55 protein-coding genes are annotated in these 51,755 nt (G+C 64.9%); 23 read left to right on the top strand and 32 right to left on the bottom strand.

Annotated features, from left to right (window positions below):
- Nucleotides 1-118: 118 nt before the first annotated feature.
- Nucleotides 119-598, bottom strand: a complete 480-nt coding sequence (locus tag L0963_RS18750) for a hypothetical protein (protein WP_234181170.1) — start codon at nt 596-598, stop codon at nt 119-121.
- Between the two features lie 215 nt (nt 599-813).
- Here L0963_RS18750 and L0963_RS18745 point away from each other — a divergent pair, with 215 nt between their 5' ends.
- Together L0963_RS18745 and L0963_RS18740 are read left to right on the top strand one after the other, a co-directional pair.
- A complete protein-coding gene (locus L0963_RS18745; RefSeq protein WP_234181168.1) occupies nt 814-2,058 on the top strand; it encodes a hypothetical protein in 1,245 nt (414 codons plus the stop codon).
- 96 nt (nt 2,059-2,154) lie between these two features.
- Complete coding sequence (locus tag L0963_RS18740) at nt 2,155-2,493, top strand: hypothetical protein (protein WP_234181166.1); 339 nt, start codon at nt 2,155-2,157, stop codon at nt 2,491-2,493.
- 43 nt (nt 2,494-2,536) lie between these two features.
- Here the strand turns inward: L0963_RS18740 and L0963_RS18735 are convergent, their stop codons facing one another.
- Nucleotides 2,537-3,367 carry a competence protein CoiA gene (locus tag L0963_RS18735; RefSeq protein ID WP_234181164.1) on the bottom strand — a complete coding sequence of 277 codons (831 nt, stop codon included), beginning with the start codon at nt 3,365-3,367 and terminating at the stop codon, nt 2,537-2,539.
- A 290-nt stretch (nt 3,368-3,657) separates the two neighbouring features.
- Here L0963_RS18735 and L0963_RS18730 point away from each other — a divergent pair, with 290 nt between their 5' ends.
- Nucleotides 3,658-4,647, top strand: coding sequence for a restriction endonuclease (locus tag L0963_RS18730; protein ID WP_234181162.1), 990 nt, complete (start codon nt 3,658-3,660; stop codon nt 4,645-4,647).
- 2 nt (nt 4,648-4,649) lie between these two features.
- Complete coding sequence (locus L0963_RS18725) at nt 4,650-8,429, top strand: SIR2 family protein (protein ID WP_234181159.1); 3,780 nt, start codon at nt 4,650-4,652, stop codon at nt 8,427-8,429.
- A gap of 59 nt (nt 8,430-8,488) precedes the next feature.
- Here L0963_RS18725 and L0963_RS18720 read toward each other — a convergent pair whose 3' ends face one another.
- The 4 genes from L0963_RS18720 to L0963_RS18705 form a co-directional block, all read right to left on the bottom strand.
- Nucleotides 8,489-9,349: a hypothetical protein gene (locus L0963_RS18720; protein WP_234181157.1), complete on the bottom strand. Its 861-nt coding sequence runs from the start codon at nt 9,347-9,349 to the stop codon at nt 8,489-8,491.
- A 244-nt stretch (nt 9,350-9,593) separates the two neighbouring features.
- Nucleotides 9,594-10,430 (bottom strand): NYN domain-containing protein, encoded by an 837-nt coding sequence (locus L0963_RS18715; RefSeq protein WP_186401189.1) that lies wholly within the window; start codon nt 10,428-10,430, stop codon nt 9,594-9,596.
- The gene (locus L0963_RS18710) at nt 10,427-11,350 is read right to left on the bottom strand and encodes a nucleotidyltransferase and HEPN domain-containing protein (protein WP_234181174.1); all 924 of its coding nucleotides are present in this window, start codon (nt 11,348-11,350) and stop codon (nt 10,427-10,429) included. Before L0963_RS18710 ends, L0963_RS18715 begins: the two co-directional genes overlap by 4 nt.
- A 265-nt stretch (nt 11,351-11,615) precedes the next feature.
- Nucleotides 11,616-12,494, bottom strand: a complete 879-nt coding sequence (locus L0963_RS18705) for a sterol desaturase family protein (protein ID WP_234181155.1) — start codon at nt 12,492-12,494, stop codon at nt 11,616-11,618.
- Between the two features lie 70 nt (nt 12,495-12,564).
- Between L0963_RS18705 and L0963_RS18700 the strand changes: the two genes are divergently transcribed.
- The 5 genes from L0963_RS18700 to phhA are packed head-to-tail and all read left to right on the top strand — an operon-like array spanning nt 12,565 to nt 16,212.
- Nucleotides 12,565-13,215, top strand: a complete 651-nt coding sequence (locus L0963_RS18700; RefSeq protein ID WP_234181153.1) for a Crp/Fnr family transcriptional regulator — start codon at nt 12,565-12,567, stop codon at nt 13,213-13,215.
- Between the two features lie 19 nt (nt 13,216-13,234).
- Nucleotides 13,235-13,999, top strand: a complete 765-nt coding sequence (gene modA / locus L0963_RS18695) for a molybdate ABC transporter substrate-binding protein (RefSeq protein ID WP_442800568.1) — start codon at nt 13,235-13,237, stop codon at nt 13,997-13,999.
- Nucleotides 13,999-14,694: a molybdate ABC transporter permease subunit gene (modB, locus tag L0963_RS18690; protein ID WP_217373097.1), complete on the top strand. Its 696-nt coding sequence runs from the start codon at nt 13,999-14,001 to the stop codon at nt 14,692-14,694. Before modA ends, modB begins: the two co-directional genes overlap by 1 nt.
- The gene (locus L0963_RS18685; RefSeq protein ID WP_234181150.1) at nt 14,684-15,304 is read left to right on the top strand and encodes a molybdenum ABC transporter ATP-binding protein; all 621 of its coding nucleotides are present in this window, start codon (nt 14,684-14,686) and stop codon (nt 15,302-15,304) included. The genes modB and L0963_RS18685 overlap by 11 nt, the downstream gene beginning before the upstream one ends.
- 38 nt (nt 15,305-15,342) lie before the next feature.
- Nucleotides 15,343-16,212, top strand: coding sequence for a phenylalanine 4-monooxygenase (gene phhA / locus L0963_RS18680; RefSeq protein ID WP_234181148.1), 870 nt, complete (start codon nt 15,343-15,345; stop codon nt 16,210-16,212).
- A gap of 3 nt (nt 16,213-16,215) precedes the next feature.
- On the opposite strand, the gene L0963_RS18675 is transcribed toward phhA, so the two are convergent.
- From L0963_RS18675 to L0963_RS18655, 5 genes are all read right to left on the bottom strand, one after another.
- Entirely contained in the window at nt 16,216-17,187 is a 972-nt protein-coding gene (locus L0963_RS18675; protein ID WP_234181146.1) for a 50S ribosomal protein L11 methyltransferase, read from the bottom strand.
- Nucleotides 17,184-18,098 carry a subclass B3 metallo-beta-lactamase gene (gene bla / locus L0963_RS18670; protein ID WP_234181144.1) on the bottom strand — a complete coding sequence of 305 codons (915 nt, stop codon included), beginning with the start codon at nt 18,096-18,098 and terminating at the stop codon, nt 17,184-17,186. Before bla ends, L0963_RS18675 begins: the two co-directional genes overlap by 4 nt.
- On the bottom strand, nt 18,088-18,795 hold the full coding sequence (locus L0963_RS18665) for an SDR family NAD(P)-dependent oxidoreductase (protein ID WP_234181142.1): 708 nt from the start codon (nt 18,793-18,795) through the stop codon (nt 18,088-18,090). Before L0963_RS18665 ends, bla begins: the two co-directional genes overlap by 11 nt.
- A gap of 51 nt (nt 18,796-18,846) precedes the next feature.
- The gene (locus L0963_RS18660) at nt 18,847-20,199 is read right to left on the bottom strand and encodes a methyl-accepting chemotaxis protein (protein WP_234181140.1); all 1,353 of its coding nucleotides are present in this window, start codon (nt 20,197-20,199) and stop codon (nt 18,847-18,849) included.
- A gap of 128 nt (nt 20,200-20,327) precedes the next feature.
- Nucleotides 20,328-20,801, bottom strand: coding sequence for an Lrp/AsnC family transcriptional regulator (locus tag L0963_RS18655; protein ID WP_003042965.1), 474 nt, complete (start codon nt 20,799-20,801; stop codon nt 20,328-20,330).
- 158 nt (nt 20,802-20,959) lie between these two features.
- On the opposite strand from L0963_RS18655, the gene ald reads away from it, so the two are divergent.
- The 5 genes from ald to sdhA all read left to right on the top strand — a co-directional run bounded on the left by ald (nt 20,960) and on the right by sdhA (nt 25,124).
- On the top strand, nt 20,960-22,075 hold the full coding sequence (ald, locus tag L0963_RS18650; RefSeq protein WP_234181138.1) for an alanine dehydrogenase: 1,116 nt from the start codon (nt 20,960-20,962) through the stop codon (nt 22,073-22,075).
- A 27-nt stretch (nt 22,076-22,102) separates the two neighbouring features.
- A complete protein-coding gene (locus L0963_RS18645) occupies nt 22,103-22,333 on the top strand; it encodes a hypothetical protein (protein WP_186401180.1) in 231 nt (76 codons plus the stop codon).
- Between the two features lie 146 nt (nt 22,334-22,479).
- A complete protein-coding gene (sdhC, locus tag L0963_RS18640; protein ID WP_062901051.1) occupies nt 22,480-22,923 on the top strand; it encodes a succinate dehydrogenase, cytochrome b556 subunit in 444 nt (147 codons plus the stop codon).
- On the top strand, nt 22,916-23,320 hold the full coding sequence (gene sdhD / locus L0963_RS18635) for a succinate dehydrogenase, hydrophobic membrane anchor protein (protein ID WP_003042951.1): 405 nt from the start codon (nt 22,916-22,918) through the stop codon (nt 23,318-23,320). Before sdhC ends, sdhD begins: the two co-directional genes overlap by 8 nt.
- 1 nt (nt 23,321) lies before the next feature.
- Nucleotides 23,322-25,124, top strand: a complete 1,803-nt coding sequence (gene sdhA, locus L0963_RS18630) for a succinate dehydrogenase flavoprotein subunit (RefSeq protein ID WP_234181136.1) — start codon at nt 23,322-23,324, stop codon at nt 25,122-25,124.
- A gap of 50 nt (nt 25,125-25,174) precedes the next feature.
- Here sdhA and L0963_RS18625 read toward each other — a convergent pair whose 3' ends face one another.
- The 5 genes from L0963_RS18625 to leuC form a co-directional block, all read right to left on the bottom strand.
- Nucleotides 25,175-25,468 carry a hypothetical protein gene (locus L0963_RS18625; RefSeq protein WP_234181134.1) on the bottom strand — a complete coding sequence of 98 codons (294 nt, stop codon included), beginning with the start codon at nt 25,466-25,468 and terminating at the stop codon, nt 25,175-25,177.
- An 85-nt stretch (nt 25,469-25,553) separates the two neighbouring features.
- A complete protein-coding gene (locus L0963_RS18620; RefSeq protein ID WP_326490205.1) occupies nt 25,554-25,763 on the bottom strand; it encodes a DUF167 domain-containing protein in 210 nt (69 codons plus the stop codon).
- A gap of 68 nt (nt 25,764-25,831) precedes the next feature.
- On the bottom strand, nt 25,832-26,827 hold the full coding sequence (locus tag L0963_RS18615; RefSeq protein WP_062903020.1) for an NADPH:quinone oxidoreductase family protein: 996 nt from the start codon (nt 26,825-26,827) through the stop codon (nt 25,832-25,834).
- Nucleotides 26,828-26,854: 27 nt separating this feature from the next.
- Nucleotides 26,855-27,451 (bottom strand): 3-isopropylmalate dehydratase small subunit, encoded by a 597-nt coding sequence (gene leuD, locus L0963_RS18610; protein ID WP_003042939.1) that lies wholly within the window; start codon nt 27,449-27,451, stop codon nt 26,855-26,857.
- Nucleotides 27,448-28,878 (bottom strand): 3-isopropylmalate dehydratase large subunit, encoded by a 1,431-nt coding sequence (leuC, locus tag L0963_RS18605; protein ID WP_186401177.1) that lies wholly within the window; start codon nt 28,876-28,878, stop codon nt 27,448-27,450. Before leuC ends, leuD begins: the two co-directional genes overlap by 4 nt.
- Nucleotides 28,879-29,013: 135 nt before the next feature.
- On the opposite strand from leuC, the gene L0963_RS18600 reads away from it, so the two are divergent.
- Nucleotides 29,014-29,532: a sterol desaturase family protein gene (locus L0963_RS18600; RefSeq protein ID WP_062901048.1), complete on the top strand. Its 519-nt coding sequence runs from the start codon at nt 29,014-29,016 to the stop codon at nt 29,530-29,532.
- A gap of 120 nt (nt 29,533-29,652) precedes the next feature.
- Here L0963_RS18600 and L0963_RS18595 read toward each other — a convergent pair whose 3' ends face one another.
- From L0963_RS18595 to L0963_RS18575, 5 genes are read right to left on the bottom strand one after another with little or no spacing between them, the layout of a single operon-like run.
- Nucleotides 29,653-30,333: a glutathione S-transferase family protein gene (locus L0963_RS18595; protein WP_234181131.1), complete on the bottom strand. Its 681-nt coding sequence runs from the start codon at nt 30,331-30,333 to the stop codon at nt 29,653-29,655.
- A 13-nt stretch (nt 30,334-30,346) separates the two neighbouring features.
- Nucleotides 30,347-31,612: a serine hydrolase domain-containing protein gene (locus L0963_RS18590; protein WP_234181129.1), complete on the bottom strand. Its 1,266-nt coding sequence runs from the start codon at nt 31,610-31,612 to the stop codon at nt 30,347-30,349.
- Between the two features lie 25 nt (nt 31,613-31,637).
- Entirely contained in the window at nt 31,638-32,279 is a 642-nt protein-coding gene (locus tag L0963_RS18585; protein ID WP_003042921.1) for a CoA transferase subunit B, read from the bottom strand.
- Nucleotide 32,280: 1 nt separating this feature from the next.
- Nucleotides 32,281-33,180: an HAD family acid phosphatase gene (locus L0963_RS18580; protein ID WP_234181128.1), complete on the bottom strand. Its 900-nt coding sequence runs from the start codon at nt 33,178-33,180 to the stop codon at nt 32,281-32,283.
- Entirely contained in the window at nt 33,177-33,887 is a 711-nt protein-coding gene (locus L0963_RS18575) for a CoA transferase subunit A (RefSeq protein WP_186401173.1), read from the bottom strand. Before L0963_RS18575 ends, L0963_RS18580 begins: the two co-directional genes overlap by 4 nt.
- A 113-nt stretch (nt 33,888-34,000) precedes the next feature.
- Here L0963_RS18575 and L0963_RS18570 point away from each other — a divergent pair, with 113 nt between their 5' ends.
- Together L0963_RS18570 and L0963_RS18565 are read left to right on the top strand one after the other, a co-directional pair.
- Nucleotides 34,001-34,894: a LysR family transcriptional regulator gene (locus L0963_RS18570; protein ID WP_234181125.1), complete on the top strand. Its 894-nt coding sequence runs from the start codon at nt 34,001-34,003 to the stop codon at nt 34,892-34,894.
- Nucleotides 34,895-34,992: 98 nt separating this feature from the next.
- Nucleotides 34,993-35,802 (top strand): universal stress protein, encoded by an 810-nt coding sequence (locus L0963_RS18565; RefSeq protein ID WP_062901042.1) that lies wholly within the window; start codon nt 34,993-34,995, stop codon nt 35,800-35,802.
- Between the two features lie 110 nt (nt 35,803-35,912).
- Here the strand turns inward: L0963_RS18565 and L0963_RS18560 are convergent, their stop codons facing one another.
- The gene (locus tag L0963_RS18560; RefSeq protein WP_234181123.1) at nt 35,913-36,563 is read right to left on the bottom strand and encodes an HAD-IA family hydrolase; all 651 of its coding nucleotides are present in this window, start codon (nt 36,561-36,563) and stop codon (nt 35,913-35,915) included.
- Nucleotides 36,564-36,681: 118 nt separating this feature from the next.
- Between L0963_RS18560 and L0963_RS18555 the strand changes: the two genes are divergently transcribed.
- Nucleotides 36,682-37,428 carry an SDR family oxidoreductase gene (locus L0963_RS18555; protein WP_234181121.1) on the top strand — a complete coding sequence of 249 codons (747 nt, stop codon included), beginning with the start codon at nt 36,682-36,684 and terminating at the stop codon, nt 37,426-37,428.
- 31 nt (nt 37,429-37,459) lie between these two features.
- On the opposite strand, the gene L0963_RS18550 is transcribed toward L0963_RS18555, so the two are convergent.
- The 3 genes from L0963_RS18550 to L0963_RS18540 are packed head-to-tail and all read right to left on the bottom strand — an operon-like array spanning nt 37,460 to nt 40,231.
- Nucleotides 37,460-38,566, bottom strand: a complete 1,107-nt coding sequence (locus L0963_RS18550) for a DUF2855 family protein (RefSeq protein WP_062901040.1) — start codon at nt 38,564-38,566, stop codon at nt 37,460-37,462.
- A gap of 14 nt (nt 38,567-38,580) precedes the next feature.
- Nucleotides 38,581-39,282, bottom strand: coding sequence for a VIT1/CCC1 transporter family protein (locus L0963_RS18545; protein ID WP_062901039.1), 702 nt, complete (start codon nt 39,280-39,282; stop codon nt 38,581-38,583).
- Between the two features lie 28 nt (nt 39,283-39,310).
- Nucleotides 39,311-40,231 carry an SMP-30/gluconolactonase/LRE family protein gene (locus L0963_RS18540; RefSeq protein ID WP_234181119.1) on the bottom strand — a complete coding sequence of 307 codons (921 nt, stop codon included), beginning with the start codon at nt 40,229-40,231 and terminating at the stop codon, nt 39,311-39,313.
- Between the two features lie 46 nt (nt 40,232-40,277).
- On the opposite strand from L0963_RS18540, the gene L0963_RS18535 reads away from it, so the two are divergent.
- Together L0963_RS18535 and L0963_RS18530 are read left to right on the top strand one after the other, a co-directional pair.
- Nucleotides 40,278-40,877, top strand: coding sequence for a TIGR02466 family protein (locus tag L0963_RS18535; RefSeq protein ID WP_186401168.1), 600 nt, complete (start codon nt 40,278-40,280; stop codon nt 40,875-40,877).
- Nucleotides 40,878-40,953: 76 nt separating this feature from the next.
- A complete protein-coding gene (locus L0963_RS18530; RefSeq protein ID WP_058811182.1) occupies nt 40,954-42,387 on the top strand; it encodes an NAD-dependent succinate-semialdehyde dehydrogenase in 1,434 nt (477 codons plus the stop codon).
- Nucleotides 42,388-42,499: 112 nt separating this feature from the next.
- Here the strand turns inward: L0963_RS18530 and L0963_RS18525 are convergent, their stop codons facing one another.
- Complete coding sequence (locus tag L0963_RS18525) at nt 42,500-43,267, bottom strand: SDR family oxidoreductase (protein ID WP_234181117.1); 768 nt, start codon at nt 43,265-43,267, stop codon at nt 42,500-42,502.
- Nucleotides 43,264-43,635, bottom strand: a complete 372-nt coding sequence (locus L0963_RS18520) for a dihydroneopterin aldolase (protein WP_062901036.1) — start codon at nt 43,633-43,635, stop codon at nt 43,264-43,266. The genes L0963_RS18525 and L0963_RS18520 overlap by 4 nt, the downstream gene beginning before the upstream one ends.
- 90 nt (nt 43,636-43,725) lie before the next feature.
- Here L0963_RS18520 and L0963_RS18515 point away from each other — a divergent pair, with 90 nt between their 5' ends.
- The gene (locus L0963_RS18515) at nt 43,726-44,229 is read left to right on the top strand and encodes a GNAT family N-acetyltransferase (RefSeq protein WP_062901035.1); all 504 of its coding nucleotides are present in this window, start codon (nt 43,726-43,728) and stop codon (nt 44,227-44,229) included.
- A gap of 29 nt (nt 44,230-44,258) precedes the next feature.
- Here L0963_RS18515 and L0963_RS18510 read toward each other — a convergent pair whose 3' ends face one another.
- From L0963_RS18510 to proB, 5 genes are all read right to left on the bottom strand, one after another.
- Nucleotides 44,259-45,401 (bottom strand): MBL fold metallo-hydrolase, encoded by a 1,143-nt coding sequence (locus L0963_RS18510; protein ID WP_186401166.1) that lies wholly within the window; start codon nt 45,399-45,401, stop codon nt 44,259-44,261.
- Between the two features lie 3 nt (nt 45,402-45,404).
- Nucleotides 45,405-46,037 carry a DUF1013 domain-containing protein gene (locus tag L0963_RS18505; RefSeq protein WP_040589884.1) on the bottom strand — a complete coding sequence of 211 codons (633 nt, stop codon included), beginning with the start codon at nt 46,035-46,037 and terminating at the stop codon, nt 45,405-45,407.
- Between the two features lie 187 nt (nt 46,038-46,224).
- A complete protein-coding gene (sppA, locus tag L0963_RS18500) occupies nt 46,225-48,213 on the bottom strand; it encodes a signal peptide peptidase SppA (RefSeq protein WP_186401165.1) in 1,989 nt (662 codons plus the stop codon).
- Nucleotides 48,214-48,291: 78 nt separating this feature from the next.
- Nucleotides 48,292-49,191 carry an NAD-dependent epimerase/dehydratase family protein gene (locus tag L0963_RS18495; RefSeq protein ID WP_234181112.1) on the bottom strand — a complete coding sequence of 300 codons (900 nt, stop codon included), beginning with the start codon at nt 49,189-49,191 and terminating at the stop codon, nt 48,292-48,294.
- A gap of 29 nt (nt 49,192-49,220) precedes the next feature.
- Nucleotides 49,221-50,324, bottom strand: coding sequence for a glutamate 5-kinase (gene proB, locus L0963_RS18490; protein WP_234181110.1), 1,104 nt, complete (start codon nt 50,322-50,324; stop codon nt 49,221-49,223).
- 148 nt (nt 50,325-50,472) lie between these two features.
- Between proB and L0963_RS18485 the strand changes: the two genes are divergently transcribed.
- Together L0963_RS18485 and L0963_RS18480 are read left to right on the top strand one after the other, a co-directional pair.
- Nucleotides 50,473-50,736, top strand: a complete 264-nt coding sequence (locus L0963_RS18485; protein WP_062901032.1) for a helix-turn-helix transcriptional regulator — start codon at nt 50,473-50,475, stop codon at nt 50,734-50,736.
- Nucleotides 50,737-50,796: 60 nt separating this feature from the next.
- Nucleotides 50,797-51,624 (top strand): hypothetical protein, encoded by an 828-nt coding sequence (locus L0963_RS18480; protein ID WP_062901031.1) that lies wholly within the window; start codon nt 50,797-50,799, stop codon nt 51,622-51,624.
- Nucleotides 51,625-51,755: the final 131 nt, after the last annotated feature.

Genomic DNA, 51,755 nt, shown 5'->3' with positions numbered 1-51,755 from the left:
CAACATCCCGTTCTCGCCAACTGATCAAAACCAGTCGGCCGACTAAATCCCCGGGATGAAGGGGTCCTTTTTGCACGCCGATCACCCCACGAAGGGGGTGCCTATTGCACGCTGATCCTCAGGAGTGCAGCGCATCCAGCCTTTCCTGCACATGGACTTTGAAGAGATAATTGTCTTCGGCTGCCGCCGCGATAATCTCGCACACATGAAAATGGGTGTCGCTCGCGAAACGCGAATGATTGTGCAGTTCGTCGCGCTCCGCAATGAGATGTCCAAGCCGGGCCGCGTGGTATGCGATTTCCTCGTTGACCTTCCCGAGCCGTTTCCTTCCCTCGCGCGCCTTTGAGATATCTGACGGTTTCCAGAAGGCAGCAGTGCTGAGCAGCGTTCCAAGGAAGAGCTTGACCGCTCCCGGCCGGTTGGCGAGCTTTTCACATAGTTCGGCATAAGCCCCGACAAGCTCGACGCCGCGATCAAGCAATCTCTCGGCAACCAGGTTTTCGCTTGGCAAGATATGGTGCTCGACATTGTAGCGAATTCCCTGGCGGAGGATATCCTCGCAAAACTTTGTGGCATCAGCCGAACTGATCTGTGACATGGGTCTACTTTCCTCAAAATGACTGACGGCATCCTAGACGCCGGCATCATCCCCGTCGGCACCCGAGAAAATTTTCTTCGTCCGCCTTGAGGTACCTGCGGCGAAGCAAGCTTAGATAGTCTGCGGGATGTCTATCAACACGCCGAAAGACTGGAATCTTCTTCCAAGGACGCATAGCTTTGCCTGAACGGGCTCTCGCGCCTAGGCGCTTCCCTGTGGAACGATCGGGAGGACATCTGAGCGACAGCGGCAGCGAACCGAACCCGATCACAACGGCAATGAACGCAGATCCGCTCGGTAGAGCGACCCGGCAGATTTCTGAATTGTCAGATCATTGGGCGAAGCACGGCGTCGAGGCAGAACCGGTTCCGTATATCGACGACGAGCCCGAATATTCACGAGAATGGTTTCCCGAGCCCGAATGGATATCCGGCTGGGACGCATTCGAAATATTGCGGCTTCAGACCGAACCCTATGAATGGGGCCCTCCAATCGCGCGTATTTGCCAGATCATTTCGGATCAGATCGGTCGCGAGACGTCCGGGCTCAATTATGTCCTGGGGCGCCTGCCTCCCAGCCATGAGCTTCTCGAGGCCTTTCCACGAGGTTCAAACCACTGGTTTCGGGCGCTCCATGCGCTTTTGACGATCAGTAACGCGAAGGAAATCATCGGTTGGGAGGAGCTGGTTGGCGATCTTTACGACTGGCTGGGCCCATATGACAGTTTACGGCTGCGTTGGAGCGATGTCCTGGACAATGCGCTGACGCTCCATTGGGCCTGGCATCAAATCAACCTCCCCGAGGCGAAGCAGGAGCCAGTCTGGTACTTTCCAAGAACGATGGCATGGATTGCTACCCGGGAGAATATCGCGCTCGCGAGAATAGGGCATTTCAGCCGCCCGGACGACCCGGAACGGACGGTCGTCGAAGATGGCATCCACCACCGCAACACCCAGGCGTTAGGTTGGCTCCACACCTTCATCGCATACAGCCAATGCCGGTGCGGTGCCTATGAGGAGTTCGGCCACAGTGCCTTTCAGCATTGCACGTGCATCTCGGTGGCCTGGGAGGAACTGGTCCACCTCGCCGGGGGCCTGAAAGAAGAAATACCCGAACTGGTCTTCAACATTCAGGAAGGTTGGATATCGATGACCTGGCCCGACGGTGCAGATGATTTCCGTTTCCTGCGCAGCGATATCCTCGGCAAGTGGCCGGCCAACCCGAAGAGCGAGCAAGCGAAGATAACGGCGGCCCCGTCGAAGGCCGAGGCAGAGGTTGAGTGCAGGGAGTGGCTGCTAGCCGCATTCGCGGTCGATTCCGAGAAGAAAGTGTCAAAGGCAGTTTTCCAACGCGAGGCGCTAAAGCGTTTCGAAAGCAGGATTTCGGTGCGGGGTTTCCTCCGCGTGTGGGATGCGATCGCCGCGGAAGCCGGACGTTCAAAACCAGGGCGCAAATCGTAACAGCGTTTCGATACCGATTTTTTTCTCAACGGCTATTTGGCGAAGTTGCTGGCACGCATTTTCCGTCTCGTTCGACCAAGAGCGAGGAATATCCGCATGCAGCACTCCCACAACAATCATTTGACGGCCCGTTATCCCAGCATTCCCGGCGCAAAAGGACAGGATGGCACAAGTCAGGATGCCGCAGAGGCGATCAAGCCGCTCGTGCCGCGCCTCCGCCGCGTGGCCCTCCAAGCGTTGGCAACGCTCGGGGATGCGACCGTTCTCGAAGCTGTGTCGTACGTCGGACTCTCGCGCGAAAGCCTCCAGCCGCGCTTCTCGGAACTGCGCGCGATGGGCCTCGTCGAACCGACCGGCGCCCGGCGCCGCAATCCGTCTGGTAAAGCCGCCGCCGTTCTCCGCCTGACCGACAAGGGTCGCGCGGCATCCCGCTAAGCCTTGCCTGCATGGGCATCCGTCGGAATGGCGTAAGGCCCCGCTATGGAGCGATATCTGTGGCGCGAGTCAGAGACATCGCCTCCGCTATGAAACGGACCTTCGGTACGAGCCGGACACAGGGCAAACCTGTTTCATCATAGGTTTCGAGGCGCACAAGATAGTTCAGGCCGAAGTCGATGTAGACTGGGCAGCAAGCCTCCAGCCATGTCGTGCGGGGACGCACCCAATCATATTGGTGATGTCCCCGGTACTCGGCCAACACTTCATCTTTTATCCTAAAAAGAAACCCGAGCTCACCTCCTCGTAGCGTTGTCTTTGTAGCTCCGGGATAATGGGCCTGGTTCTGCGAGACGCTGAGGAATATTCCATCCGCCGCTCCGCGCCATTGGCGCTTCGCCTTCTGCCAAACGAGATCTGACGCCAGCACCGAACCCGGGTCGGGGAGCATGTGGTAAATGTCGAAATTGGCGACGAAAGATCGCCCGTCGACTATCCAGACCAGATTCTTGTAGAATGCCTCGCGCGATAGCCGTTCGGCATCCGTCATCGCCGAGTGCTGGACCTCGATGTAGATGCCGCCGGGCGTTTTTATGTCGGCCCGATGAATCTCGCCACCGCCGTCAACATGATGGATTTCGCGACATTCCTCGGGAAACAGGGCTTTCCATTCACGGTGCCATAGCGTTTCATTCTCCCACCACGGATCGCACTGACGACGACCGAAGTGTGCCCAGTGATGCCGAATACGCGGCCCACATTTTGCGATAATCGCTGCGCTGCAGGTTGGGCATTCACCGCGCAATCCGGGCTTGGCTTCGGTGCGGTTACCTTTGACAAGGCCGTACTGCAGAACCTCCTCCTTGAATCTCAAACATGGATGTCGGCCTGGCTCGAAATATTGGCGACAGAAGCGGGCGAAGTTCGTAGCAGATCGCTCATTCACATCGTAAAAATTCGTCTCCGCTCAAACAAGGATATTCTTGCGCGCGGCGCCCGCACTTAGCGCAACTTGGCTGGAAAAATATCGCTTATTGAATCCGTCTCCATCGCCCGCATATGGGTCAGTCTGTTGGAGGGACGAATAGCTCGACGGCAGAAATGGCGGGATGGGCTTCTGACAATTGCGCAAGTCATGGAAACGATAGGGATTCGGGAGCGGGAATGACCAAGGAATCATCACCGGCGTCGCAGATTGATGACGCCTATCATTTTCCCGCCGATCTGCTTGAGCAATTGATCGATACGATCCCGCTTCTCGTGCGCTCGAAACCGGCAGTCTTCACCTTCTTCCGCGGCGCCGGGGTTTCACCCGATCTTTTTGCAGACCTCCAAGCCGAGCTTCGCGAGAACAAGGAAGCACTGAACAAATACCTGATCGCACGCACCATATTGATAAGGCTGAACGAGCTAGGTGATGCGACACTTGCCGCGCGTCGCGAGGTCATCAAACGTGTCGTCGAGTTTGAAGATTTTTCGACATGCTGGGACAGCGACCAGCAAAAGGCCCGCGGGCAAGTCGCCTCCATACGCCAGACCGTCAACGTCCATGACAGCTTCACCCGCATGGCAAAGGAACGCGAGCAGGAAGCTGCGCACCGCCGTGAGGCTTACGCTGAGCAGCTTGCCCAGACACAGCAGCGAGCGGCGGCGATCGCCGATGTGAAGGATCGTCTGTTCGCCCTCTTCGGAGAAACCAACCCGCACAAGCGGGGCAAGGCGCTGGAGAAGATACTCAATGACCTGTTTCAGGTTTACGGCGTCTTGGTACGCGAGGCCTTCGAGCTGCGGGGAGACCCGGGCGAAGGGATCGTTGAACAGATCGACGGCGTGATCGAGATCGACGGCCAGATTTATATTGTCGAATTCAAATGGCTGACTCCCAACGCGGGCATTCACGACGTTTCCACCCATATGGTCCGAGTTTACGGACGCGAAGGCGCGCGTGGGCTTATGATCGTGAATCCGGGTTTCACCGATGCGGCGCTGAAAGCCGTGCGGGATGCGCTGGGCAACAAGACCTTCGTGCTTGGTACTCTCCAGGAAATCGTTGCGTGGCTTAGCCGTGACGACGACCTCGTAGAGGTCTTGCGGAAAAAGGTTCGCACTGCCGTGATCGACCGCAATCCGTTTCTCGATACCAGCCGAGGCTGAGAATGCGTTTCTTCGACGACGGCCCTGTCATTCCCTCTCATCTGATCGAGCAACAACGGTTCGGAAATGTGATTTTCTTTTGCGGTGCCGGCATCTCAATGCCTGCGGGCCTCCAGAGCTTCTGGGGGTTGACGAAGCAGATCATCGAACGGCTGAACGCCGAAAAGGCAATGGAAGCGTTCAAAAACAATGAGGGGTTCGACAGGGTCTTCAACCTTCTGGCTCGCGAGTTCGGACGGCCACAGATCGACCAGGAGATATACAAGACCCTCAAGACTCCGCGTCGAGCGAAAATCGACTGCCACCGCTGGATCATGAATTTGTCACGCGGGCCGCATGGCCGCCCGCAAATCGTTACCACGAACTTCGACCTGCTTTTCGAGAAGGTGGATCGAAGGATCCCGCGGATCATGCCGCCGTCGCTGCCCGACCTGGACCTGCAGCCGCAGCTCGACGGCATTGTCTACCTGCACGGGAGGCTCACAAAGCCGGCAGCCGGCACGACGGCAAACTATGTGATCAGCAGTTCCGATTTCGGACGCGCATATCTGTCTGAAGGCTGGGCAGGCCGCTTCGTCAAGGCGCTGCGGGAGAAATTCACCTTGGTCTTTCTCGGGTACACAGCCTCCGACCCGCCGATGCGATACTTGCTTGAAGGCCTGAACACCAAGGGAAGCGAAGCGTTCGACTCCCCGATCTATGCCTTTGTCCCAGGCGACGCAGGTAATGCCGAGGAAGAGTGGGGCGACCGCGGCGTCACGCCCATCTGCTATGATGATGCCGATCATCATTCCGCACTCTGGAAGACAATCGAGGCTTGGTCTGATGCTGTTGCGGACACGGTGGCATGGGACGCCAAACTGCTCTCCCTGGCGCAACGTTTCCCTTCCGAGCTTGCCCCCCACGAGCGAGGTCAGGTAGCCCAACTGGTGTCCACGAAGAGGGGCGCGAAGCTGTTCGCGGACGTAGATCCACCACCCCCCGCCGAATGGCTCTGCGTTTTCGACAATAATGTCCGATACGCAAAACCGCGCGCAAAGATCGGCGAGGACTCGGGCGAAATCGATCCACTCGCGGTTTTCGGTCTCGATGACGACCCGCCGCGCCCCGAACCCAAGCCTGTTGGAAGCTCGATTGCCGGAGTGAATCTGCTGTCCTGGCGTGAGGGCGATACCAGTTTTCCCGAACGAACCACCCTTCTCGGCGCTGCAGCCGAGTGGTCGCAGCCGCTACCTGAAAGGCTGTTCCACATAGCCAGATGGTTTGCCCGCGTGTGCGATCAACCCGCGGCAATATGGTGGGCGGCGGGATGGCGGACGCTCAACGTTCATCAGCTCTGGCATGTCGAACGGCGGGTGGAAGACTCTCCGAACGGATTTGCGCTGGAGGCGCTGCGATTCTGGCGCCTCTACCTCGAGTTCCATATGCGGTCCGAGGACAGCATGGACTTCGAATGGTACGGTTTCAGGAAGCGCCTCACGGCCGAAGGGTGGACGACCGCAACGCTGCGGGCGTTCGAACGACTGACCGAACCGAGGATAGAATTGGAACGCTATTCCTACGGGGCTCCGCAGCCTCCGAAAAAGGCTTGGGACAAGCTTCGGCCCTCCTCCGTCTATCAGGCGGAGGTGCGCGTGCTCGATCGCCATGGGGACAGCCTCGACATTCCTGATGACGGTCTAATCGAAATCGTCACGATTTTGCGCCGGTCATTGATCCATTGCAGCCACTTGCTCGAAGAGGCCCAGAAGACATGGTGGCGCTCGCCAACGCTTCACCCCACCGGCGATAAGGGTGAGAGCTTTCCCGGCCGCAAGACCTTGCATTTTCTCTGGTTCAAGGAACTGTTCGACCGTCTTCTCAAACATGATCCGGTCGCCGCCAAGACGGAGATGTCGCGATGGCCGCAGGACGACCGATACTTTTTCGGGAAACTGCATATCTATGCGGGGATGTTCCCCGAATTGACCTCTGCCAAGGAGGCAGAGCACCTCCTGCTCGGGCTCACCGAAGAAATATTCTGGATGCGTGAGAACCAGCGCGAACTCTTATTTACCTTGCGCGCCCGCTGGCCCGATCTTGCCGAGCCGCAGAAGCGCAGGATCGAGAAGCGTTTGGTCGCAGGCCCCGCCATCTGGGACGACGAGGAGCCCGCCGACTTCAAGCGCCGGCGGGCGACGGAATCCGCCTCGCGTCTTCGATGGCTTCAGTTGGAAGGTTGCCATCTTTCCCAACCCACGGCAGCAAGGCTCGAGAAGCTCAAAGCGGTGGATCGCCGCTGGAACGACGAGTGGGCCAAAGTCGCCGACGACAGCCTCGGACCGCGTGGGGGTACCGTGGAGCGGGTCACCGAACTGCGGGGCCTGGATCAGCTGGACATCAATGAAATCATCCCGGCCGCGCTGACGCGGACGGAGGATAACTGGGCAGAGCTTCGCGATTTCAGGCCATTTGAAGGTTTGGTAGCCGCCTTTCCCTTCCGGGCGTTGTCGTCGCTGCGCTACGCACTGAAGACCGGTCAGTTTGAAGTGCGCTTCTGGCAGAATTTACTGTCGGCATGGCCGGAAGAAACTTCAGAGCGCCTGCGATGGTTCGCCGCCGAGACATTGGCGCGTCTGTCCGCGAGCCATGCCCTCGATCTCCGCTATTATCTGCCGCGATGGGTGAGATCGCATTTACCCGCGCTTGCCGAGATTGACCGACCCAGAGCTTTGCGGATTTTTGACGCCATCGTTGCGCCTTATCTCGTGGCCGACGCCGATCAGACGAGCAGCGGCATCGGGCACACGAGCGTCGGCGGGGTTGTCCAAACCCGCTCCGAAGTCTCGGTGAACAAAGCGATTAACAGCCCCACCGGGATCCTCGCCGAGTTTCTTTGGGCCCTCTTGCCATCGAAGGCCTCAAGGCGGCGGGCAATGCCTAAAGATGTGGGTGATCGCCTCGAGCGGCTTTTCACGGTGCCCGGCGATGGAGGCGGCCATGCTGTCTGCATTGTCGCGCGGCATATGGGCTGGCTCGACTATTGTTATTCCGGTTGGATGACCAGGGTGATGCTGCCCTTATTCGAGATATCGCATCCGATGGCGGAGGCGGCATGGCACGGTATCGCTTATGACCGGAACCGGCTGAAGCCGGCGACCCTCCAATTGATGCGCGATGACTTTTTGGCAATGCTCCAAGGTGAAGCCGACTGGACGCTCGATGAGTCCGAAAAACGCTCACATGTGCAACGCTTGGTCGGGCTGGCCAGACCGAGGCGGGACGGCTCGACGATCATTTCCTTTCCGCAGGTCCAGGCGGTGCTGATGGCCCTCAGCGACGATGACCGAGGCAATGCGATATGGACCTTGTCGCATATCCTCGAAGCCAACGAGAACGGAGATCAATGGGAGGCCTTTATCAAGCCCTTCATAGTAGAGGCATGGCCCCGTCAAATACGTTTCAGAACCGAAAGGACGTCGCGCGGATTCGCGCGCCTCGTCGAGACGGCCGGCGAACATTTTTCGGATGCCGTCTCATTGCTTCTCGAACTCGATCTTTTGAGACCGGTCGCCCATCTCGACATGATCACCTATCGCCTCTCCAAACAAGGCGGAGAGGACGAAAAGGATTTCGCCATAAAATATCCGCGCGCGACGCTCATGCTTCTCGACGCGCTTATCGCAGATGACCGCTCTCAGCGACCCTATGAGCTTGGCAAGGCCCTGGAAGTGCTTTCCGAGGCCGATCCGGGCCTGAGGCAGACCAATGCGTGGCGAAGATTGCAGGAACTAACCCTGTAGGCTGCTTCCATGGCTCGGCGTTCGCTTCACGCGAATGCGCTTCGATGCCGCAACTGGCGTCAGAATCGTGATTTAAGCGATGAAGTGACCGTGAACCGCGGAAAATACGGCTTCGCCCGGACCATATTCATCAGGCCCCAATACATCGTCTTGGCAAGCGGCGCTTCGATGCCGTCAGGATAATGGAATGCGTACATCTCGGCGCCTGAAACAATGCCGGTGACATGATAGGCGCGGGAAAATTCGGGCCGGAGATATTCGTAAATCGCCCAGCGAATATTGTTGAGGAACTCCGCGATGGTGCTGAGATGATAGGCGAACAGATGGTCGTGAAACCACTCCCAGAATTCGGGAAGAACGGTATATCCCATCCCCTCGTCGATCGATTTCCCATGCGCTTGCAGAATATCGACGATCTTTCTCACATTGCCTTCAAGACGGGCAAAACTGTGTTTGCCGATGTCGGCGCAGATCTTGATCCAGGTCATTCGAGCGATGTCGAGGTCGACCTCCACCTCGATTGATGGAAGCCAGACCTTTTCGATGTGGGTGTCCTGCTCGAGCCATGCTGAGAAAGCCTCGACGATTGGTGCCAATGCCGCAGTTTCATTCCCGAGCTGAGGATCGGCCGCAATCCGACGCAGATAGAAAAGGAAGCTGAAATCGCTCTGCCGGGACTCCCGCGGCGGCTTCGGCAAGCCGAACGGCAGGTCATCCTTTCCTCGCGAAACGAGTGGCGACAGAAAGTCTCCGAGAAGAATATGAGCGATCTGCCTCGTCTCGCTCGTTCGGGGCATCAGAGCCACATCTTCGGTTTTGGCCCCGATCGGCATGAAGATGGCAAAATTGACGATCTCGTCGATCATCAACCAAATGGCGTTAAGAACGATCGCCTCTTGTTCGACGGGATTGAACTTCATGATTGCCAGTCAATGTAGTACAATCTGCAGTTGCATCAAAGCCTGTCTCAGCCACCATGAACGGCGCACATCCGAGACTTTTCCGCTTCAGGTAGATCCTCTGGGGTCAAACTCTGACGAGGGATCCAGAGTTCAGTAGATAGGCTGGGAACGTCTGCTTGCGGGGTTCATTTGACTAGGACCGGTACGTCTAACTTCGGGCGCGAACCGGACGTGTCACCGAGCAGCAACCAGATTGAGACGATCAGGATGCCGGCTTGGCTGCGCGGTCCTTGTTCCGCTTGTCGGCAACGAAGCTGTGGCCGCCTTCGCCCTTGACGATCTCGAATAGGCCGGTGGCCTCAAACAACGCCGGAAAATTCTTGGCCCCGTAGTTTCTTGGATCGATCGGCGCCTGCCGTTTGACCGCGCTCCCTGCCGCCGACATCGATGCCCATCCGTCGTCACGCGCTGATGCCTCAACGGCACCGCGCAGGATCGTCACCAGCTTGGTGTCCTGCGCAAGTTTCTTGTTGGTGGCCTTTGCGGGCGGCGTAGCAGCCTTTGCCGAATCCTTGGCCTTTGGCGGCTTCGATTCGGGTGGCCCGGACGGTGCCGCAGGTGTATCGACGCCATCGAGATTATCGAGATAGAGGAATGTCGTGCAGGCATTGACGAACGGACTGGGCGTTTTCCGTTCACCGAAGCCGTAGACTTCATGACCATTGGCGCGAAGCTGCATGACGAGCGGCGTGAAGTCTGCATCGCTCGAAGCGAGGCAAAAGGCGTCGAGCTTTTGGGTGTAGAGAAGCTCCATCGCATCGATCACCAGCGCGATGTCGGTGGCATTTTTCCCCGTGGAATAGTTGAACTGCTGGATCGGACGGATCGCGAAATCGTGGAGCTTGTCTTTCCAGCCCTTCAGACTATCGCTTGCCCAGTTGCCGTACGCGCGGCGGATGTTCGCCGTCCCATATTTGGAAAGCTCGGCCAGCATCGCTGCGATCTTGGCGTGTGAGACATTGTCGGCATCGATCAGCAATGCGATCTTGCGGTCCGCAATCGCCCGCGCGCGATCATTGCTTTCGGACGCCTCCGTCATGTGGGTACACCCTCTTCCAAAGCTGCAATCCGCTCCAAGCAAACCGCGTGAACCGCACGACCGAGTTCCTCGACGCAGCCGCCGAGCCATGTCAGCTCCTCTTCGGTGATGCGGTAATGCTTCGAATAGCGGGCCTTCACATAGGCCTCCTTCAGCTTTTCGAAGCGAGACCGATCCGATTTTAGTTCGCGCGGCCAAGCGTCGACGAGGCGCATATCAATGCGCTCAGCCTGCGTGCGCAGGAAGGCAAGATTGTGGACGTGCGGCGTGTAGAAGGTGCAAACCAAGAGTACGCAGTGGTAAAGGCGTTCCGCCGCTTGGTGCATCAGAAATGCGGCCAGCTTCGTTTTCCCGTTGGCGATGGCATCGTTCGCGCTGCCGTGAAAATCAGAAGCGGTAGGAAACCATTCGTCGAAATACTCCCGCGCCATCGCCAGCGCCTGCTCGGGCGTCTTCGGTTTGGGAGTGTGAAGCGGTTTGTTGTCGTATTCGTAGAGCGCGATGCCGTCGCGCGCGACGTCCATGAAAAAATAGCGGCCGTGGGCCAGCCCGTCGTTCACCTCCTGCAGGGTGTGAACGATGAAGTTGACGGGCGTCTTGAGCGTCTTGTCGATCGCGAGTTCGCGAATCAGCCGGTCTTCGAGCTTGCCCCAGAAATCGACCTTCTCGGTTAGCCGCTTGTCGTTGACGATGATGAGAAGGTCGAAGTCCGAGCGATAGCCTTTGGCGGTATGCGGCTCGTCGACCCAGCCGCCGCGCGCATAGCTGCCATAAAGGATGATCTTGTCGATCCGCCCCTTCTTCTTCCAGCTCATCGTGCCGAGCGCCAATGCATCCTCGAACTCTTCGAAGATGATCGCCTTCACGCGCTCCAGCTCGCGCTGCTTGTTGGCTGGAAGATGGTCGAGGTCGGTTTTCATCGCTGGCGGCACCCTGTCGGTGCGGCGGCTGCTTGGCAAGGTCGAAGCGGCGATACCGCCGCCAGAATTGCCACCACCTGCGGTTCTTTCTGTGGACCGGCTGGGCAATGACCCGCAAGCTGCGGATCATCGCTTCCTCGACCTCAGTAATGCTGACGCCATGGCGCTCGGCAAGCTGGCGGAACGCTGAACCCCCGACCGGCAAACGGCCCGGCATCCCCCACAGGTGCCGGGCCGCGCGCTGGCGGGACGTGCTGCGACCCGTTCAGCCCGCCGCGACCGCATGCGGTTCGCTGGTCCCCGGCACGGCGCCGGGGATGACCGCATGCATATCCTTGTTCTCGGGAAAGATCGGCCACAAAAGCTGCTGGCCCAGCGTGGCCGGCGGCAGATTTTCGACGCCATAGCTTTGCGGATAGCTGCGCGTGATCTTTGCGGTGCCGAACAGCACGTCCCAGAAAAACAGAAGATTGCCGAAATTGCCCTTGTAGTTGACCGCCGGATCGTCGGCGTGGCGGCCGTGATGCGCATGATGCGTCGCGGGGGTGCTGATCGTGCGTTCGACGACCCACATCACGGGCGCGAGCGCCCGGATGCGATAGAGCGGCGCATCCCAGGCGACGTCGCTGTGCGCGCCGATGATCACCGCCATCTTCACGATGAGATAGAAGGCGTAGAACCAGCCGAGCCCGAGGAAGACGAGCACCCCGGCAAACCAGATGCTCGGCATCATCGCATAATAGATGATGTTGTTCCGGTAGACGAGCCGGACGCTCATATAGCGGGCATTATGGTGCGCGCGGTGCAGGTTGTAGAGCCAAGCGGTGCTGTGCGACGCGCGGTGCCACCAATATTGCATCATGTCTTCGAAGACGAGGAACAGTGCGAGCGCGGCGTACCAGGGGGCGTGCGCCAGCGCGCCTTCATATTGCGGAAACCAGGCGTGGCCGAGCGCGCCGACGATCAGCAGGATTGCGGGCTGGGTCGCGATGAGCAGCGTGAAGGTGCTGACGATTTCGATGATGCCGTCGTGGCGCGACTGTTCGGATTTGGCGAACAGGCGCGTGCGGATCAGCTCGAGCAGGCAGAAGCCGACATAGATTGCAACGACGATCAGGCTCGACTGGGCCGAGGTAAGCTGCATCCCGATTCTCCCGCTATGGCCCCGTGCCACTTGTCTTTCACCGCGCGTTGGCACAGAAACCGACTCGGCAATGCAAAGAAGTTATCAATTGGCTCTTGCCGAGCGAACGCGCCTGTCGGGCACCGAACGCGACCGGCTGCTCGCGATGACGTCGCCGCGATCCTTTGCGGATGGCCAGTTCGTTCAGCATCAGGGCGATCCGGGCGATGCCTTCTGGGCGGTGATCGAGGGGCATGTACTCGTCGGACGCTATGCGGAGGATGGCGCGTTCACCGCCTTTGCGGTGCTGGGGCCGGGCGATATCTTCGGCGAGCTGGCCTTCTTCACCGGGCTGGAACGCCAAGTCGACGCGATTGCCAGCGGTCCGGCGCGCCTGGTTGCCATCGACCGCCCGGTGCTTCGCGCGCTGATGACCGCCGACATCGGCTGGGCCGAGCTGCTGCTGCGCAGCCTGGGCCGCCAGCTTGCGGTGTCGCTCGACATCATCGATGCCGAACGGCGGCTGCCCGTCGCCGAGCGGCTGGCGCGGCTGCTCGCGGCGATGGCCGCCGACGCCGCCGACGGGATGACGGTGCGCGCGACGCAGCAACAGATCGCCGATCTGCTCGGCGTCTCGCGCGTCACGCTCGGCGCCGCGCTGCGCGATCTGTCGGCGCGCGGGACGATCGAGCGCGGCTATCGCCAGGTGCGCGTCCTCCCGCCGCTTTCGCGCCCCGCCTAGCATGGCTATGGTCGCCGCCATGACGATCCTCCGGCGCCTGCTCATCCTTCTTGTGCTGACCACCTTGGCGCCCATGGCGGCGGCGGCCGAGCGCGGGCCGCTGATCCTTGCGGCGGCCAGCCTTCAGGAATCGCTGACCGACGCCGCCGACGCCTGGGCGGCGCAGGGGCATGCGCGCCCCGTCCTGTCCTTTGCGGGATCGCCGGCGCTCGCGCGGCAGATCATGGCGGGGGCGCCCGCCGACCTGTTCATCTCCGCCGACGAGCCCTGGATGGACGCGGTCGCCAAGGCGGGACTGCTGCGTCCCGGCACGCGCGCCAATCTGGTCGGCAACCGGCTCGTGCTGATCGCCCCCAATGCGAGCAGGTTGCACCTTGCCCCCGCGCGCGGCTTCGCACTGGCGCGCGCGCTCGGCGGCGGGCGGCTGGCGGTTGCCGATCCGAAAGCGGTGCCCGCGGGCAAATATGCCAAGGCGGCACTGACCGCTCTCGCCGTGTGGGGCGATGTGGCGAACAAGCTTGCCCCGGCCGAGAATGTCCGCGCCGCACTGGCGCTCGTCGAACGCGGCGCCGCGCCGCTCGGCATCGTCTACGCCACCGATGCGCAGGCGTCACAGGCGGTGCGCGTCGTCGGGACCTTTCCCGCCGCCAGCCATCCGCCGATCCGTTATCCGCTGGCGCTCCTCAAGTCGTCGCGCAGCGGCGAGGCCGCAGCGTTCCGCGCGTTCCTGCTGTCGCGGCAGGCGCGCGCGATCTTTGCGCGCCACGGCTTCACGGCGCCCTGATGCTGTCGGCCGAGGAGTGGGGGATTGTTGCGCTGTCGCTCAAGGTCGGCGGGGTCGCAGTGCTCGCGACGCTGCCGCTTGCCTTCGCGCTCGCCTGGGTGCTCGCGCGCTATCGCTTTCCCGGGCGGCTGCTGCTCGACGCGCTGGTCCATCTCCCGCTCGTCCTGCCGCCCGTCGTCACCGGCTGGCTGCTGCTTGTCGCCTTCGGCCCGCTCGGCCCGATCGGCAGCCGGCTGCAGGAGTGGCTCGGCGTCACGCTGATGTTCCGTTGGACCGGCGCCGCGCTGGCCGCCGCGATCATGGCGCTCCCGCTGATGGTACGCGCGATGCGCCTGTCGATCGAGGGGATCGACCGGCGGCTCGAAGGCGCGGCGCGGACGCTGGGGGCGGGGCGCTGGCACGCCTTCCGGACGGTCAGCCTGCCGCTCGCTCTGCCCGGCGTGCTGGCGGCGCTCGTGCTCGGCTTCGCCCGCTCGATCGGCGAATTCGGCGCGACGATCACTTTCGTTTCCAACATTCCCGGCGAAACGCAGACGCTGCCGCTCGCCATCTATTCGGCGCTGCAGGTGCCGGGGGCGGAGGCGATGGTAACCCGGCTCGCGCTGCTGTCGGTCGCGCTGTCGCTCGGTGCGCTGATCCTGTCCGAGTGGCTGGTGCGGCGCACCCATGCCGAAAGGGCGCGGCATGGCGATTGATATCGACGTCGAAAGGCGCTTCGGCGCGAGCGTCATCGGGGCGCAGTTCACGGCCGAAGCCGGACTGACCGCGCTGTTCGGGCCTTCGGGGGTCGGCAAGACCAGCCTGCTCAACATGGTCGCCGGGCTGCTGCGCCCCGATCGCGGGCATATCCGTATCGGCGGACGGACATTGTTCGACGGCGCCACCGACCTGCCGCCCGAGGCGCGGCGCGTCGGCTATGTCTTTCAGGACGGGCGCCTCTTTCCGCATCGGCGCGTGAAGGCCAATCTCCTCTATGGCTGGCGTCTCGCCGATCCGGCTAATCGCTGGATGACGCTGGATGAGGCCGCCGATTTCCTGGGTATCGGTCATTTGCTCGGTCGCTGGCCGCAAAGCCTGTCGGGCGGCGAGGCGCAGCGGGTCGCGATCGGCCGGGCCTTGCTCGCGGCGCCGCAAATCCTGTTGATGGACGAACCGCTATCGTCGCTCGACGCGGCGCGGCGCGACGACATCATGACGGTGATCGAACGGATACGCGACGAGCTGAAAGTGCCGATCCTCTATGTCAGCCACGATCGGGCCGAGGTCGACCGGCTGGCAACGCAAATCGTCGAGGTCGGCAAATAAAGTTTCACTTGAAACCATATTGATGGTAGATTGCACGCATGGAAAGCCAGTTTACGCACGTCCACGACACGCCGCCGCCGGGCGCCGCGGCGGATTGGACGATATCGCAGGATTGGGACGCCTTTACCGCCGACGAGCATGCGATGTGGGACCGGCTGTTCGCGCGCCAGTCCGAGATGCTGCCGGGACGCGCCGCCGACGCCTTTCTGCGCGGGATCGACGTGCTCAAGCTCGAAAAGCCGGGCATCCCCGATTATCGCGAACTCAATGCGCGGCTGATGGCGGCGACGGGGTGGCAGGTCGTGGCGGTGCCGGGGCTTGTCCCCGATGACGTGTTTTTCGACCATCTGGCGAACCGGCGCTTCCCGGCGGGCAATTTCATCCGCACACCGCAGCAGCTCGACTATCTGCAGGAACCCGACGTCTTTCACGACGTGTTCGGCCATGTCCCGATGCTCGCCGACCCGATATTCGCCGATTATATGGTCGCTTATGGCGAAGGCGGCCTCAGGAGCCTGCAGTTCGACGCGCTGAAGCAGCTCGCGCGGCTCTATTGGTACACGGTCGAATTCGGGCTGATCCGCGAGGGCGGCGACCTGCGCATCTATGGCGCGGGGATCGTCTCGTCCTACGCCGAAAGCGTCTTCGCACTCGATTCGGACAGCCCCAACCGCATCGGTTTCGACCTGGCGCGCGTGATGCGCACCGATTACCGGATCGACGATTTCCAGCAGAATTATTTCGTGATCGATAGTCTGGACCAGCTTCTGGAGACGACGGTCAACACCGACTTTGCTCCTCTCTATGCCGCGAACGCCGCGCTGCCGCCGATCCCGATCGCCGACATCCTGCCGGACGATAGCGTCATCACCCGCGGCACGCAGGACTATGCGGCGGCGAAAGCCTGATTTTCACCAGCTCCCGAAGCTCGCGTCCGAGGGGCTGGCGCGGTGCAGGGCGCGTTCCTTGCGGCGGTAGCCGTAGCGCCGCCGCTTGGTGAGCAGCAGACAGGGCCATTCCGCGCTGCCGCCGCGCGCGGACAGGCGAAAGCCGTGCGCGCGATAGGCGGCGACTACGGGATCCATCTGGCGCGCGATCAGGCCGGCAAGAATGGCGCGGCCGCCGGGTGCGGTCGCAGCGGCAATGTCGGGAGCAAGAGTGATGAGCGGCCCGGCGAGAATATTGGCGATGACGAGGTCATAGGGCGCCCGGTGCCTTATGGCCGGATGGTCGGTCCCCGGCGCGACCGCCAGCGCGAGCCGGCCGCCGCCGCGGCCCAGTGGCACATCGTTGATCGCGGCATTGTCACGCGTGACGAATATGCTCGCCGGGTCGATGTCCGACGCGATGACGCGCGCGCGCGGCCATAGCGCCATGGCGGCGAAGGCGAGCAGGCCCGTGCCCGTCCCGATGTCGGCGATATTGCGCGGTGCGGCGCCCACGCGGTCGAGGCGGTCGAGCATCGCGAGGCAGCCCGCGGTCGTGTCGTGCCCGCCGGTGCCGAAGGCCTGGCTCGCATCGATCAGAAAGGATGTCGTGCCCGGCGGGACGCGGTCGGCATAGCTGCTGGTGTGGACGAAAAAGCGTCCGGCGCGCACCGGCTCGAGCCCCTGCTGCGACAGCGTGACCCAATCTTCTTCGGGCAATTCGGCGACGGTCGGCGCGACGCCCTTCGCGCTCGGGGCGAGCGATTGGATCAGCCGCAGCAGATCATCGCCCGGCGCGTCGTCCATATAGGCGTCGAGCTGCCACGTTCCGGCCTCTTCGTCGATCTCGCGCGTCACGACGACCGGCGCTTCAGGGGCCGCATCCAGCGCCGGGATTTCACCCGACAGCGCTTCGGCCTCCGCACGCGTGCAGGGCAGCGAGACGATCCAGCTCATCGCGTTGCCGCTTCTTTCGCCAGCCGATCGTCGAGTCGCTTGCCTGCTGCCGCGGCATAAGCGGCGCAGCCATCGGCGGCGGCAAGCTTTGCCTCGCCCGCCAACCGCGCGAACAAATTGCTCGCGCCGGGATGCGGGGTGACCAGAATGTCGCAGGGCAGCGTCGGCACCCTGGCAAAGGTCGCGCGCAGCATCGCGACATAGTCGGGATGGTCGCTGAAGCGGTAGCCGTCGGCCGAAATAGCGGTCAGGCTGTCGACATAGGCGATGGTACGGCAGGCGGCGCCTTCGCACGATTGCCACGTCCAGCTCGTGCTGCCCGGCGTGTGGCCGGGGGTCGCGTGCGCGGTGATCCGGATGTCGGCAAAGGCGATCGGCTGTCCGTCGCGCAGGCGCTGTGCGACCGGCACGGCGGTGAAGCTATCGAGGGCGCCGCGCTGCGGATCGCGCGGGTCGGGGGTTCCGCTTTCGAGCTGCGGCGCGGCGTCGGCAAGCGCGATCACCGGCGCGCCGGTCGCGGCATGCAGCGCCGCGAGACCGCCGACATGATCGAAATGTTCATGGCTGGTGAGGATCGCGCGGATGCGCTTGGGATCGAAGCCCAGCGCGCGGATATTGGCAAGGATCGCAGGCGCCGCTTCGGCGGTTGCGGCATCGATCAGGATCGGTCCGGCCGGTGCGTCGATGAGCAACGCGGTGATGCCGCAGGTGCCGACATAATAAGTGTTGCCGAACAGCTTGGCCGGCGGCGCGGGATCGCTCCAGCCGTCGCGATCGGCGCAGGCGGCGGCGAGCACCTTGCCCGTCGGGGCAGGAGGCGCCGCGGCCGGAGCGCTCGCCTGCGGCGCGCATCCCGCAGGCATCGGGGCAGCAAGCATCAGGGCGGCCAGGGCAAGACTTTTAGCGGACATAGCTGGCTCCATTGGCATCGAGGATCGCCCCGGTCATCGACGGCGGCGCCTCGAGCGCGCACCAGCGCGCCATTTCGGCGATTTCCTCGGGGCCCGCCACGCGGCCCAGCGGGATGTCGGCGAGCAATGTGTCGCCGCCCCGGCTGGCGAGATAGTCCTCGGCCATGCCGGTCATCGTGAAGCCCGGGCAAATGGCGAAGGCGAGGATGCCTTCATGAGCATAGCCGCGCGCAATCGTCTTGGTCATTGCGACCATGCCCGCCTTCGATGCCGCATAATGCCAATGCGCGGGACTGTCGCCGCGATAGGCGGCGCGGCTGGCAATATTGACGATCCGGCCATGGCTCGTGTCGCCTGCGGCCCGGCGCGCCTGCCAGTGCTGCACCGCGCGGCGGCACAGCTGCGCGGCGGCGGTCAGGTTGATCTGGAGGGTCCGGTTCCAGCTTTCGAGCCAGTCGGCGTCGCTGCTGTCGATCGGATTCGCTTCGAAAACGCCGGCATTATTGACGAGCACGTCGATCCGGCCGTCGAGCCGGTCGAGGCTTTTGGCCCATAGTTGGTCCGCAATCGCAGGGTCGCCAAGGTCGCCGTCGGCGCTCGACAGCGCGGCGACCTTCGCCGCGTCGGTCGCAAGCGCGTCGGCGATGGCCGCACCAATGCCGCGGCTCGCGCCGGTAATCAGGATGTGGGTTTTCATCCCCCCGCCTTAGGCGAGCGGCGGGCCGCTTGCCAAGCAGGGCGCGACGGATCAGGCGACGCGGCGGCTGAATTCGCTCGCGGCGGTTTCCAGTGCCTGCAGCCGCTCGCCCATCTTGGAAAATTCCTGGCTGAGCACGCTGATTTCGCTGGCGACGGTGCCCGAATCGTTGCGGATGCTGGCGATGGTCGACGACATGCTGTCGGCGGCGAGCGCGGTTTCGTCGACGGCGGCGGTGATCGAGGTGACCGTCTGCGCCTGCGCGTCCATCGCATCGCGAATTCGCTGCGCCGACTGCTGCACCTCGATGATCGTCTGCTGGATCGACTGGTTGGCCGCGACCGACCCGCGCGTTGCCTGCTGGATCGCGGTGATCTTGCCCGCAATATCGTCGGTCGCGCGCGCGGTTTCGTTGGCGAGGCTCTTCACTTCCTGCGCGACGACGGCAAAGCCGCGGCCCGATTCGCCCGCGCGCGCCGCCTCGATCGTCGCGTTGAGCGCGAGGAGGTTGGTCTGGCCCGCAATTTCGCGGATCAGGCCCAGAATGGATTCGATCGATTCGGCGTGACGCGACAGCGCGTCGGACATGGCCACCGCTTCGCCCGCCTGTTCGGAGGCGCGCGTCGCGACGCTGGCCGATGCTTCGACCTCGGTGCGGGCATCCTCGATCGCGCGGATCAGCCCGGCGGCGGTCGATGCGGCTTCGCGCATCGCCATCGCCGATTGCTCGGACGCCGCGGCGACTTCGCTCGTCTTGGCGATCATGCCGCGCGCGGCATGATCGGCCGATGTGGCCTGTTTGGCGAGCTGCTGGCGCACCCCGTCGCTGTCCTGGACCAGCGAGGCGATCGAGCGGTCGAAATCGCTCGCCAGCGCCTGTCGCTCCTGCGAGATCGCTGCCCGGTCGAGCTTTTCGGCATAGGCGAGCATGATGTCCATTTCGAGCAGCGCGAGACGGTTGATCGCCGCGGTCAGGCGTGTCTGGCGCGCCGTGTCGCCGGCGCACGCCTCGATCACATAATGGATGGCCAGCTTGTGGCTCTCGCCGATGCACGACAGCACGGTCGCGATCGGCAGGCCGACGCGCAGCGCCATATGGGTGTTCTGGCACGCGATGGTCGCGGCCTCCTGCCCCGCGGCGTCGGCATATTTGGTCTGCATGTGCCGCGCGCTGCCGCGAATATAGGATTCAAGCAGTTCACCCTCGATCTTGCGGGTGACGATGGGCAGCGCGTTGAAGGCATCCCAATAGGCGGTCGCCAGCTGCGTCTCCAGCCCCGACAGGATCATGTGCACTTCGGCCCCGTCGGCGGCGAGCCGGCCGTCGAGGTCATAGGTCGGGAAGCGATCGGCCATCAGAACGGGCTCGATTTGCTGCTTATGAATCGGATTTTCCTTCACCATGATCCTGTTCCCTTGCCGACCCCGGGACGCGCAGGTCTGTCGCCCGCCATCATCCCAAACTGCGTCTGCCGGATATGGAAGGAAATTGGTAAATTCACCGTTAACCAGCGCGGCCGGTTTCGCTCGGTTCAGCGGCGCTCGGTGGGTTGGACGGGATAGCCTTCGAAGCCCTTTATGGTGCGCAGGGCAAAGGCGCTGTGCATCGCGGCGACACCCGGAAGGCGCGACAGGCAGTGGCGGTGCAGCCGGTCGAAATCGGCGACATTGCGCGCAGCGACGCGCAGCCGATAGTCGGACGCGCCTGACAGCAATTGGCACTCGAGGATTTCGTCGAAGCTTTTGACCGCGCTTTCGAAAGCGGTGAGCGCCTCTTCGCTCTGCGAGGTCAGGCTGATGTCGACGAACACGTCGAGCCCGAGGCCGATCGTGTCGGGGGCGATGCGCGCGGCATAGCCGGTGATGATCCCCGCCGCCTCCATCGCGCGGATGCGGCGATGGCAGGCGGAGGCCGAAAGTCCGACCCGTTCGCCCAGTTCAGCGACGGGTTTTGGCCCCTCGCGCTGCAACAGGTTAAGCAGCTTTGCATCGATTCGATCGATCATGTCGCGTGTTCATCCAGAATGACGCAAAAATATTGCGTGTTTATCGTTATGCGAACGATAGTTTGCAAGCAAATCCCGCCGATACGCTGTTATGTTTGCCCGAAGGCTTCGGATAGGCGAAAATGCGCGCGTCCGTTCCGGCAAATCGGAGAGACAGCATGATCATCGGCACCCCCAAGGAAATCAAGAATCACGAATATCGCGTCGGCCTGACGCCCGAGAGCGCCCGCGAACTGGTGGCTCATGGTCACCGCGTCCTCGTCCAGACCGGCGCGGGCGAGGGCATCGGCGCTCACGACCGCTTCTATGTCGAGGCGGGCGCCGAGATCGTCGACAGCGCCAAAGAAATTTTCGCGACCTGCGAAATGGTCGTGAAGGTCAAGGAGCCGCAGGCGGTCGAGCGCGCGATGCTGCGCGAAGGCCAGATTCTCTATACCTATCTTCACCTTGCGCCCGATCCCGAGCAGACGCGCGATCTGATGAATTCGGGCGCGGTGTGCATCGCCTATGAAACCGTGACCAGCCCGCATGGCGGCCTGCCGCTCCTGAAGCCCATGAGCCAGGTCGCGGGGCGCATGTCGATCCAGGCCGGCGCGACCGCGCTTGAAAAGGCGCATGGCGGCCGCGGCGTGCTGCTCGGCGGCGTGCCGGGCGTGGCGCCGGGCAAAATCTGCGTGATCGGCGGCGGCGTCGTCGGCTTCAACGCGGCGCAGATGGCGGCGGGGCTGGGCGCCGACGTCACGATCCTCGATCGCGATCCCGAAGTGCTCGAACGCGTCGGCACCTTTTTCGAAGCGCGCGCGAAGACCCGCTTTTCGAACCGCGCGAACCTTGCCGAATGCGTCGCCGAGGCCGATCTGGTCATCGGCGCGGTGCTGATCCCCGGCGCCGAAGCGCCGAAGCTCGTCACGCGCGACATGCTGAAGACAATGCGCCCCGGATCGGTCCTCGTCGACGTCGCGATCGACCAGGGCGGCTGTTTCGAGACGAGCCATGCGACCACGCACGCCGATCCGACCTATGTCGTCGACGGCATCGTCCATTATGCGGTCGCCAACATGCCCGGCGCCGTCGCGCGCACGAGCACCTATGCGCTCAACAATGTCACCCTGCCGCACGCGCTGCGCATCGCCGACCTCGGCTGGAAAGAAGCGCTGCGCCGCGATATGCATCTTTCGCAGGGCCTGAACGTATGGAATGGTAAGGTGACGTTCGAAGCCGTAGCCGAAGCGGTGGGAACGGACTATGTGCCTGTCGAGCAGGCACTCGCCTGACGCCAGACCATAGGATCAAGAGAGACGATGACCGACCAAGTGCCGCCTCCCCCGCAAGACGAAGAAGAAAATGAAGTGCTGCGCGCCGCGCGCGAGCAGCAGGCCCAGAAGGAAGCCGCCGAGGCGACCGAGGCGGCCGACCGGGAGGCGGCGAAAGGCGGCCGCAAGATCGGCTGGAAGACGGCGGCGGGGATCGGCGTCGGTTCGGCCGCAGTGCTTGCGGCGCTGCTCTACGCGAACCGCGACAAGATCAAATAAGGCGCGTCGGCCCCGGACGATCCTTCGATCCCGGGGCCGGCTGCCTGCGATTTCTTGCCTCCATCGCCCCCTAAGCAATTGCATATCGTGCGCGCGGCGCTAAACCGGCGCCCATCGACCGACTAGAGTCACGGAATGGGGCTGATATGGCTGGCAAAGAACCGAGCGGGCGTCCGCTCTCGCCGCACCTCCAGGTGTATAAATGGGGGCCGCACATGGCGGTCTCGATCTTTCACCGCGTCAGCGGTGACGGGCTGGCCATCGTCGGTGCGCTGATGTTCCTCGGCTGGCTCGGCGCGATCGCGGCGGGCCCCGAGGCCTATGCGGCCTTCGTCGCCTGCGTCTGGCACGACCCTGCGGGCGGCGGCGTGCATCAGGTCACCAATATTCTGGGCAAGATCGTGCTCGTCGGTCTGACCTGGGCCTTTTTCCAGCATCTGTTTTCGGGGCTGCGCCACTTCGTCCTCGATACCGGCGCGGGTTATGAACTCAAGGCCAACAAGCTCTGGTCGACCGTCGTGATCGTGGGCGCGATCCTCGCGACCGCCGCGACCTGGCTCTATATCGCCAAGGAGGCGCTCAATGGGTAACGGAACGCCTCTCGGCCGGGTTCGCGGACTTGGCGCTTCGCACCACGGTACCGGCCACTGGCTGCAGCAGCGGCTGACCGCGCTCGGCAATGTGCTGCTCGTCACCTGGTTCGTCGTCTCGCTGCTCCGCTTGCCGCTCGGCGACCATGCCGCGCTGATGCAGTGGGCGTCGAAGCCGATGGTCGCCTTTGCGCTGATCCTGCTCGTGGTCAGCGTCTTCTGGCACCTGCGCCTCGGGCTGCAGGTGCTGATCGAGGATTATGTCCACGGCGAAGCGACGCGTCTGCTGTCGATCGTCCTGTTGAATTTCTATGCGTTCGGCGGCGCGGCCTATGGCATTTTCGCGATCGTGCGCATCGCGCTGGCGCCCGCCGCGCTCGGCCCGGGGGGCATGTGATATGACCGAAGCCTACAAGATCATCGACCACACCTATGACACCGTCGTCGTCGGCGCCGGCGGTTCGGGCCTGCGCGCCACGATGGGCAGCGCCGAGGCCGGCCTGCGCACCGCCTGCATCACCAAGGTGTTCCCGACGCGCAGCCACACCGTTGCGGCGCAGGGCGGCATTGCCGCCAGCCTCGGCAACAACAGCCCCGACCATTGGCAGTGGCATATGTACGACACCGTCAAGGGCTCCGACTGGCTGGGCGACCAGGACGCGATCGAATATATGGTGCGCGAGGCGCCCGCCGCGGTCTACGAACTCGAACATGCCGGCGTGCCCTTTTCGCGCAACGCCAATGGCACCATCTATCAGCGCCCGTTCGGCGGCCATATGCAGAATATGGGTGAAGGCCCGCCGGTGCAGCGCACATGCGCCGCCGCCGACCGCACCGGTCACGCGATGCTCCACGCGCTCTATCAGCAGAGCCTGAAGTATGACGCGGACTTCTTCATCGAATATTTCGCGCTCGACCTGATCATGGAAGACGGCGTGTGCCGCGGCGTGATCGCGCTGTGCATGGAAGACGGCAGCATCCACCGCTTCCGCAGCCAGGCGGTCGTGCTCGCGACCGGCGGCTATGGCCGCTGCTATTTCACCGCCACCTCGGCGCATACCTGCACCGGCGACGGCGGCGGGATGGTGCTGCGCGCGGGCCTGCCGCTCCAGGACATGGAGTTCGTCCAGTTCCACCCGACCGGCATCTACGGTGCGGGCGTCCTCATCACCGAGGGCGCGCGCGGCGAGGGCGGCTATCTCACCAACTCCGAGGGCGAGCGCTTCATGGAACGCTATGCCCCCTCGGCGAAGGATCTGGCGTCGCGCGACGTCGTGTCGCGTTCGATGGCGCTCGAAATCCGCGAAGGCCGCGGCGTCGGTCCGCACAAGGACCATATCTTCCTGCACCTCGATCATATCGATCCCGCGGTGCTGGCGGAGCGTCTGCCGGGCATCACCGAAAGCGGCAAGATTTTCGCGGGCGTCGACCTGACGCGCCAGCCGCTGCCGGTCGTGCCGACGGTCCATTACAATATGGGCGGCATTCCCTGTAACTATCATGGCGAAGTCGTGACGCTGAAGGACGGCAACCCCGATGCGGTCGTCCCCGGCCTGTTCGCGGTCGGCGAGGCGGCGTGCGTGTCGGTCCATGGCGCGAACCGCCTCGGCTCGAACAGCCTGATCGACCTTGTCGTCTTCGGACGCGCGACGGGGCACCGGCTCAAGGAACTTGTCGCGCCCGGCGCCGCGCAGCCTGCGCTGCCCAAGGACAGCGCCGACCTCGCGCTTGGCCGCCTTGACCATTTCCGCAACGCGAGCGGCGGTTCGCCGACCGCTGAAATCCGCACCGAGATGCAGCGCGCGATGTCGCAGCATGCGGCGGTTTTCCGCACCGACGAGCTGATGGCCGAGGGCAAGGACAAGCTTGCCAAGACCTATGAGCGCATGACCGACGTCCATGTCGCCGACCGCAGCCTGATCTGGAACACCGATCTCGTCGAAACGCTCGAGCTCGACAATCTGATCGCGCAGGCGACGGTGACGATGCATTCGGCGTTCAACCGCAAGGAAAGCCGCGGCGCCCACGCGCACGAGGATTTCCCGAACCGCGACGATGCGAACTGGATGAAGCACACGATCAGCTGGTTCGACGGCTGGGGCGGCAAGGACGGCAAGGTGACGCTCGATTACCGCCCGGTCCACGAATATACGCTGACCGACGATGCCGAATATATCAAGCCGAAGGCGCGCGTTTACTGAGGAAGTGTTTGTGACCGGGCGCCTTCGGGTGCCCGGATCGGCCGCTCGGCCTATTTGCCCAAAATATTGTCGATCGGATTGAGGTCGGAAAAGGGCCTGTCGACCTGCAGGCCCATCAGCCACAATTTGTAGCAGGCAACCGCGAAGAACATCAGCGCGATCGTCCACACAATGATCGTCTTGATGATGCGCCAGCGCTTTTCTTCATAGGCGGCGCGCGCGCGCGCCTTGTGATCGATGCCGAGTTCGCCCTCGAACTCGGCAATCAACTGCGCACGGCGAGTCCGCGAAATATTCGCAAGGCTCATCGCCTGCCCATCACTGGCCGAACGGGGGTCCGCCATCGTTGATCCCTGAATCCCAATAGTCCTGCATTGAACGATAGGGGGGAGCCCCTGATAAATGGTTAAGCGGGGCCTTGCTTTGCGATCAGTCGAGCGCGACCGCGACCAGTTTTATCCGCGCCGTTGCGCCGCGCAGCAGCGTCAGATCGCGGCGTGGCCGGCCGAGCGCGGCCGCGAGCAGGCGCAGCACCGCCTCGTTGGCGGCGCCGTCGGCGGGCGGGGCGGTGACGCGCAGCAAAACGGTGCCGGCATCGATCCGTACCTCGTCGCGCCCCGCGCCGGGCGTCACGCGCACCTCGATCCGGCCGGTCGGCCGCGCCAGTGCGTCGAGCGCCTCGGTCAGCGCGGGATCGGGGCGATATTTCAGATCGTCACGACCAGCTTGCCGACCGCGCTGCGGTCGCCGAGCTTGGCGATCGCCTTGCCGCCATCGGCCAGCGCGAAGCGTTCGGTGACGCGCGGGCTGATCTTGCCCTGTTCCCAAAGCTGGAACAGGCGCGCGATATTGGCGCGGTTGCGCTGCGGCTCGCGGGCGGCGAAGGCCCCCCAGAAAACACCGGCGACGTCACAGCTCTTGAGCAGGGTCAGGTTGAGCGGCAGGCGCGGAATGCCCGCGGGGAAGCCGACAACGAGGTAGCGTCCTTCCCATGCGATCGAGCGCAGCGCCGGTTCGCAATAATCGCCGCCGACCGCATCGTAGATCACATTGGCGCCGTCGCCGCCGACCGCCGCCTTGAACGTGTTGGCGAGCGCTTTCGAGGCCTCCTTGTCGAACGGCTGATAGCCATAGACGACGACTTCGTCGGCGCCGGCCTGACGTGCGATGTCGGCCTTTGCCTCGCTCGATACGCCGGCGACGACGCGCGCGCCGAATGCCTTGCCCAGTTCGACCGCGGCAATGCCGACTCCGCCCGAGGCGCCAAGGACGAGCAGCGTATCGCCTTCCTCGATATGGCCGCGATCGACCAGCGCATGAATGCTGGTGCCATAGGTCATCAGGAGCGCCGCGCCTTCGGCAAAGTCGCGCCCTTCGGGCAGCGGATAGCTATTGGCGGCATTGACCAGCGCCGCCTCGGCCATGCCGCCGTTGCCGCACGCCGCAATCACCCGGTCGCCGACCTTGAAATCGGTCACGCCTTCGCCGACCTCGGCCACGATGCCCGCGACCTCGCCGCCCGGGGCGAAGGGGCGCTGCGGCTTGAACTGATATTTATCCTCGATGATGAGCACGTCGGGGAAGTTGACCGCGCAGGCCTTCACATCGACGACCATCTGCCCTTTGCCGGGGGTGGGGCGCGCAACCTCGCCCAGTTCGAGCGTTTCGGGGCCGCCGGTCGCGGTCGACAGAAGAGCCTTCATCATCGTCTCCTTTTCCTGTTTCGTTGGTTATTCGGTGAGCGCGGGCTGCAGCCAGGGCCGCTCGGCCGCTAGTTTTGCCTCATAAGCGTCGATCGCCCCGCCGCTCTTTTCGGTGAGCGAGATCTCGTCGAGACCGCCGAGCAGGCACATCTTGCGGAACGGGTCGATTTCGAAGGTGAAGCGATCCTGAAAGGGCGTCGTCACCGTCTGCGTGTCGAGGTCGACGTGAATCGGATCGGTTGCCGCGACCTCGATCAGCCGGTCGACCGCCGCCTGCGGCAGCACCACGGGCAAGATGCCGTTCTTGACCGCATTGCCCGAGAAGATGTCGGAATAGCTGGGCGCGATGACGACGCGGATGCCAAGGTCGCCGAGCGCCCAGGCGGCATGTTCGCGGCTCGACCCGCAGCCGAAATTGTCGCCCGCGATCAGGATCGGAGCGCCCTTGTTCTCGGGGCGGTCGAACAGATTGTCGGGATCGGCGCGCAGGCTTTCGAACGCGCCGCGGCCCATGCCTTCGCGGCTCGTGGTCTTGAGCCAGTGCGCGGGAATGATGACGTCGGTATCGACATTCTTGAGCCCGAGCGGAATCGCGCGGCCTTCGACCTTTTCCAGTGGGGTCATGCCATCAACTCCCGCACGTCGGTGAGCTTGCCGGTCACCGCCGCCGCCGCCGCCATGGCGGGGCTGACAAGATGCGTGCGGCTGCCCGGACCCTGGCGGCCGACGAAATTGCGGTTGCTCGTCGATGCGCAGCGTTCGCCTGCGGGCACCTTGTCGGGGTTCATCGCAAGGCACGCCGAACAGCCCGGCTCGCGCCATTCGAGCCCTGCGTCGATGAAGATGCGGTCGAGCCCTTCGGCTTCGGCCTGCGCCTTTACCAGGCCCGATCCCGGAACGACGATCGCCCAGCGGACATTGTCGGCCTTTTTGCGGCCCTTGATGACCGCAGCGGCAGCGCGCATGTCCTCGATCCGGCTGTTGGTGCAACTGCCGATGAAGATGTTCTCGATCGCGACGTCCTGCATTCGCGTGCCGGGTTCGAGGCCCATATAGGCAAGCGATTTGGCGGCGGCGGCCTGTTTCGACGGGTCGGCAAAGCTCGCAGGATCGGGAACGAAGCCGGTGATCGGCACCACGTCCTCGGGGCTGGTTCCCCAGGTAACGCTCGGTGCAATGTCGGCAGCGTCGATGACGACGGTCTTGTCATAGCTGGCGCCCGGATCGGTCGCGAGGCTGCGCCAATAGGCGACCGCAGCCTCCCAGTCGGCCCCCTTCGGCGCGTAGGGGCGGCCCTTCAGATAAGCGAAGGTGACATCGTCGGGTGCGATCAGGCCAGCGCGGGCGCCGCCCTCGATTGCCATGTTACTGACCGTCAGACGGCCCTCGATGCTGAGGCCGCGAATCGCGCTGCCGGTATATTCGATGACGTGGCCGGTACCGCCAGCAGCGCCGATCACGCCGGTGATGTGAAGGATGATGTCCTTCGCGCTGACGCCGGGCCCGACATCACCCTCGACGCGCACTTCCATCGTCTTTGCGGGCTGGAGCAGCAATGTCTGCGTCGCCAGCACATGCTCGACCTCGCTCGTTCCGATGCCGAAGGCGAGCGCGCCGATGCCGCCGTGACAGGCGGTGTGGCTGTCGCCGCAGACGATCGTCGTGCCGGGCAGGGAGAAGCCCTGTTCGGGGCCGACGACATGGACGATACCCTGCTCGGGCGCCACCGCGTCGATGTAGCGAATGCCATATTCGGGTGCGTTCTTTTCGAGCGCCGCCAATTGCGCCGCGCTTTCGGGGTCGGCGATCGGCAGCCGATTGCCCGCCGCATCGCGCCGCGCCGTCGTCGGCAGATTATGATCGGGAACCGCCAGCGTCAGGTCGGGACGGCGCACCGTGCGGCCGCTCGCGCGAAGCCCGGCGAAGGCTTGCGGACTGGTGACTTCATGGACGAGGTGGCGGTCGATGAAGATCAGGCAGGTACCGTCGGGGCGCTGTTCAACGACATGCGCGTCCCAGATTTTCTCATAAAGCGTGCGGGGCCGAGTCATGCGGGTTCACTTACGCTGCCCACACAACTTTGCAAGCGAGTGGCGATCAAAAACGCAATTTTCGGTCGCCGATACCCATAGCGGGGAATGAGGAGATGATGGCGCGGCTGCCTTAACCGGCCTATACTCTCCCCCATGTCGACGCTCGCCATCATCGCCCTTGTCCTTGCCACCGTCATCGCGATGGAGGGCGTCGCCTGGGCAAGCCACAAATATATCATGCACGGCTTCGGCTGGGGTTGGCACCGCGACCATCACGAACCGCACGGGCGTCGGCTGGAGAAGAACGACCTGTTCGCCATCGTCGGGGCCGCGATGAGCATTTCGATGTTCGCGATCGGTAGCCCAATGATCTTCGGTGCGGCGGCGTGGGAACCAGGAACGTGGATCGGCCTCGGTATCCTTTGCTATGGCATCATCTATACGCTGGTGCATGACGGGCTGGTCCATCAACGCTATTTCCGCTGGGTACCGCGGCGCGGCTACGCCAAGCGGCTGGTGCAGGCGCACAAGCTGCACCATGCGACGATCGGCAAGGAAGGCGGGGTCAGCTTCGGCTTCGTCTTTGCACGCGATCCGGCCAGGCTGAAGGCCGAATTGAAGGCGCAGCGTGAAGCAGGCGTCGCCGTGGTGCGCGAGGCGCTGGCGGACTGAACCTCGTCATTGCGAGGAGCGAAGCGACCAAGCAACTTCCGGCTGGCGGCGTTAAATTCCGATCGCTGGAGATTGCTTCCCCTGGCTTTCGCCGGGGTCGCAATGACGAAGGAGGAGGGCTCAGGCCGTCCGGTAATCCGCCGTAATTACCCCGGCTGCGGCCAGCTCGGCTTCGTGGCTTTCTTCGCGCCACTCTTCGGCGAGCGCCTGCCGCTCCCATTCGCGCATGGCGGGGTGCGCCAGCATATGGTCGACCCACGCCTGTCCCGCGCCGACGTCGAGGCCGTAAGTGCGGATACGAAAGGCGACCGGTGCGAAAAAGGCGTCGGCGGCCGAGAAGTCGGCGCCGGCGAGCCATGGGCCGCCGAACTTCGTCAAACCTTCCTCGAACAGCTCGCGGATGCGCGCGACATTGGCGGTGAGGGCGTCCGACATCGGCTTGGGCGTCACGCGGACGCCGACATTCATCGTGCAATCGTTGCGGAGCGCGGCAAAGCCGCTGTGCATTTCCGCCACCGCGCATTGCGCCCAGGCGCGTGCGTCGGGATCGTCGGGCCAGACGCCATCGTGCCGGTCGGCGAGATAAAGCGTAATGCCGAGCGAGTCGTAGATGGTGCGCCCCTCGTGGAGCAGCGCCGGAACCTGACCAGTCGGCGAAAAGCTGCGGAAGGCGTCGTAATTGACGGGTTTGGCGAAAGGCTCGACGCGATCCTCGAAGCCGATGCCGAGCCCTTTCATCAGCATCCACGGGCGCAGCGACCAGCTCGAATAATTGCGGTTGGCGGTGATCAGCACATACATGCGTGGTGGCTCCTCACCCATTGCTGTCGTCGGCGCTGGGGGCGGTCGCGACGGGCGCGCCCTTGAGCTTGGGCAGTTCGCTGAGGTCGAGCCAGGCCGCATCGGCGCGCTTGTGGTAGCTGTCGAGTGCGGCAAATGGGATGCGGAAGGGGAAGCCCCAGTCGCTGTTCCACAGCGCGACGACGCCGGTGCGCGTCGCGGGTTCGAAGATCATCGTGGCGCGATAACCCGACACCGCGCCCGAATGGCCCTGGAGGTGGAGCCCAGCATAGGTGAAGTTACGCCAGCCGAGGCCATAGGAGGCATCGCCGATCGCCTGCCGCAACGCGCCGCCATAGAGCCGCGCTGTGCCGACGCGCGGCTGATGGGCGATTTGCAGCACATCCTTCGGCAGAACGTCGGGGCGATTACCCATCATCGCCTGCATCCAGGTCGCGAAATCGACGATATCGCTTTCGACGCCGGCGGCGGCGGGGACGCGCCAATAGGCTTCCTTGACCGGCTGGACGTGGCGCCCGCGGTGCGGCCGTGCCCAATCCTTCGCGCCCGTTAGCCGCTCTGCGCCATAGCCGGCGCTGACCATTCCGAGCGGCAGGAAAAAGCGGTCCTCGACGGCATCGCCGAAGGATTTGTGCGCCGCGGCGCCCAGAATCTCGCTCGCCGTGTCGAAGGCGACATTCTGATAGGTGTGGCAGGTGCCGGGCTCGCATTGCAGCGGCGCGCCGGCGAGGCTGGTGCGCAGGAGCGCCGGGCTCTGCCCTTCCTCCAGCTTTTCGTCATAGGCATTTTTGGTGAGGCCGGTGCGCTGGGCGAGCAGTTCGGCCAGCGTCACATGCGATTCGGCGCCGCCGGGGAGGCGCAGCGAACTGTGCCAGCTTGCGACCGGCCGGTCGAGGTTCACCGCGCCATCCTTGCTCAGCGCCGCGGCCAGCGCGCCGGTCGCGGTCTTGGACACCGACGCCCAGCGGAACAGCGTGTGCGGGGTCACCGGCGCGCCGCTATCGGCGTCGGCGACGCCGTAGGTGCGTACGAAGCTCAGCTTGCCGTCCTCGACAACCGCCACCGCCAGCCCTGCCATTTCGGGGCGGGCGGCGAGATCGGTCAGTTGCCGGTCGAGCGCGCGATAGTCGATCCGCCCGCGCCATTTGTCGGGCGTGTCGGGCAGATTTTCAGGAGCGGCGAAGGGAATCGGCACGCTTGCCAGTGGCTGGCTGTCGCCCAGCGCCTGAACTCCGAACCAGCCGGCGAAAACGAGCGCGCCGGCCGCAATCAATATCATCAAAGCACGCAGCATGGACTCTCGATCAGACGGCGACCTCATATTTGGCCGTCGTCTTAGCTGCGACTTCGTCCGCCGTCACCCCCGGTGCGAGCTCGATCAGCCGGAACGGGCTGTCATGATCGTCGCGTTTGAACACCGCGAGGTCGGTGATGATCATGTCGACGACATTCTTGCCGGTCAGCGGCAGGGTGCAGGCGGGGATGAATTTGGGGCTGCCGTCCTTGGCATTATGTTCCATTACGACGATGATCTTCTTGACGCCGGCGACCAGATCCATCGCGCCGCCCATGCCCTTGATCATCTTGCCGGGGATCATCCAGTTGGCGATGTCGCCATTTTCGGCGACTTCCATCGCGCCCAGCACAGTGAGGTCGATATGCCCGCCGCGGATCATCGCGAAGCTTTCCGCCGAGCTGAAATAGACCGACTGCGGCAGTTCGCTGATCGTCTGCTTCCCCGCATTGATGAGGTCGGCGTCTTCCTCTCCCTCGATCGGGAAAGGGCCGATGCCAAGCATGCCGTTTTCCGACTGCAGCGTCACGTCCATCCCGTCGGGGATGTGGTTGGCGACCAGCGTCGGGATGCCGATGCCCAGATTGACGTAAAAGCCGTCCTGTAATTCCTTCGCGGCGCGCGCCGCCATATCATCACGCGTCCAGGCCATGTCAGTTCGGCTCCCATTGTTTGTCGGAGGGGAAGATGTCGGCAAAGCCGCCGCGGATCGACGGGCCATAGACGGGATTGGAGAAGAGGAACCAGCCATGGCCCCACAGCCCCGCGACCGGTCCGCTCGTCGCCATCGTCCTGCGGTCGGCGACCGACAGACCGCGCGCGTTGAACGCCTGCGCGAAATCGCCAAGCTGGTCGCCGCCCATCGCGATCACGCACCAGCGCGAGGCGATCAGCGCCCGGCGTCCGTCCTTGCTCGCGCCGTCGGGCGTGTCGCCCATCAGGAACAGCGTCTCACCATGCTTGAAATCGCCGAGGCCCGCGGCGCGCAGCGTATCCTCGCTGCCCTTGGGATTGGCGGCGCTGCGGTTGGTGTTGACGATGATCGTCACCCCCGCACCGCGCATGATCGCCAGCGCGTCGATGACGCCGGGCATCGCCACCGCCTTGCCGGCGCCGGTCTTTTCCCACTGGTCCCAGACGGCAGGATCGAAATCCTTCCCCTGCTCGGCAAAGTAGCGCATCGCGCCCACGTTCCAGATCAGCGTCTCGTCGGCGTCGAACACCGCCGCGAGCGGCTTGTCCCCGCAATAGTCGAACTTCGGCGCGACAGGCGTCGATCCTTCGGCGAGCACGACCTGGCGGCGCGGCGCCGCCGAAATCGCGGCCATGCGGACATAATCGGCCATGGTGCGATAGACCTGCGCTGAGGCGATCGCGCCCTCCGCCGAACCATAGAGCCATTGCTGTCCCGCCGGCGGCGAGGTCGGCGTCGGCTTTTCACCGACCTGCGAGGCGATCACCTCGGCGCTGGGCGCCGCGGGCGCCGTCGTCGCAGCGGTCTGGGCGCAGCCGGCGAGCAGCAGGCCGGCCGAAAGGGCAAGCGCGCGCATCATGCGGCTTCCCGCGGGCGTACGGTGCGGAATTCGATCTTCTTGTCATAGGGCGCGCCGACGATCAGGCGCTTCACATAGATGCCGGGCAAATGGATGCAATCGGGATCGAGGCTGCCGACGGGGACGATCTCCTCGACCTCGGCGACGCAGATCTTGGCCGCGGTCGCCATCGGCTGGTTGAAGTTGCGCGCGGTCTTGCGGAAGATCAGATTGCCGCTTTCGTCGGCCTTCCAGCCCTTGACGATCGCGAGGTCGGCAAAGATGCCGCGTTCGAGGATATAATCCTGCCCGTCGAAATTCTTGACCTCCTTACCCTCGGCCACCGCGGTGCCGACGCCGGTCTTGGTATAGAAGCCGGGGATGCCCGCGCCGCCCGCGCGGCAGCGTTCGGCGAGTGTGCCCTGCGGACAGAATTCGACTTCGAGCTCGCCGGCCAGATACTGCCGCTCGAACTCCTTGTTCTCGCCGACATAAGAGGAGATCATCTTCTTGACCTGCCGCGTACGCAGCAGTTTGCCGAGCCCTTCGCCGTCGATGCCGGCATTGTTGCTGGCGATGGTGAGATCCTTTGTCCCGGCGTCGCGGATCGCGTCGATCAGCCGTTCGGGAATGCCGCACAGGCCGAAGCCGCCCGCGCAGATTTGCATGCCGTCGAAGAGCAGCCCTTCGAGCGCGGATGCTGCATCGGGATATTGCTTGTTCGCCATGACGGGACTCCCTTCCTCTGATCGGCTCGCGGATCGGCCCACTGATCGGCGGCGACCTTGGCGCAAATAAATCATCAATTCTAATTGTTCTATTTTTCGATTATCCATAACCGATGTCGATCAATCGCATCTCCATCTATCATCTCGAAACCTTGCTGTGGATCGACCGGCTCGGCACTTTCTCGGCGGCTGCCGAACGGCTCAACACGACGCAGCCCGCGGTGTCGGCGCGGATGCGCGAGCTGGAGCAGCGCCTGGGTTCGACGCTGTTCCGCCGCGACGGGCGCACCATGTCGCTGACCCCGGCGGGACGTAAACTCGTCAATGACTGCACCCCGCTGCTGCGCGACATGCAGCTCGCGCTGCTCGGCAGCGGCGGCTTCAACGAGGCGAGCGGCGTAGTGCGGATTGGCGCGGGCGAGATCGCGGCCGCAAGCTGCCTGCCGCCCTTCGTTGCTTCGCTGAAAGCCGACATGCCCAATGTCGCGCTCGAGATCGAGATCGACCTGACCGCGAATCTGATCCAGCAACTGCTGACCGGCCGCACCGACCTGGCCTTCGCGGCCGGGCCGATCGCGCACCCAGCGCTTCGGACCAGCCCGATCGGCGAGGTTGCGCTGCTCTGGCTCGCCAACCCGGCGGTCGCCGCGCTGTTCGAGCGCGGAACGGGCGAACAGCAGGTGCCCGTCTGGTCGCTCGCCAGCCCTTCGCCGATCCACGGCCGGATGCGCGAGGCGATCGCGGCGTCGCGGATCGCGCAGAAATCGCTGAACCTGTGCAACAACGCCCGGATGATGATCGACATCGCACGCGCCGGCGGCGGTGTCGGCATCTTTCCCGAACCGATGGTGCGCGCGGAGGTTGCCGCAGGCACGCTCGTCGAACTGGCGGGGCTGCCCGCGCTCGCGCCGGTCGAATTCCGCGTCGCGATGCGCGTGTCCGATACCGAACCGGTGCTGACGCGCATCTTCGATCAGGCCGCGGGCCTCAGCCTGACCGCGGGATAGCGCGGCACGCGAAGATTCGCCGCTTTTGACCCCGGTCAATGAACGATAGGTTCGCGCGGCGCATTATTCTGATGTTCACTGGATAAAGGAGGCCCCCAATGCGCTCAATTCTGGTTCACGCCGACAGCGATGCCGCGTCCGAAGGACGTTTGCAGGTCGCGCTTGATTGCGCCCGCCGTTTCGAAGGCCATGTCAGCCTGCTCATCGCGACGCCGCTGCGCGAATTCGTCAGCTTCGATCCGTTCGGCGGCACCTATTTCGCCGCCGAGGCGCTGGCGAAGGCGCAGGCCGACGATCTGGCGCTCGAAAGCCGGCTTGCCGACCGGCTGGCGAAGGAAGATGTGCCGTGGGACATCGAAATGGCCGACGGTGAAATCGTCAGCGCCTTGTCGGGCGCCGCGACGCTCGCCGATCTGGCGATCGTCAGCCTGCCCAAGGCGAAGGGGGATTTCCGCAGCGGCCCGCCGATGCTCGCGGGCGATCTTGCGCTGACCGCGTCGGTTCCGGTTCTGGCGCTGCCGCAGGACAGCAAGGCGCTCGATTTCGACAAGCCGGCGCTGATCGCGTGGAACGGCAGCCCCGAAGCCGCCCATGCGGTGCGCGCCGCGGTTCCCTTTCTGAAGGACCGCCCGGTCGTGATCGTCACGATAGGCGGCGACGAGGGCGATTTCGCGGCCGAAGATGCGGCGCGCTATCTGTCGCGTCACGGCATCCACGCCGAACTGCGCGCGATCGAGCGCGGTGCCGAAACCCCCGAGGAGCGGATCGAAAAGGAAGCCGGCGCGCTTGATGCCGGTCTGATCGTGATGGGGGCCTTCGGTCGCAGCCGGCTGCGCGAGACGATCTTCGGCGGCGCCACGCAATATCTGGTGACGGGCGGCCGCTATCCGCTGCTGCTCGCGCACTAGGCCGGAAAGACAGGCCTGGACGACGGCGAACGACCGAAGCCTGCCACATCCATCCGCGTCATCCCGGATCAAGTCCGGGATGACGCGGGCCAATGTCCCCTTCTGGACCCTCAGGGTAGCGGCACGCCCAGTGCGGCGGACAGGTCGGCTAGCGCCTGTTCGCCGCTCGTCACCTTGATCGCGTGCATGCCGAGCCCGGCGGCGGGCTTGCAGTTGATGCCGAGGTCGTCGAGGTAGATGCACGCCGCGGGTTCGACGCCCAGCGCCGCACACATCATCTGATAGATGCGCGGGTCGGGTTTGCGCACGCCGACCTTCGACGATTCGATGACATGGTCGAAGCGCGCCATGATCGCCGCGACTTCGGCCGCCATCGCCTCGCTGCGCGCCATGCCGGCGCCCTTGCCCGACGGCACATTGTTGGTGATGCAGCCGATCGTGAAGCCGCCGGCCTTCAGCGTGTCGAGCGCCGCGACCATTTGGGGGCGCACCGCGCCGGCGAGGACTGCCAGAACCGCTTCGCCTTCGAGGTCGTGACCCAGCGCGCGCGCTTCTTCGGCGAACAATGTGTCGAACGTCGCGGCGTCGATCTCGGCGCGCTCGAACAGCGCCCAGGCATTGGCGTCGGGATTGCGCGCATTGACGCCGCGCACGAAATCGCGGGGTAGCCCGCGTTCGGCCTCCAGCCGGTTGAACGCCTCGAAGGGCGAGGCGGTGATGACGCCGCCGAAGTCGAAGATCACATGCGTATATTGAGCCATGCCGACGGCCATGCCGCGCGCTATCGTCCAAGATCAAGCGAATTTGACCGCATCTTTCGGGACGCCGCGCCCCTGCCGCTACGGCAAGGGGCGGCGCTGTTCATTCACCGGAGGATTTATGCTACTCGAAGGAAAGACCGCCATCATCACCGGCGCCAGTTCGGGAATCGGGCGCGCCGCCGCGCGGCTGTTTGCGCGTCACGGCGCGCGGCTCGTGCTCGGCGGACGCGACCGGGCGCGACTTGATGCCGTGGTCGCCGAAATTGCCGCCGATAACGGAACGGCGCGCGCGGTCGCGGGCGACGTTGCCGATGCGGCGACGCACGAGGCGCTGGTTGCCGCCTGCGCGCCGTGGGGCGGGCTCGACATAGCCTTCAACAACGCGGGTACGGTCGGCGCGCTCGCCCCGCTCGCCGATCAGGCGCCGGGCAATTGGGACGCGGTGATCGCGGCCAATCTGACCGCCGCCTTTCTGGGCGCCCGCGCGCAGATTCCGTCGATGCTGGCGCGCGGCAAGGGCGCCCTGATCTTTACCTCAAGCTTTGTCGGCAACAGCGTCGGCCTGCCGGGCATGGCCTGTTACGGCGCTGCCAAGGCGGGGCTGCTCGGGCTCGTGCGCGGGATCACCGCCGATTATGGCGCGGCGGGCATTCGCGCCAATGCGCTGATCCCGGGCGGGACCGATACGGCGATGGCGGGCGATGCCGAGTCGAAGGCATGGGCCGCCGGCCTGCACGCAATGAAGCGCATCGCCGAGCCCGACGAGATCGCGCAGGCGGCGCTGTTTCTGGCGAGCGACATGGCGAGCTTCGTTTCTGGATCGGCGCTGTGGGCCGAAGGCGGCAACGCCGCGGTCAAGCTCTGACCGGGAGGGGGACGCAGGAGGGGGCGCTGCGTCAGGGGATGACCAATATCCCCGCCGCGGGATCGGCGCGTCCCGACAGCATTTCGCGATAGGCATCGAGCGCCGCGGCGCTACCTTCGCGCCGGTCGATGCGCGCGATGCGCGGCGCAACCGCCATGAAGCCCAGCCATGCCTCGGCGATCCGCTGCCCGAAGCCCGCGGCGCCCCAGTCGCCGACGCGCTTCTGGCTGCGGCCGGGGGCGAAGAAGCCCTGCCGTTCGGGGCCGGCCAAGGCCGCAGCGTCGGCCTCGGCGTCCCAGTGCGATTTGCCGACGATGATCGACACCTTGAGCGCATCGCCGAAATGTCCGTGCACCGCGCGGGTGACCGCGCCATTGCCCGCCATGTCGACAAAGGCCGACGGCACCGCAGCGTCGAGCATAGCGATATCGTCATAGGCGATCACACGGTCGTAGATGCCCTGCGCGGCCAGCGCCGCGACATTGGCCTTGCTCGTCAGTCCGATGCTGACGGGGCGGGGCCCCGCACGCTGGGCGAGCGCGAAGCCGAGGCCGATCGCGGTCTTGCTCGACGCGCTGGCGATCAGGATCTGGTCGGCGCCATAATCGCCTTCATCCTCGAACTGGTCGGCGATCAGCCAGCCGGTGAGGAAGAGCGGACGGAAGATCGGCCAATAATCATGATGATCGGCGCGATAGTCGGGCAAAGCCTCGATCCGCTGATATTGATTGTAAATGGGGGGCAGGGTGGTGCGCCGCGGCGTGATGTCGGTGAAGCCGCTGGCGCCGATCTTGCCCGCGCTGAGCACCGCATGGCTTGCCATCGGATAATAGCCGTAAAAGCGATCGCCGGGCGCGATGCCCTCGGCGGCGCTCTCGATCACGGTGGCGAACCCCCAGACAGGCAGGCGGGCGGGCGCATCACGCTCGGCGAAAAAGTCCCAATAACCCTGGTCGTTGCCGAACAGCCCCGCAGGCTTGCCGAAGACGGCGTAGGTTATGTTGTTCGCGGTCATCGCATAGCTGTCGACGCGCACACGAACCTCGCCGGCGCGCAGCGGCGCATGATCTGCCCGTGCAAGTGCCGCCTTCGAAATCGTGTCGCGATCGATGTCGATGGTCCAGGCCGTATCGTTCATGCTTCTCTCTCCCGTCAGCCCAGCGGCGCTTCGAACAGCGATCCGATCGCGATGGTCAGCGCCATGGCGAAGGCGCCCCAGAAGGTAACGCGCAGCACGGGGCGCAGCATCGGCGCATTGCCCGCCCACGCGCCGAGCGCGCCGAGGATTGCGAGGAAAACGAGCGACGCGCCGGACACCGTCCATGGCAGCGACGATCCCGTATCGAGGAAAACCACCAGCAGAGGCAGCGCCGCGCCCGCGGTGAAGCTGGCGGCCGAGGCGACGGCGGCCTGCACCGGACGCGCCTTCATATGGTGGGTCAGCCCCAGTTCGTCGCGCAAATGGCTGTCGAGCGCATTATGCGCGGTAAGCTGCGCGGCGACCTGTTCGGCGAGCGGACGGTCGAGCCCGCGCTCCTGATAGATTTGGGTCAGCTCCTCCAGCTCGAATTCAGGGTCGGTGGCGAGTTCGTGCCGTTCCTTTGCAATGTCGGCCTTTTCGGCGTCGCCCTGCGAACTGACCGAGACATATTCGCCCGCCGCCATCGACATCGCGCCGGCGACCAGCCCGGCGGTGCCGGTGAGGAGGATGGAGGGTTGCGCCGCGCCCGCCGCCGCGACCCCCGCGATCAGGCTCGCGGTCGAGACGATGCCGTCGTTGGCGCCCAGAATCGCGGCGCGCAGCCATCCGATCCGCGCGACGGCGTGGGTTTCGCGGTGAGTATCGCGGCGCATATCTTCCCCTTTTCCGACCGGCGGCCGATCAATATTGCAGCGTCAGGCCCGGCCGGTTCCAGCGCGTCTTTACCAGCCGCCCGGTGCCCGACAAGGTGATATAGGCATCCTGCATGTCGGCGCCGCCAAAGGCGATGTTGGTGGTGAAAATATCGTCGGTCGCGACGAACTCCACCAACTCTCCCGACGGCGACACGACGCTGATCCCGCATTCGCCGATGGTCGCGATGCAGATATTGCCGCTCGCCTCCATCGCCAGGCTGTCGAAGAATTTATAGCCGGCGGGGCGATAGAGCGGGATGCCGGGGCCGCCGGGACCGGCGTCGGGGGCGACCTTGCCGGGCGCGGTGATGTTGAACTTCATCAGGCGGCAGGTGTAGGTCTCGGCGGCGTAGAGCGCCTTGCCGTCGGGTGAGAGGCCGACGCCGTTCGGATTATTCGACGGAAAGATCACTTCCTCGATAAAACTGCCGTCGGCCTTGGCATAGAAGATGCCAACGATGTCGTGGCAGCGCTTTTCATAATCGACCTTGCCATGATCGGTGAACCAGAAGCCCCCGTGGCTGTCGAACATGATGTCGTTGGGGCCGCGCAGCACGACGCCATTGTCGCCCGATTTGTAGAGGATTTCGACCGCGCCCGTTTCGATATCGATGCGTTCGATGCGGCCGCCCGAATAATCCTTCGCGATGCCGTGCGGCGCCAGATAGCCGTTCGATTCGGTATATTCGAAGCCGCCGTTGTTGCAGCAGTAAAGCTTGCCGTCGGGACCGATCGCCAGACCGTTGGGGCCGCCGCCGGGCGCCGCGACCACCGCCTTGCGACCGCCGGGCCAGCAGCGCGTGATGCGGCCGGCCTCGATCTCGGTCACGATGACGCTGCCGTCGTCCATCACCACCGGCGCCTCGGGAAAGCGCAATCCGTCGGCGATCAGTTCAAACTCGGCCATTCTCGTCTCCCTTGCTCTCATGCCCTTGCTGTGCTTTGCGCGCATCATGCCCGTTCGCACGCTCTTCGCCACAAATTTTTACGAGGCCGACATTGCCGCGCCCGACCTATTGCAAGAGCTGGAGGAAAGCTGCCGGCTGTTCGCTCGCGAGGATGGTGCGGGCAAGGCGTGGAGCCGCGCGCACGGCTATCGCGGCTACACCAGCTACGCCAGCCTTGACGACCTGCCCGACCGCGACCCCGCCTTTCACGACCTCAAGCGCCTGCTCGACAAGCATGTGAAGGCCTTTGCCAAGGCGTGTCACTTTGATCTCGCCAAGCCGCTCAAGCTCGACAGCCTGTGGGTCAATGTCCTCAAACCCGGCGGCACGCACAGCGGGCATATCCACCCGCACAGCATCGTATCGGGTACCTTCTATGTCGCCGTTCCGCCCGGATCGGGCGCGCTGAAGCTCGAAGATCCGCGACTCGCGATGCTGATGGCGGCGCCGGGGCGGAGCGAGGATGCGCCCGAGAGCCAGCAGCCCTTCATCTATGCCGAGCCCGCGGCGGGGCGCATTTTTCTGTGGGAAAGCTGGCTGCGGCACGAAGTGATGCCGAACGCCGGCAAGGACGAACGGATCAGCATCAGCTTTAACTATCGCTGATCGCTCCTATATGGGCGCCATCTGATGACCCTCCATTTCCCGTTCGATGCGAACGGGTCAGACAGGAAATTGCCCAATGACCGCGACCTACGACGCCGACCTCCAGCTTTTCATCGACGGTGCCTGGCGGAGCGGCGAGGGGCGCGAGGCGCGGCCGGTCTATAACCCCGCGACCGCGGCGACGATCGCCGAGCTGCCGGTGGCGACCGCGGCCGACCTCGACGAAGCGCTTGCCGCCGCCGCGCGCGGCTGGCCGGTCTGGCGCGCCAAGACCCCTGACGAGCGCGCCGCGCTGATGCGCAAGGCCGCCGGACTGATCCGCGAACGCGCCGACCATATCGCGACCTTGCTCACGCTCGAACAGGGCAAGCCGATCGCCGAAGCGCGCGGCGAAGTGCTTTCGGCCTCGTCGTTGCTCGAATATTTTGCCGAACAGGGCAAGCGGATCGAGGGCCGCGTCGTGCAGCGTCCGGCGGGTCAGCGCGCGATGGTGCTGAAACAGCCCGTCGGTCCGGTCGCGGCGTTCAGCCCGTGGAATTTTCCTGTCAATCTGATGATCAAGAAGGTCGCGCCAGCGCTCGCCGCGGGCTGTGTCGTGATCGCCAAGGCGCCCGAGGAAACGCCGGGCTGCACCAGCGCGATCATGCGCTGCCTTGCCGATGCGGGCATCCCCGGAGATGTGGTCCAGCTCGTCTATGGCAATCCGGACATGATCAGCCGCCACCTGCTCGGCAGCGAGGTGATCCGCAAGGTCAGCTTCACCGGATCGACCGCGGTCGGCAAGCATCTGATGAAGCTCGCCGCCGACCGGGTGCAGCGCATCACAATGGAGCTCGGCGGACACGCCCCGGTGCTGGTGTTCGACGATTGCGACCTTGAAACGACGCTCGACCGCGTCGTGACGCAGAAGTTCCGCAACGCCGGCCAGGTCTGCGTCTCGCCGACGCGCTTCTATGTGCAGGACGGCATCTACGACGCCTTCGTGAAGGGCTTTGCCGAACGCACCGCGCGCGTGAAGATCGGCAGCGGGCTCGACGCCGGCACCCAGATGGGACCGCTCGCCAACGCGCGCCGCGCCCCCGCGCTGGAGGCGATGATTGCCGATGCGACCGCAAAGGGCGCGCGGGTGATCGCGGGCGGCGCCGCGACGGGCGAGGGCTATTTCTTCCAGCCGACGGCGCTGGCCGACGTTCCGCTCGACGCCGATGCGATGAACAACGAACCTTTTGGCCCGATGGCGCTGATTCGGCCGTTCGCGACCGAAGAAGACGCGCTCGAACAGGCGAACCGGCTGCCCTATGGCCTTGCCGCCTTCGCCTTCACCGAAAACGGCCGCCGCATCAACCGCGTCGCCGACGGCATCGAAAGCGGCATGGTCGGGATCAACAGCTTCGTCATCTCGGCCAATGACATGCCCTTCGGCGGGATCAAGGAGTCGGGCTTCGGCAGCGAGAGCGGACCCGAGGGTCTCGACGGTTATCTGGTCGCCAAGGCGGTGCATATTTACTGAGCGGCCAAAAGCTTCGCGTGTGCTCCCGCGCAGGCGGGAGCCCAGAGCGTCCTGAAGCGAAGCTCGCCTAATCTGGCTATGGGTCCCCGCCTTCGCGGGGACAGGCGGGGCGTCAATCGCGCTCCAGCGCCACGAAATCGCGGCCCAGCGGCGCCAGATGCGCGCCGCCATCGACGAAGATCGTCTGCCCCGTCACCGCCTCGGCGCGGGCAAGCCAGGCGACCGCGTCGGCAATATCGTCCGGGGTCGGCAGCGCGCCGAGCGGCATGCGCGCCGCAAGCCGCGTCATCTGTCCCGCACTGTAATCGTCGGTGGGGAGGGTCAGCCCCGGTGCAACTGCATTGACGCGCGCGCGCGCGCCGAAGGCGACCGCCAGCGTTGCCGTCGCCTGCCACAGCGCCTGCTTCGACAGGCTGTAGGCAAGCTGGTCGGGCACCGGGTTGGCGATGCGCTGGTCCAGGATGTTCACGATCGCGGGACGCCTGCCGCCTTCGTTCGCGGCGACCAGCGCGCGCGCGAGCATCACCGGCGCGTGATGGTTGATCTGCATCGTTTCGGCCAGCGCGGCGCCGGTGAGCGTGTCCCATTCGCCCTCGGGAAACAGCGAGGCGTTGTTGACGAGCAGCACGGGCGCACGGCCGAACTTTGCGGTCACCGCGGGCACCAGCGCATCGACGGCGGCCGGATCGGCGAGATCGGCGGCGAAGCGGTGACATTCGGCGCCCGTCTCGGCGAGCGCCTCGGCCAGCACGGCGTCGGCCTCGCCGGGGCTGCGCTTGTGGATTGCGAGCGCATAACCCTCGCGCGCAAGCCGCGCCGCGATCGCCGCGCCGATCCGGTGCAGACCACCGGTGACGAGCGCGATCGGCGCCGCTGTCATTTGCGCGTCCGGCGCATCGTGATGCCGATCTCTTCGCCGTCCTCGGCGATCGCGAGCTTGACGATCTTCACCTCGACCTCTTCGACCTTTTCGTCCTGCAGGAACAGCGTGTCGATGATATGGTCGGCGACGCTTTCGATCAGCACGAAATGGACGTCCTTGGGCAGTCCCTCGGTCGCCGCGAATTTCAGGTTCATATAGTTTTTGGAGGCGCTGAGCGGGGTTGCCGGGTCATAATGATCGGCCATCACCAAGCGCGCGCGCACCGAAATGCGCAGCGGCTGCGGAAGGTGGGTTTCCTCGGAGTAAATGCCGGTCAGCACATCGACGGTCAGCCCGTCCACTTCCAGCCACAATGTGTCGGTCACAAGAAATTCCTGTCGTACGGGCGCGACATTCGGCTTTCCATTGCCGGTCGGCGACCCTAAAGCGCCGCCGCATTAGCGAAAGGGTGCGCGTTGGTCGAGTTACTTCCATTGTCCGAAATCGAACCGCAGGCGGTCGAGGCGCTCCTCGACGCCGCTTTCGGATCGGACCGCTTTGGACGAACCGCCTATCGCATCCGCCTGGGCATGGATGCAGTTCCCTGCCTCAGCTTCGCCGCCGTCGAGGATGGCGCGCTGGTCGGCACGATTCAGTGCTGGCCGGTCGCGCACCGCGATGTGCAGGGAAGGGCGACGCCGTTGGTGATGGTCGGCCCGGTGGCGGTGCGCCCCGACGTCCAGCGCGGCGGCCACGGCCGGGCGCTTATGGACCATATGCTCGAAGCGGCGCGGACGATGGCCGACGGCGCCCTGATGATGATCGGCGATCCCGAATATTATGGCCGCTTCTTCGGCTTCACCGCGGACGCGACGGGAGCGTGGGACTTGCCCGGCCCCTATGAAAAGCACCGCCTGCTCGCGCTCGCCGTCAACGGTCGCGAGGTGCCCGTCGCTGCGGGGATGATCGGCCCGCGCTGAAGGATCGCGACGCCTCTGTTTGCAGGCGCTTAGGCGACCCCGTGATACCACCACACGCCGCCGCGATCCTCCTTGCGCACGCGGCCTTCGACCTCGAGCCGCTTGAGATGCGCCAGCGCTTCGCCGGTCGCCAGATTCTGGTTGTGGGCGCCGATCGGGCGGTTGAACAGCAGCGGGAAGGTGTCGACCGCGCGCATCGGCGCTTCGGCGACCGCTTCGGCAACCTTGTAGAGCCGCATGCGGTGTTCGTCGCGCAGCGCCATCAGGCGGACGTGCAGCCCGCGAAAGGGCTCGCCATGCGCAGGACAGGTCACGACGTCGGCGGGAACGGTCGCGAGCAGCTTGTCGATCGAGGCGAGCCATTCGCCCAGCGGATCGGCATCGGGTTCGGTGATGTTGACCGACACGTTCGAGCTGATCCGCGGCAGCACCTGATCGCCCGAGACCAGCACGCCTTCGCGCTCGTTCCACAGGCACGCATGTTCGGGGCTGTGGCCCGACCCGGTGACGACGCGCCACATTTGTTTGCCGAAATCGATCCGGTCGCCGTCGGCGATGCGGACATAGCTGCGCGGCAGCGCGAAGATCATGCGCTGAAACATGTTCCAGCCGCCCGCACGCTGGCGCTCGATCGCCTCGTCGTCCCAACCCGCGGCTCGCGACTGGGCCAGCACCTCGTCGGGGGCGACGTCGGAGGAATCGGCGACGATGGCGCGCGCGGTGAGCATTTCGCCGCGCGTCATCCACAGCTTCACCTGCTGCTTCTTCGCAATCCAGCCGGCAAGCCCGATATGGTCGGGGTGCAGATGGGTGCCGAACACGCGCGTGATGCGCTTGTCCGCGAGCGGCCCGGCATAGAGTGCTTTCCAGGCGTCCGAACAGATGGTCAGGCAAATGCCCGTATCGACCACCGCCACCCCGTCGGAGCCGTCGGGCGCAGCGTCGTCGAGCAGCCAGCTGTTGATGTGGCCGAGCGAACCCGGCATCGGGATGCGCGCCCAGCTGATGCCATCGGCGATGCGGATCGTTTCTCCGATCCCCGGTGCGGCGTCGCCCCAGGGATAGGTCAGGCCGGCGTGGCTCGTCGCGGTGAAGCTGTCGTCCTGGGTCAGCGACGCGTCCGGCGAACCGCTGGCCGCCGGAATATCATCCTCATCGCCGCCGACCGCCATGCGTCAGGCTTCGTCGTCCGAATGATCCTCTGCCGCGCGTGCTTCGGCGGCGGCGCTGCGCTCGGCGCGCAGTTCCTCGAGCAGCGCCTCGCGGTCGCCTTCGAAGCGGCTGTCTTCGGGGGCCTTGATCCCCGCCTTTTTCGCCGCCTTCGCGACGATCGCGTCGAGTTCGCGCTGCGAGCAGAGACCGAGCGTCACCGGATCCTTGGGCACGATGTTCGCGCTGTTCCAGTGGCTGCGATCGCGGATCGCGCCGATGGTGTTGCGCGTCGTGCCGATCAGCTTGCCGATCGCGCCATCCGACACTTCGGGATGGTTCTTCAGGATCCAGGCGATGCCGTCGGGCTTGTCCTGACGCTTGCTGACCGGCGTGTAGCGCGGGCCGCGGGTGCGGCGGATGGTATCCTGCGCCTGCTTCGTCATCTTGAGCTTGTAGTTCGGGTCGTTCTGGCCCTTTTCAATCTCTTCCATCGACAGTTCGTGGGCGCGAACCGGATCGCGACCGGTATATTTGGTCGCGGCGGTCTCGTCGGCGATCGCCTGCACTTCCAGGATGTGGATGCCGCAATAATCGGCGATCTGCGCAAAGGTCAGGCCGGTGTTGTCGACCAGCCAGGCGGCGGTCGCATGCGGCATCAGCGGGGTGGCATCGGCATTGGCCATGACTGCTTCTCCAAAAGCGGAAATAATAAGGGCCGCCCCTCGCGGGGCGGCCGGACATTGGCCGCGGCTTTATACGCCTTTGCCGATGGCGGCAAGCCCCGGCGATTCGGCGGCGTTTACAGCAATATTGTTTCGATCCGCCCGGCGATGTGCCGCTTCGCTATTTCAAAAGGAACGCCAGCATCCCGATCAGGCCTTTCGCCTCTGCCGAGCCGGCCGGAACGGGCGGCAGATAGGCGCGGCAGTCGAGACAGGCGGCCTGTACCGATCCGCTGCTCGTCAGCATCTGCACATCCTGCACCAGCCGGCGCTCGGCGAGGGTGCGGTTCATTGCCGCAATACCGAACCAGCCACGCGGCGCGAGCGCGGTTTCATCCTGCTCGGCGCCGGTCCAGGCGGCGAGCATCTTCGACCACTCGCTCGGCTCTTCCTCGAAATATTTGGCGTGGAAGGCGCCATCGACCTTGGCAAGCTTCGCCGCGGCCGCGAGCGCGTCGGGCAGGCCGCCGAACTGGTCGACCAGCCCGATCTGGCGCGCGGTGCCGCCAGCCCAGACGCGGCCCTCGGCGATCGCTTCGATCTTTTCGACGGGCTGCTTGCGGCTTTTTGCGACGAGGCCGGTGAAGCGGGCATAGACGTCCTCGACCCCCGCCTGCGCGAGCTGGTTGAACTCCTCGTTGACGCCGCCGAGGATGTCGGGCTGGCCCGACAGCGGCGTCGTGCGGATGCCGTCGGTGGTGACGCCGATCTTGGCGAGCGTCTTGTCGAAGCTCGGCAGGATGCCGAACACGCCGATCGAGCCGGTGATCGTCTCGGGCTCGGCGAAGATGCGGTCGGCGGGGGTTGAAACCCAATAGCCGCCCGAGGCCGCAACATTCGCCATCGAGACGACGATCGGCAGCTTTTTCGCCTTGGCGACGAGCAGCGCCTGGCGGATCTGTTCGGACGCCAGCACCGATCCGCCGGGCGAATCGACGCGCAGCACGATCGCCTTGACCCCGTCGTCCGACGCGGCGTCGAGAATATGTTCAGCGATCGTATCGCCGCCAGCGCTGCCGGGGCGCGCCTTGCCGTCGACGATGGTGCCCACGACGGGAACGACCGCGATCGCGGCGCCCTTGGCTTCGGGCGGGTTCGCGGCGACCCAGTTTTTGAGCGGGATCGCATTATAAGCCCAGGGCTGGCTATCGTCGGGCGCGCCGGCGATTTCGGCGACGCGCTCGCCAAAGGCGAGCCGGCCGCCGATTTTGTCGACCAGGCCGGCGTCGAGCGACGCCTTGCTGAGATCATTGTTCGCAGCCTTCACCACCGCGGCTGGCGTGGCCAGCACCGCGTCGAGCTTTGCCTGCGGCCGCGCCTTCTTCACTTCGGCGAGCCAGGTGTCCCACAGCACCGAGGCGTAGGCCAGATTGGCCTCCTTCGCCTCGGGCGACTGGTCGCTGCGCAGATAAGGTTCGACCGCGCTCTTGAAAGTGCCGACGCGATAGATGTTCGCGGTGATGCCGAGCCGGTCCATCAGCCCCTTGTAATAGAGGCGCGATCCGCCGGGGCCGGCGACGGCGACGCCGCCGATGCTGTCGGTCCATATTTCGCTCGCGTGCGCGGCGAGCTGATAGCTGTCGGTCGTATAGGCGGTGGCGAAGGCGAGTACGGGCTTCTTGGCCGCCCGCACCTTGTCGACCGCAGCGCCGACTTCGGCAAGCGATACCTGTCCGCCGCCGACGAAGCGGTCGAGGTCGAGAACGACGGCGCTGACGCGGTCGTCCTTCGCCGCGGTTTCGATAGCGCGGACGACGTCGCGGGTGCGATATTCCTTCATCCGATCGCCGCCCGACACGGCGGCAAAGGGATCGACCTCGGCCGGTTGTTCGCTCAGTACGCCGTCGAGTTCGACGACGAGCGCGCCCTTGCTGACGGGCAGCGACGCATTGGGACGGCCGGAGAGCAGCGCGAACAGCCCGACGAAAAAGAGCAGGAGGAACAGGAGCGCGAGCCCGTCCTTGATCGCGACGAGCAGGTTCCAAACCTTGCGCGGAAAGCTGGTGCCACCGCGCGGCCGGTCGTCGCCCGGCAGCGGGCGGCGAACCGGAATGGCCCAGGGGCCGGCGGAATCGGGGGTCTGGGGCGGCGTGGCGCTGGTGTCGGTCATGCCCCCGTGCCTAATCCGCCCGCCCGGCCTTGGCAATCCAAGCTTCGACGGGCGTCCGACGAAGCCCCACGGGCGACGTCAGAGCCAGCCCTGTTCGCGGTACCAGCGCACCGTTCGGGCCAGTGCCTCATCGGTGGCGAGCGCGGGCTGCCACAGCGCTGTTGGCGGCTGTGTCCCGGCGGCTGCGACCCAGTCGGGATGCGCGATATAGGCGGCGCGGTCGGGAGTCAGCTTGGCGCGATCGCGGCGGACGAGGCGGTCGAGATGCCCGCCCGCCTTGAGCACCGCCGCCGGCACCGACAGCGCCGTCACGTTCGGCCGCCCGATCGCGCGGCCGATAGCTTTCGCAAATTCGCGGTGCGTCCAGCCCCCGTCCTGACCGTCGTCGGGTTCATAGATCCGGCCAACGGTTTCTTTGCGGTCGGCCGTCACCGCCAGCAGCAGGCGCGCCAGTTCGTCGACATAGATCGCCGACATCCGCCCCGGCGGGGGGAGCAGCGCGATGCCGCGGCCCACCATACGGAACAGGTCGAGCATGTCGGTGTCGCCCGGGCCGAAGACGGCGGGCGGCCGGATGATGGTCCATTCGAGCGCGCTTTCCATCACCACGGCTTCGGCGCGCTCCTTCGACCAGCCATAGTTGGAAAGTGCCGGCTGGCGCGCGGCGAGCGACGAGACGTGGACGAAGCGCGCCACCCCCGCATCGCGGGCGGCGGCTACCACATTGGCGGTCGCTATGGCATTGCCCGCCTCGAACGCGGCGCGCGTCGGCACGTTGACGACGCCGGCGATGTGCAACACCGCATCGGCGCCCGCGATCATCGCAGCAAGGCTGTCGGGCCGGTCGAGCGCGCCGTCGATCCAGGTAACGCCATCGCGCGGTTCTTGCGCCCGCCGCGTCAGCGCCCGCACCTGCCATCCGGCCGCAACCGCCCGCTGCAATGTCGCGCCGCCGACGAAGCCGGTTGCGCCGGTCATGGCCAGAACGCGCGGCTGGTCCGGCGCCGTCACAACAGGACCAGATGGTCGCGGTGGACGATTGCCGCACGCGGCGCATAGCCGAGCGCGGCCTCCTGCGCATCGCGGCCGAGGCCGAGGATCGCCTGCGCATCGGCGGCGGTATATTCCGACAATCCGCGCGCGATCGTGCGCCCGTCGGGACCGGCGATGTCGAGGATATCGCCGCGTGCAAAGTCACCCGATGCATCGGTCACGCCGGCGGCGAGCAGGCTGGCGCCGCCGGCAAGCGCGCGCACCGCCCCGGCGTCGATCGTCAGCCGTCCCTTGGCGGTGAGCCCGCCCGCGAGCCATGCCTTGCGCGCGCTTGCGCCGCGTTCGGCCGCAAAGAGCGTGTGGCGCGCGTCAGCCGACAGGGGGCGCCCGATCCGCCCCGACGCGATGGCGAGGCTCGCGCCCGCCGAATTGGCGATGCGCGCCGCCGCGATCTTGGATACCATGCCGCCCGACCCCATGCCCGATGCCGATCCGGTGTCGGCCATCGCCTCGATCGCGGCGTCGATGCGGTCGACGCGCGCGATATGCGTCGCGCCGGGTTGCGCCGGATTGCGGTCATAAAGTCCGTCGATGTCGGAGAGCAGGACGACGCCGGCCGCGCCCGCCGCCTGCGCGACGCGCGCCGCGAGCCGGTCGTTGTCGCCGAAGCGGATTTCCTCGGTCGCGACGCTGTCGTTCTCGTTGATGATCGGAACCACACCAAGGGTGAGCAGCCGGTCGAGCGTCGCGGCGGCGTTGAGGTAGCGGCGGCGATGTTCGAGATCGTCGAGCGTGACGAGGATCTGCGCTGCGGTCAGCCCTTCGGCGCCCAAAACCTCGGCCCAAACCTGCGACAGTGCAATCTGACCGGTCGCTGCCGCCGCCTGCGCATCCTCAAGGCTGGCGCGCCCGCCCTTGGCAAGCCCGAGACGGCGGGCGCCGAGCGCAATCGCCCCCGACGACACCACGGCAACCTGCTGCCCGGCGCGGCAACGTGCCGCGATGTCGGCGGCGATCCCGGCCAGCCAGTCCCGCCGCACCGCGCCGCCTTCATCGACGAGCAACGCCGATCCGATCTTGACGATCAGCCGCGGGCAGGAGGCGGGCGCGAACAACATGCGCGCCCGATAGCGCGCCGATGCCTGCGCGCCAACGAAATTAGACTAAGGCGCGCCAACACGTTCCAAGCTGATCGAACGTCCACTTTGGGGTGATGGGTGGACGCCCCCCGGCGGCATCGCGCTCGGTGCCTCGCTGATCGTCACAATGGGCAGCGCGGTCGGCGAAACGCCGGTGGTCGAGATCGACCGCGTCGCGCAATGGTACGGACTGACCCCGACCGAGGCGCGCCTCGCGGTCTGGCTCGCCGGCGGCAAGTCGCTGCAGCACTATGCCGCGCTCCGCGCCGTCAGCCTCAACGCCGCGCGCTTCGTCCTGAAAGGCATCTTCCGCAAGACCGGCGCGACCAGCCAGGCGCAACTCGTCGCGATGCTCGCGCGGCTGCCAACGCTCCAGAGCGGAGAGAATTGAGCTTCTGCAATTGATCCCAATGATTTAGGGTTGGCTGCCCGACAGGAAGGAATCAGGCCGATGCACTTCCCCCGCCTTCTGCTTGCCGCCGCGCTGTTCGCGCAGACACCCGCGGCCTTCGCCGAACCTGCCGCCGATCCAACGCTGCGCTCGCCCGACGACATCGTCGTCGAGGGCGAGCGGCTGACGCGCGAGGAAGCGAAGAAGCGCGCCAACGCCTTCATCCGCACCCTCGGCGTCGCGCCCGGCATCTATTCCCAGGACAGCGTCGCGCGCTGGACGGTCAGGCTCTGCCCGCGCGCGCTCGGCCTGTCGGATGAACATGCCGCGCTCGTCGAGGGCTGGTTTCGCGACACCGTCCGCTCGAGCGGCGCAAGAATCGCCGACGGCAAATGCGACACCAACGTCCTCCTCCTCTTCGTCGACGACGGCGCGAATTTCATCAAGCTGTTCAAGGCCCGCTATCCAGGCCAGTTCGCCGATATGAGCGGCCCCGACATCCGCGACCTCGTCGAGCTCGATAAGCCGGTGCGCTGGTGGTATTCGGTCCGCCGGACCAGCGGCGGCCTCAGCCTGATCGGGCCGCAAACCCTCCGCAGCATCGAAGGCGCGACGATCGTCATCGACGTCAACGACGCCGAGGGCGCCACGTTGCGCGCGGTGACCGACTATGCCGCCTTCGTCGCGCTGAGCGGCATCCGCATCCGCGCCGAGCCCCAGTCGCAATCGATCCTCGGCCTGTTCGACGACCGCCAGGGCAAGCGCGAACTAACCGAGTGGGACAAACGCTTCCTGACCGCGCTCTACACCATCCCGCACGAACGCAAGGGCCGCTACCAGCGCGGCAGGCTGGTAGGCGCGTTGCTCAAGCCGGACGATAAGGAATAGCGTCTGTTTTGGGTGATGGGGTGGACGCCCCCCGGCGGCATCGATGTGCCATAGTGGAGGTGTTATCACACCACTAGAGGAGGCGTCCGTGTTGGAAGTTAGCATAATCGGATTGGATATCGCGAAGAATG

Origin of the sequence: Sphingopyxis sp. NFH-91 (assembly GCF_021401285.1) — a bacterium.
GTDB classification, from domain to species: domain Bacteria; phylum Pseudomonadota; class Alphaproteobacteria; order Sphingomonadales; family Sphingomonadaceae; genus Sphingopyxis; species Sphingopyxis terrae_A.
This window is presented reverse-complemented; position numbering and strand designations above follow the sequence as displayed.

Bases quoted from the DNA above. Each gene is read 5' to 3' on its own strand.
- L0963_RS18750 (WP_234181170.1), bottom strand. From the start codon at position 598: ATGTCACAGATCAGTTCGGCTGATGCCACAAAGTTTTGCGAGGATATC.
- L0963_RS18740 (WP_234181166.1), top strand. From the start codon at position 2,155: ATGCAGCACTCCCACAACAATCATTTGACGGCCCGTTATCCCAGCATT.
- L0963_RS18730 (WP_234181162.1), top strand. From the start codon at position 3,658: ATGACCAAGGAATCATCACCGGCGTCGCAGATTGATGACGCCTATCAT.
- L0963_RS18725 (WP_234181159.1), top strand. From the start codon at position 4,650: ATGCGTTTCTTCGACGACGGCCCTGTCATTCCCTCTCATCTGATCGAG.
- L0963_RS18720 (WP_234181157.1), bottom strand. From the start codon at position 9,349: ATGAAGTTCAATCCCGTCGAACAAGAGGCGATCGTTCTTAACGCCATT.
- L0963_RS18715 (WP_186401189.1), bottom strand. From the start codon at position 10,430: ATGACGGAGGCGTCCGAAAGCAATGATCGCGCGCGGGCGATTGCGGAC.
- L0963_RS18710 (WP_234181174.1), bottom strand. From the start codon at position 11,350: ATGAAAACCGACCTCGACCATCTTCCAGCCAACAAGCAGCGCGAGCTG.
- L0963_RS18705 (WP_234181155.1), bottom strand. From the start codon at position 12,494: ATGCAGCTTACCTCGGCCCAGTCGAGCCTGATCGTCGTTGCAATCTAT.
- L0963_RS18700 (WP_234181153.1), top strand. From the start codon at position 12,565: ATGCAAAGAAGTTATCAATTGGCTCTTGCCGAGCGAACGCGCCTGTCG.
- modA (WP_442800568.1), top strand. From the start codon at position 13,235: ATGACGATCCTCCGGCGCCTGCTCATCCTTCTTGTGCTGACCACCTTG.
- modB (WP_217373097.1), top strand. From the start codon at position 13,999: ATGCTGTCGGCCGAGGAGTGGGGGATTGTTGCGCTGTCGCTCAAGGTC.
- L0963_RS18685 (WP_234181150.1), top strand. From the start codon at position 14,684: ATGGCGATTGATATCGACGTCGAAAGGCGCTTCGGCGCGAGCGTCATC.
- phhA (WP_234181148.1), top strand. From the start codon at position 15,343: ATGGAAAGCCAGTTTACGCACGTCCACGACACGCCGCCGCCGGGCGCC.
- L0963_RS18675 (WP_234181146.1), bottom strand. From the start codon at position 17,187: ATGAGCTGGATCGTCTCGCTGCCCTGCACGCGTGCGGAGGCCGAAGCG.
- bla (WP_234181144.1), bottom strand. From the start codon at position 18,098: ATGTCCGCTAAAAGTCTTGCCCTGGCCGCCCTGATGCTTGCTGCCCCG.
- L0963_RS18665 (WP_234181142.1), bottom strand. From the start codon at position 18,795: ATGAAAACCCACATCCTGATTACCGGCGCGAGCCGCGGCATTGGTGCG.
- L0963_RS18660 (WP_234181140.1), bottom strand. From the start codon at position 20,199: ATGGTGAAGGAAAATCCGATTCATAAGCAGCAAATCGAGCCCGTTCTG.
- L0963_RS18655 (WP_003042965.1), bottom strand. From the start codon at position 20,801: ATGATCGATCGAATCGATGCAAAGCTGCTTAACCTGTTGCAGCGCGAG.
- ald (WP_234181138.1), top strand. From the start codon at position 20,960: ATGATCATCGGCACCCCCAAGGAAATCAAGAATCACGAATATCGCGTC.
- L0963_RS18645 (WP_186401180.1), top strand. From the start codon at position 22,103: ATGACCGACCAAGTGCCGCCTCCCCCGCAAGACGAAGAAGAAAATGAA.
- sdhC (WP_062901051.1), top strand. From the start codon at position 22,480: ATGGCTGGCAAAGAACCGAGCGGGCGTCCGCTCTCGCCGCACCTCCAG.
- sdhD (WP_003042951.1), top strand. From the start codon at position 22,916: ATGGGTAACGGAACGCCTCTCGGCCGGGTTCGCGGACTTGGCGCTTCG.
- sdhA (WP_234181136.1), top strand. From the start codon at position 23,322: ATGACCGAAGCCTACAAGATCATCGACCACACCTATGACACCGTCGTC.
- L0963_RS18625 (WP_234181134.1), bottom strand. From the start codon at position 25,468: ATGGCGGACCCCCGTTCGGCCAGTGATGGGCAGGCGATGAGCCTTGCG.
- L0963_RS18615 (WP_062903020.1), bottom strand. From the start codon at position 26,827: ATGAAGGCTCTTCTGTCGACCGCGACCGGCGGCCCCGAAACGCTCGAA.
- leuD (WP_003042939.1), bottom strand. From the start codon at position 27,451: ATGACCCCACTGGAAAAGGTCGAAGGCCGCGCGATTCCGCTCGGGCTC.
- leuC (WP_186401177.1), bottom strand. From the start codon at position 28,878: ATGACTCGGCCCCGCACGCTTTATGAGAAAATCTGGGACGCGCATGTC.
- L0963_RS18600 (WP_062901048.1), top strand. From the start codon at position 29,014: ATGTCGACGCTCGCCATCATCGCCCTTGTCCTTGCCACCGTCATCGCG.
- L0963_RS18595 (WP_234181131.1), bottom strand. From the start codon at position 30,333: ATGTATGTGCTGATCACCGCCAACCGCAATTATTCGAGCTGGTCGCTG.
- L0963_RS18590 (WP_234181129.1), bottom strand. From the start codon at position 31,612: ATGATATTGATTGCGGCCGGCGCGCTCGTTTTCGCCGGCTGGTTCGGA.
- L0963_RS18585 (WP_003042921.1), bottom strand. From the start codon at position 32,279: ATGGCCTGGACGCGTGATGATATGGCGGCGCGCGCCGCGAAGGAATTA.
- L0963_RS18580 (WP_234181128.1), bottom strand. From the start codon at position 33,180: ATGATGCGCGCGCTTGCCCTTTCGGCCGGCCTGCTGCTCGCCGGCTGC.
- L0963_RS18575 (WP_186401173.1), bottom strand. From the start codon at position 33,887: ATGGCGAACAAGCAATATCCCGATGCAGCATCCGCGCTCGAAGGGCTG.
- L0963_RS18570 (WP_234181125.1), top strand. From the start codon at position 34,001: ATGTCGATCAATCGCATCTCCATCTATCATCTCGAAACCTTGCTGTGG.
- L0963_RS18565 (WP_062901042.1), top strand. From the start codon at position 34,993: ATGCGCTCAATTCTGGTTCACGCCGACAGCGATGCCGCGTCCGAAGGA.
- L0963_RS18560 (WP_234181123.1), bottom strand. From the start codon at position 36,563: ATGGCTCAATATACGCATGTGATCTTCGACTTCGGCGGCGTCATCACC.
- L0963_RS18555 (WP_234181121.1), top strand. From the start codon at position 36,682: ATGCTACTCGAAGGAAAGACCGCCATCATCACCGGCGCCAGTTCGGGA.
- L0963_RS18550 (WP_062901040.1), bottom strand. From the start codon at position 38,566: ATGAACGATACGGCCTGGACCATCGACATCGATCGCGACACGATTTCG.
- L0963_RS18545 (WP_062901039.1), bottom strand. From the start codon at position 39,282: ATGCGCCGCGATACTCACCGCGAAACCCACGCCGTCGCGCGGATCGGA.
- L0963_RS18540 (WP_234181119.1), bottom strand. From the start codon at position 40,231: ATGGCCGAGTTTGAACTGATCGCCGACGGATTGCGCTTTCCCGAGGCG.
- L0963_RS18535 (WP_186401168.1), top strand. From the start codon at position 40,278: ATGCCCGTTCGCACGCTCTTCGCCACAAATTTTTACGAGGCCGACATT.
- L0963_RS18530 (WP_058811182.1), top strand. From the start codon at position 40,954: ATGACCGCGACCTACGACGCCGACCTCCAGCTTTTCATCGACGGTGCC.
- L0963_RS18525 (WP_234181117.1), bottom strand. From the start codon at position 43,267: ATGACAGCGGCGCCGATCGCGCTCGTCACCGGTGGTCTGCACCGGATC.
- L0963_RS18510 (WP_186401166.1), bottom strand. From the start codon at position 45,401: ATGGCGGTCGGCGGCGATGAGGATGATATTCCGGCGGCCAGCGGTTCG.
- L0963_RS18505 (WP_040589884.1), bottom strand. From the start codon at position 46,037: ATGCCGCATGCGACCGCCGCCTGGCTGGTCGACAACACCGGCCTGACC.
- sppA (WP_186401165.1), bottom strand. From the start codon at position 48,213: ATGACCGACACCAGCGCCACGCCGCCCCAGACCCCCGATTCCGCCGGC.
- L0963_RS18495 (WP_234181112.1), bottom strand. From the start codon at position 49,191: ATGACCGGCGCAACCGGCTTCGTCGGCGGCGCGACATTGCAGCGGGCG.
- proB (WP_234181110.1), bottom strand. From the start codon at position 50,324: ATGTTGTTCGCGCCCGCCTCCTGCCCGCGGCTGATCGTCAAGATCGGA.
- L0963_RS18485 (WP_062901032.1), top strand. From the start codon at position 50,473: ATGGGCAGCGCGGTCGGCGAAACGCCGGTGGTCGAGATCGACCGCGTC.
- L0963_RS18480 (WP_062901031.1), top strand. From the start codon at position 50,797: ATGCACTTCCCCCGCCTTCTGCTTGCCGCCGCGCTGTTCGCGCAGACA.